Annotated in this window: 52 protein-coding genes and 1 pseudogene (1 of these 53 running past the window's edge); 28 read left to right on the forward strand and 25 right to left on the reverse strand. The window is 66.0% G+C overall.

The annotated features are described in order from the left end of the window. The 4 genes in view from IPM60_08750 to IPM60_08765 are tightly spaced (at most 50 nt apart) and all read left to right on the forward strand, a layout consistent with a single transcriptional unit that may run on beyond the window. Positions 1 to 1407, forward strand: partial view of a dihydrolipoyl dehydrogenase gene (locus IPM60_08750; protein ID MBK8907981.1) — the 3' portion only. Its footprint begins 6 nt before the window's first position; 1407 of the gene's 1413 nt are visible here — the last part of the coding sequence; the start codon falls outside the window, past its left edge; its stop codon occupies positions 1405 to 1407. 33 nt (positions 1408 to 1440) lie between these two features. Continuing rightward, the gene (locus IPM60_08755; protein ID MBK8907982.1) at positions 1441 to 1752 is read left to right on the forward strand and encodes a hypothetical protein; all 312 of its coding nucleotides are present in this window, start codon (positions 1441 to 1443) and stop codon (positions 1750 to 1752) included. A gap of 50 nt (positions 1753 to 1802) precedes the next feature. Beyond that, positions 1803 to 2948 (forward strand): MFS transporter, encoded by a 1146-nt coding sequence (locus tag IPM60_08760; protein MBK8907983.1) that lies wholly within the window; start codon positions 1803 to 1805, stop codon positions 2946 to 2948. Positions 2949 to 2979: 31 nt separating this feature from the next. Beyond that, positions 2980 to 4797: an SLC13 family permease gene (locus tag IPM60_08765; protein MBK8907984.1), complete on the forward strand. Its 1818-nt coding sequence runs from the start codon at positions 2980 to 2982 to the stop codon at positions 4795 to 4797. 19 nt (positions 4798 to 4816) lie between these two features. Here the strand turns inward: IPM60_08765 and IPM60_08770 are convergent, their stop codons facing one another. From IPM60_08770 to IPM60_08780, 3 genes and pseudogenes are all read right to left on the reverse strand, one after another. Continuing rightward, entirely contained in the window at positions 4817 to 5092 is a 276-nt protein-coding gene (locus tag IPM60_08770) for a tyrosine-type recombinase/integrase (GenBank protein ID MBK8907985.1), read from the reverse strand. A 352-nt stretch (positions 5093 to 5444) separates the two neighbouring features. Beyond that, a pseudogene (locus IPM60_08775) lies at positions 5445 to 5759 on the reverse strand (site-specific integrase). After that, the gene (locus tag IPM60_08780; protein MBK8907986.1) at positions 5756 to 6424 is read right to left on the reverse strand and encodes a DUF484 family protein; all 669 of its coding nucleotides are present in this window, start codon (positions 6422 to 6424) and stop codon (positions 5756 to 5758) included. The pseudogene IPM60_08775 and the gene IPM60_08780 overlap by 4 nt, the downstream one beginning before the upstream one ends. 167 nt (positions 6425 to 6591) lie before the next feature. On the opposite strand from IPM60_08780, the gene IPM60_08785 reads away from it, so the two are divergent. From IPM60_08785 to atpC, 6 genes are all read left to right on the forward strand, one after another. Beyond that, a complete protein-coding gene (locus IPM60_08785; protein ID MBK8907987.1) occupies positions 6592 to 8796 on the forward strand; it encodes a primosomal protein N' in 2205 nt (734 codons plus the stop codon). Between the two features lie 265 nt (positions 8797 to 9061). Further along, positions 9062 to 9622 carry a F0F1 ATP synthase subunit delta gene (locus IPM60_08790; protein ID MBK8907988.1) on the forward strand — a complete coding sequence of 187 codons (561 nt, stop codon included), beginning with the start codon at positions 9062 to 9064 and terminating at the stop codon, positions 9620 to 9622. Further along, complete coding sequence (locus IPM60_08795) at positions 9623 to 11155, forward strand: F0F1 ATP synthase subunit alpha (protein ID MBK8907989.1); 1533 nt, start codon at positions 9623 to 9625, stop codon at positions 11153 to 11155. Between the two features lie 44 nt (positions 11156 to 11199). Further along, the gene (locus tag IPM60_08800) at positions 11200 to 12114 is read left to right on the forward strand and encodes a F0F1 ATP synthase subunit gamma (protein MBK8907990.1); all 915 of its coding nucleotides are present in this window, start codon (positions 11200 to 11202) and stop codon (positions 12112 to 12114) included. A gap of 31 nt (positions 12115 to 12145) precedes the next feature. After that, a complete protein-coding gene (gene atpD, locus IPM60_08805) occupies positions 12146 to 13570 on the forward strand; it encodes a F0F1 ATP synthase subunit beta (GenBank protein ID MBK8907991.1) in 1425 nt (474 codons plus the stop codon). A gap of 162 nt (positions 13571 to 13732) precedes the next feature. Next, positions 13733 to 14161, forward strand: a complete 429-nt coding sequence (atpC, locus tag IPM60_08810; protein MBK8907992.1) for an ATP synthase F1 subunit epsilon — start codon at positions 13733 to 13735, stop codon at positions 14159 to 14161. Between the two features lie 18 nt (positions 14162 to 14179). On the opposite strand, the gene IPM60_08815 is transcribed toward atpC, so the two are convergent. Next, positions 14180 to 14590 carry a nuclear transport factor 2 family protein gene (locus IPM60_08815; GenBank protein MBK8907993.1) on the reverse strand — a complete coding sequence of 137 codons (411 nt, stop codon included), beginning with the start codon at positions 14588 to 14590 and terminating at the stop codon, positions 14180 to 14182. A 281-nt stretch (positions 14591 to 14871) separates the two neighbouring features. On the opposite strand from IPM60_08815, the gene IPM60_08820 reads away from it, so the two are divergent. From IPM60_08820 to IPM60_08875, 12 genes are all read left to right on the forward strand, one after another. Continuing rightward, complete coding sequence (locus IPM60_08820; protein MBK8907994.1) at positions 14872 to 15255, forward strand: PaaI family thioesterase; 384 nt, start codon at positions 14872 to 14874, stop codon at positions 15253 to 15255. A 105-nt stretch (positions 15256 to 15360) separates the two neighbouring features. After that, positions 15361 to 16533, forward strand: coding sequence for an isovaleryl-CoA dehydrogenase (locus tag IPM60_08825; protein ID MBK8907995.1), 1173 nt, complete (start codon positions 15361 to 15363; stop codon positions 16531 to 16533). Between the two features lie 122 nt (positions 16534 to 16655). After that, on the forward strand, positions 16656 to 17135 hold the full coding sequence (locus IPM60_08830) for an AbrB/MazE/SpoVT family DNA-binding domain-containing protein (protein ID MBK8907996.1): 480 nt from the start codon (positions 16656 to 16658) through the stop codon (positions 17133 to 17135). A gap of 22 nt (positions 17136 to 17157) precedes the next feature. Then, positions 17158 to 17511, forward strand: a complete 354-nt coding sequence (locus IPM60_08835) for a type II toxin-antitoxin system VapC family toxin (protein ID MBK8907997.1) — start codon at positions 17158 to 17160, stop codon at positions 17509 to 17511. 25 nt (positions 17512 to 17536) lie between these two features. Then, positions 17537 to 18223 (forward strand): SDR family oxidoreductase, encoded by a 687-nt coding sequence (locus tag IPM60_08840; protein ID MBK8907998.1) that lies wholly within the window; start codon positions 17537 to 17539, stop codon positions 18221 to 18223. Positions 18224 to 18376: 153 nt separating this feature from the next. Then, entirely contained in the window at positions 18377 to 19984 is a 1608-nt protein-coding gene (locus IPM60_08845) for a methylcrotonoyl-CoA carboxylase (protein ID MBK8907999.1), read from the forward strand. Between the two features lie 22 nt (positions 19985 to 20006). After that, on the forward strand, positions 20007 to 20636 hold the full coding sequence (locus tag IPM60_08850; protein ID MBK8908000.1) for a hypothetical protein: 630 nt from the start codon (positions 20007 to 20009) through the stop codon (positions 20634 to 20636). A 10-nt stretch (positions 20637 to 20646) separates the two neighbouring features. Continuing rightward, the gene (locus IPM60_08855; protein MBK8908001.1) at positions 20647 to 21441 is read left to right on the forward strand and encodes an enoyl-CoA hydratase/isomerase family protein; all 795 of its coding nucleotides are present in this window, start codon (positions 20647 to 20649) and stop codon (positions 21439 to 21441) included. Further along, positions 21441 to 23501 (forward strand): ATP-grasp domain-containing protein, encoded by a 2061-nt coding sequence (locus tag IPM60_08860; GenBank protein MBK8908002.1) that lies wholly within the window; start codon positions 21441 to 21443, stop codon positions 23499 to 23501. Before IPM60_08855 ends, IPM60_08860 begins: the two co-directional genes overlap by 1 nt. After that, complete coding sequence (locus tag IPM60_08865) at positions 23501 to 24409, forward strand: hydroxymethylglutaryl-CoA lyase (GenBank protein MBK8908003.1); 909 nt, start codon at positions 23501 to 23503, stop codon at positions 24407 to 24409. The genes IPM60_08860 and IPM60_08865 overlap by 1 nt, the downstream gene beginning before the upstream one ends. 4 nt (positions 24410 to 24413) lie before the next feature. Beyond that, positions 24414 to 25325 (forward strand): dihydrodipicolinate synthase family protein, encoded by a 912-nt coding sequence (locus tag IPM60_08870; GenBank protein MBK8908004.1) that lies wholly within the window; start codon positions 24414 to 24416, stop codon positions 25323 to 25325. Further along, entirely contained in the window at positions 25322 to 26263 is a 942-nt protein-coding gene (locus tag IPM60_08875; protein MBK8908005.1) for a GAF domain-containing protein, read from the forward strand. The genes IPM60_08870 and IPM60_08875 overlap by 4 nt, the downstream gene beginning before the upstream one ends. A gap of 388 nt (positions 26264 to 26651) precedes the next feature. Here IPM60_08875 and IPM60_08880 read toward each other — a convergent pair whose 3' ends face one another. Then, a complete protein-coding gene (locus tag IPM60_08880) occupies positions 26652 to 27902 on the reverse strand; it encodes an OsmC family protein (GenBank protein MBK8908006.1) in 1251 nt (416 codons plus the stop codon). A 127-nt stretch (positions 27903 to 28029) separates the two neighbouring features. Between IPM60_08880 and IPM60_08885 the strand changes: the two genes are divergently transcribed. Beyond that, positions 28030 to 28200, forward strand: coding sequence for a hypothetical protein (locus IPM60_08885; GenBank protein ID MBK8908007.1), 171 nt, complete (start codon positions 28030 to 28032; stop codon positions 28198 to 28200). Positions 28201 to 28221: 21 nt separating this feature from the next. Here IPM60_08885 and IPM60_08890 read toward each other — a convergent pair whose 3' ends face one another. The 5 genes from IPM60_08890 to IPM60_08910 all read right to left on the reverse strand — a co-directional run bounded on the left by IPM60_08890 (position 28222) and on the right by IPM60_08910 (position 33417). Next, positions 28222 to 29382 carry an amidohydrolase gene (locus IPM60_08890; protein MBK8908008.1) on the reverse strand — a complete coding sequence of 387 codons (1161 nt, stop codon included), beginning with the start codon at positions 29380 to 29382 and terminating at the stop codon, positions 28222 to 28224. Between the two features lie 17 nt (positions 29383 to 29399). Next, positions 29400 to 30182 (reverse strand): TlyA family RNA methyltransferase, encoded by a 783-nt coding sequence (locus IPM60_08895; GenBank protein ID MBK8908009.1) that lies wholly within the window; start codon positions 30180 to 30182, stop codon positions 29400 to 29402. Beyond that, positions 30157 to 32082, reverse strand: a complete 1926-nt coding sequence (gene dxs, locus IPM60_08900; protein ID MBK8908010.1) for a 1-deoxy-D-xylulose-5-phosphate synthase — start codon at positions 32080 to 32082, stop codon at positions 30157 to 30159. Before dxs ends, IPM60_08895 begins: the two co-directional genes overlap by 26 nt. Before the next feature lie 172 nt (positions 32083 to 32254). Further along, a complete protein-coding gene (locus IPM60_08905; GenBank protein ID MBK8908011.1) occupies positions 32255 to 33139 on the reverse strand; it encodes a polyprenyl synthetase family protein in 885 nt (294 codons plus the stop codon). A gap of 11 nt (positions 33140 to 33150) precedes the next feature. Beyond that, positions 33151 to 33417 carry an exodeoxyribonuclease VII small subunit gene (locus IPM60_08910; GenBank protein MBK8908012.1) on the reverse strand — a complete coding sequence of 89 codons (267 nt, stop codon included), beginning with the start codon at positions 33415 to 33417 and terminating at the stop codon, positions 33151 to 33153. Between the two features lie 163 nt (positions 33418 to 33580). Here IPM60_08910 and IPM60_08915 point away from each other — a divergent pair, with 163 nt between their 5' ends. Further along, a complete protein-coding gene (locus IPM60_08915) occupies positions 33581 to 34525 on the forward strand; it encodes an alpha/beta hydrolase (GenBank protein MBK8908013.1) in 945 nt (314 codons plus the stop codon). Positions 34526 to 34568: 43 nt separating this feature from the next. Here IPM60_08915 and IPM60_08920 read toward each other — a convergent pair whose 3' ends face one another. The 5 genes from IPM60_08920 to IPM60_08940 all read right to left on the reverse strand — a co-directional run bounded on the left by IPM60_08920 (position 34569) and on the right by IPM60_08940 (position 40707). After that, positions 34569 to 35498 carry a histone deacetylase family protein gene (locus IPM60_08920; protein ID MBK8908014.1) on the reverse strand — a complete coding sequence of 310 codons (930 nt, stop codon included), beginning with the start codon at positions 35496 to 35498 and terminating at the stop codon, positions 34569 to 34571. 138 nt (positions 35499 to 35636) lie between these two features. After that, positions 35637 to 36938 (reverse strand): hypothetical protein, encoded by a 1302-nt coding sequence (locus tag IPM60_08925; GenBank protein MBK8908015.1) that lies wholly within the window; start codon positions 36936 to 36938, stop codon positions 35637 to 35639. After that, positions 36847 to 38052, reverse strand: a complete 1206-nt coding sequence (locus IPM60_08930) for a hypothetical protein (protein ID MBK8908016.1) — start codon at positions 38050 to 38052, stop codon at positions 36847 to 36849. Before IPM60_08930 ends, IPM60_08925 begins: the two co-directional genes overlap by 92 nt. A gap of 161 nt (positions 38053 to 38213) precedes the next feature. Beyond that, positions 38214 to 39749, reverse strand: a complete 1536-nt coding sequence (locus tag IPM60_08935) for an exopolyphosphatase (GenBank protein ID MBK8908017.1) — start codon at positions 39747 to 39749, stop codon at positions 38214 to 38216. 106 nt (positions 39750 to 39855) lie between these two features. Then, positions 39856 to 40707: a hypothetical protein gene (locus IPM60_08940; protein MBK8908018.1), complete on the reverse strand. Its 852-nt coding sequence runs from the start codon at positions 40705 to 40707 to the stop codon at positions 39856 to 39858. A 616-nt stretch (positions 40708 to 41323) separates the two neighbouring features. On the opposite strand from IPM60_08940, the gene IPM60_08945 reads away from it, so the two are divergent. Beyond that, positions 41324 to 42106 (forward strand): hypothetical protein, encoded by a 783-nt coding sequence (locus IPM60_08945; protein ID MBK8908019.1) that lies wholly within the window; start codon positions 41324 to 41326, stop codon positions 42104 to 42106. 222 nt (positions 42107 to 42328) lie between these two features. Here the strand turns inward: IPM60_08945 and IPM60_08950 are convergent, their stop codons facing one another. Continuing rightward, positions 42329 to 43732, reverse strand: coding sequence for a hypothetical protein (locus IPM60_08950; protein ID MBK8908020.1), 1404 nt, complete (start codon positions 43730 to 43732; stop codon positions 42329 to 42331). Between the two features lie 193 nt (positions 43733 to 43925). Here IPM60_08950 and IPM60_08955 point away from each other — a divergent pair, with 193 nt between their 5' ends. Then, a complete protein-coding gene (locus IPM60_08955) occupies positions 43926 to 45563 on the forward strand; it encodes a polyphosphate kinase (GenBank protein ID MBK8908021.1) in 1638 nt (545 codons plus the stop codon). After that, complete coding sequence (ppk1, locus tag IPM60_08960; GenBank protein MBK8908022.1) at positions 45560 to 47893, forward strand: polyphosphate kinase 1; 2334 nt, start codon at positions 45560 to 45562, stop codon at positions 47891 to 47893. Before IPM60_08955 ends, ppk1 begins: the two co-directional genes overlap by 4 nt. 74 nt (positions 47894 to 47967) lie before the next feature. On the opposite strand, the gene IPM60_08965 is transcribed toward ppk1, so the two are convergent. From IPM60_08965 to IPM60_08980, 4 genes are all read right to left on the reverse strand, one after another. Beyond that, a complete protein-coding gene (locus IPM60_08965) occupies positions 47968 to 48468 on the reverse strand; it encodes a hypothetical protein (GenBank protein ID MBK8908023.1) in 501 nt (166 codons plus the stop codon). Continuing rightward, on the reverse strand, positions 48465 to 49832 hold the full coding sequence (locus IPM60_08970) for a DUF3696 domain-containing protein (GenBank protein MBK8908024.1): 1368 nt from the start codon (positions 49830 to 49832) through the stop codon (positions 48465 to 48467). The genes IPM60_08965 and IPM60_08970 overlap by 4 nt, the downstream gene beginning before the upstream one ends. A gap of 175 nt (positions 49833 to 50007) precedes the next feature. Continuing rightward, positions 50008 to 50493: a transcriptional repressor gene (locus IPM60_08975; protein MBK8908025.1), complete on the reverse strand. Its 486-nt coding sequence runs from the start codon at positions 50491 to 50493 to the stop codon at positions 50008 to 50010. Positions 50494 to 50600: 107 nt separating this feature from the next. Next, positions 50601 to 51011: a MucR family transcriptional regulator gene (locus tag IPM60_08980; GenBank protein ID MBK8908026.1), complete on the reverse strand. Its 411-nt coding sequence runs from the start codon at positions 51009 to 51011 to the stop codon at positions 50601 to 50603. Positions 51012 to 51083: 72 nt separating this feature from the next. On the opposite strand from IPM60_08980, the gene IPM60_08985 reads away from it, so the two are divergent. Beyond that, complete coding sequence (locus tag IPM60_08985) at positions 51084 to 51359, forward strand: sulfurtransferase TusA family protein (protein ID MBK8908027.1); 276 nt, start codon at positions 51084 to 51086, stop codon at positions 51357 to 51359. Positions 51360 to 51362: 3 nt separating this feature from the next. On the opposite strand, the gene IPM60_08990 is transcribed toward IPM60_08985, so the two are convergent. The 5 genes from IPM60_08990 to IPM60_09010 form a co-directional block, all read right to left on the reverse strand. Next, on the reverse strand, positions 51363 to 51791 hold the full coding sequence (locus IPM60_08990; protein MBK8908028.1) for a GNAT family N-acetyltransferase: 429 nt from the start codon (positions 51789 to 51791) through the stop codon (positions 51363 to 51365). 107 nt (positions 51792 to 51898) lie between these two features. After that, positions 51899 to 52588, reverse strand: a complete 690-nt coding sequence (tsaB, locus tag IPM60_08995) for a tRNA (adenosine(37)-N6)-threonylcarbamoyltransferase complex dimerization subunit type 1 TsaB (protein ID MBK8908029.1) — start codon at positions 52586 to 52588, stop codon at positions 51899 to 51901. 47 nt (positions 52589 to 52635) lie between these two features. Then, the gene (locus IPM60_09000; protein MBK8908030.1) at positions 52636 to 53211 is read right to left on the reverse strand and encodes a NifU family protein; all 576 of its coding nucleotides are present in this window, start codon (positions 53209 to 53211) and stop codon (positions 52636 to 52638) included. Between the two features lie 222 nt (positions 53212 to 53433). Next, positions 53434 to 55959: a tetratricopeptide repeat protein gene (locus IPM60_09005; protein ID MBK8908031.1), complete on the reverse strand. Its 2526-nt coding sequence runs from the start codon at positions 55957 to 55959 to the stop codon at positions 53434 to 53436. Positions 55960 to 55963: 4 nt separating this feature from the next. Further along, the gene (locus tag IPM60_09010) at positions 55964 to 56371 is read right to left on the reverse strand and encodes a hypothetical protein (protein MBK8908032.1); all 408 of its coding nucleotides are present in this window, start codon (positions 56369 to 56371) and stop codon (positions 55964 to 55966) included. Between the last annotated feature and the right edge of the window lie 229 nt (positions 56372 to 56600).

A 56600-nucleotide genomic window follows, 5' to 3' on the forward strand; every position in this document is an offset into this window, starting at 1 on the left:
GAGACGACATACGACGTGGTTGTCATCGGCGGCGGGCCGGGCGGCTACGTCGCCGCCATTCGCGCCGCGCAACTGGGCCTCAAGACCGCCTGTGTCGAGAAGCGCGGCGCCCTCGGCGGCACCTGCCTCAACGTGGGCTGCATCCCGTCCAAGGCGCTGCTGCAGTCGTCCCACCATTACGAAATGGCGGTTCATGACCTGGACCGGCATGGGATCACCGTTGCCGGTGTCGAGCTTGATCTTGCCGCGATGATGAAGCGGAAGGACGGGGTGGTCGGCGACCTTACCAAGGGGATCGAGTTCCTGTTCAAGAAAAACAAGGTCGATTACCTGTCCGGCGCCGGAAAAATCACTGCCGAAGACACTGTCGAGGTCGCGCCCGCAGACGGCGGCGAGACGTTCTCCGTCAAGACCGAGAACATCGTCATCGCCACCGGCTCCGACGTCGCCGCCCTGCCGGGCATCGACATCGACGAGGAGCGTATCGTCTCGTCCACTGGTGCTCTCGCGCTCGGCGCGGTGCCGGAGCGGCTGGTCGTCGTCGGCGGCGGCTACATCGGGCTCGAGCTCGGCACCGTGTGGCGGCGGCTGGGGTCCGAGGTCACGGTGATTGAGTTCCTGGACCAGATCCTGGCCGGGATGGACGGCGAGATCGGCGGGCAGATGCTGCGGATCCTCAAGAAACAAGGCATCCAGTTCAAGCTCGGCACAAAGGTGACGGCGGCGAGGCGCACGGGTGACACGGTGGAACTGACGGTCGAGCCGGTCAGCGGCGGCGAGGCCGAGACCCTCCAGGCCGACGTGGTGCTGGTTTCGGTCGGGCGGCGGCCCTACATCGACGGTCTCGGTCTCGACGCCGTCGGCATCGAGACGGACGAGCGCGGCTTCATCCCGGTCGACCGCCAGTTCCAGACCAGCGTGCCGGGCATCTTTGCCATCGGCGACGTGATCGGCGGCAAGATGCTGGCCCACAAGGCCGAAGAGGAAGGGGTTACGGTGATGGAGCTGATCGCCGGCGAGGCCGGGCACGTCAACTACGAGTGCATCCCCGGCATCGTCTACACGTGGCCGGAAGTGGCCTCGATCGGCCGCACCGAGGAGCAACTCAAGGCCGACGGCATCGACTACCGGGCGGGAAAGTTCCCGTTCTCCGCCAACTCTCGCGCCCGCTGCAATGCCGACAGCGACGGCTTCGTCAAGATCCTCGCCGACGCCGAGACCGACCGCATCCTCGGCGCCCATATCATTGGCCCGGAGGCCGGCGACCTGATCCAGGAACTGGTGGTGGCAATGGAGTTCGGCGGTTCGGCGGAAGACGTGGCGCGCTCCTCCCACGGCCACCCCGGTCTCTCGGAGGCGGTCAAGGAAGCGGCGCTGGCCGTCGCCGGCCGCCCGATCCACATCTAGTTTGCCTTAACTTCCGGAACGGTAGCGACGCGCGTGCAGGCCCGCACCAAACGCTGGCTGAAGCTCGGCATCGGCTGGGCGTTCGTCGCCTTCGGCGTCGTCGGCTTGGTGTTGCCGATCCTTCAGGGCTTTCTGTTCCTCGCCATCGGCTTCGGGATCCTGTCCCAGGAAAGCGCCTGGGTGCGCCGGCAGTTGGAGCGGCTGCGGCGGCGTTATCCCGAAACGGCGGCAAAATTCGACGACGTTCACGAACAGGCGGCGGCGCGCATCAAGCGCCTGACCGGCAGAGACACTGGCAGAGACACCGGCAGAGACTCCGGCAGCGACGCGTCCAAGCGGCAATGACCGCGAGCGCCCGGTTGATCGCGACCGTGTGCGCGGCGGAGGTCCTGACCATGACGGGGGTGTTCGCGTTTCCGGCGCTGATGCCCACATTCCTCGCTGACTGGCGGCTGAGCAACGCCGAGGCAGGATGGATCGCCGGCATCTACTTCGGCGCCTACGCCCTTTCGGTGCCGGTGCTGGTGGCGCTGACCGACCGCGTCGACGCCCGCTGGATCTACGTTACCGGCGCCCTACTGGCCGCCACTGCGTCGACCGGGTTCGCCCTGTTCGCGAACGGCTTCTGGCAGGCGCTCATCCTTCGCGCCGTGGCCGGTGCAGGCCTCGCCGCGACCTACATGCCAGGACTCCGGGTCCTCGTCGACCGGTACCGGGGGCCGCATGCGTCGCGGGCGGTGTCGCTCTATACCGCGAGCTTCAGCCTGGGAACCGCGCTCTCGTTTCTTGCTGCCGGCGCGATCGAAGCGGTGGCGGACTGGCGGTGGGTGTTCGCGGCATCAGCATTGGCGGCAGCGGCGGCTGCGCTCATGGTTCTGCCGCTCGGCGCGGCAGCGCCCAAGCGCGAGGACACCCCGCGCCGCCTGCTCGACTTCCGCCCCGTGTTCGCCAACCGCGCGGCGATGGGATACATCCTCGGTTACGGCGTGCACTGCTGGGAGCTGTTCACGTTCCGCTCGTGGACGGTCGCATTGCTCGCCTTTTCTCTCACCGTGCAAGCCAGTGGCTCCGGTCCAGCATTGCTTGCGCCAACCACGGTGGCGACGATCAGCGCCGTAGTGGCCATGGCGGCGAGCATCTTCGGCAATGAACTCTGCTTGCGCTACGGCCGCCGGCGGGTGATCCAGTGGGTCATGGTCGCGTCGGCGGCCATGGCGTTCGGGCTCGGCTTCACAACTCCGCTCGCCTACGGCATCGTCGTCGTGTTGACGCTCGTCTACAGTGCCGTGGTGCAGCTCGACTCGGCAGCGTTGACCGCCGGAGCGGTCCATGCCGCAGAACCGGGACGCCAGGGTTCGACCATGGCGGTGCATTCGCTCATCGGTTTCGGCTGCGGCTTCGTCGGCCCGCTGGTGCTGGGCTGGATCCTCGACGTCAGCGGCGGCGGTGTGTCGAGCCTTTCCTGGGGCCTCGCCTTCGCCAGCGTCGGCGTCGTTGGTCTGTTAGGCCCGCTGGTCATGAGAATGACGCCGAAACGCTGACGACCTTATCGGAACTTCGACAGAGGGCTGAATGTCTACGTGGACGGGTATCGCCGCCCTGGCGCCGGGGATCGAGCCGTATGCGCCCTACCTGGCGCTGGTCGTCATGGCGCTGCTGTTCATCGGGTTCGCGAGCGAGAAGCACCCGCCGGAGGTCGTGTCGATCTCCGGCATGGCGGTTCTCCTCGTCCTCGGCCTCATCGACAGCAAGGACATGCTGTCGGTCATGTCGAACAGCGCGCCGATCACCATCGTGGCGATGTTCATCCTGAGCGCTGCGCTGGTCCGCACCGGGGTGCTTGGCAGCGTGCAGAGACGGCTGGAAGTCATTACCCGCTTCGGATCGTGGATGACGGTCATAGCCTTGACGGCCACGGTCATGGCTGCATCCGCTTTCATCAACAATACGCCGGTCGTCGTAGTGATGATCCCGGTGACGGTCTCGCTGGCGCGCACCATCGGCGTGAACCCGTCGAAACTGCTGATGCCGCTGTCGTTCTCCGCCATTCTCGGCGGCACGCTGACCTTGATCGGCACCTCGACCAACCTGCTCGTCGACGGCGTCGCCCGCGAGCTTGGCCTGGCGCCTTTCACGCTGTTCGAGATCGCGCCGGTGGGGCTGATCGTCGCCGTCGTCGGGGGCGCGTACATGGTCACCATCGGCCGCCGCCTGCTTCCGGCCCGCACATCCGTCTCCAGCATTCTCGATCCCCCGCAGCGCTCGCAGTTCCTGGTGGAAATTCTCATCCCGCATACCTCGCCGCTCGTGGGCGCCAAACCCGCCCAGGTCCCTCTGTTCCAGGGTCCCGATCGGCGACTGATCGACGTGATCCGGGGCGACGCCTCGCTCCGTCGAGGCATGGGCGACGTGACCTTGATGCCGGGCGACATCGTGGTGCTGCGCTCGCCGGTCGCCGACGTGATGTCGTTGCGCGAGGGCAAGACGGTGGAATTTCAGACCGAGGACGCCGTCGAACCGGTAGCGTCACGCTCGACAACCGTGGTCGAGGCGCTGCTCGGCCCTCGCGCCCGGCTGGTGGGGCGCACGCTCCGGGGCGCCCGCCTGCGGCGGCGCTACGGCGTCTATCCGCTGGCCCTGCATCGCCAGGGGGAGAACCTCGCCGCCCGTCTCGAGCAGGTCCCGCTGCGGGTCGGCGATACCCTGCTGCTGGAGGGGGCTCCCGAGGATCTGCGCCGCCTCGCCGATGATCTGCAACTCGTCAGCCTCACCGAGCCGAGGGAGCGCAGCGTCCGCAGCGCCAAGGCGCCGCTTGCCGCCGGAATTCTTGCGGCGGTCGTGATCGCCGCGACGCTCGGCATCATGCCGATCATGGCGGTTGCCTGGATCGGCGTCGCGCTGGTGCTGCTCGTCCGTTGCCTCGACGCGGACGAGGCCATCGCCGCTGTCGACTGGAGGATCATCATTCTCATTTTTTCGATGCTGGCGATCGGCCGCTCGCTCGAGAACACGGGTGCTGTCGAGCTGGTCGTCGACGCCGTGGTGCCTTTGGCGCGGGACTTGCCGCCGCTGGCCGTGCTCGGCATCGTCTATCTGTTGACGTCGCTGCTGACCGAGTTGGTCACCAACAACGCCGTCGCCATCGTCGTGACGCCGGTGGTGGTGGGGCTTGCGCTCCAGCTCGGCATCGATCCGCGGCCGCTCGTCGTCGCGGTTATGTTCGGCGCCAGCGCCTGCTTTGCGACGCCGATCGGCTACCAGACCAACACGCTCGTCTATTCTGCCGGCGGCTACCGCTTCCTCGACTTCGTCAAGGTCGGCCTGCCGCTCAACATCCTCGTCGGCATCGCCACCGTCCTCGCCATCCCGCTGTTCTGGAAGCTGGGCTGAATCTTCCGCCACCCTCCCGCTACTGACGCGACCGCGGATGGGCGGCGCGGTGGATCAGCCGGAGGCGCTCCGTATCCACTTCGGTATAGCGTTGGGTGGTCGACAGCGAGGCGTGGCCGAGCAGTTCCTGGATGGTGCGAAGGTCCCCGCCGCCGGCGAGCAGGTGGGTCGCGAAGCTGTGGCGGAGCGCATGGGGCGTCGCCGTCTCCGGCAGGTTCAGGTACTTGCGAAGGCGCAGCATCTGCCGCTGTACGACGCCGGCCTTGAGCCCTTTGCCGCGGGCGCCGACGAACAGGGCCTCGTCTGCTCCCCGCGCAAAGGGGGCAGGCTCCGAGGTAAGCCTGCAACGCCTCCGAGACCACCGGCAGAACCGGCACGATGCGCTGCTTGCGGCCTTTGCCGGTGACGACCAGGGTTTCGCTTCGGGGCACGTCGCCGCGGGTCAGCGCCAGAGCCTCGCCGATGCGGAGCCCGCAGCCGTAGAGCAGCAGGAACAAGGCCCGGTCGCGGAGTTCCAGCCACGGCTCCGCACTGAACGCGCCGATGGTGTCGACGACCTCGCGCGCATCCGCCACGCTGAGGGCCTTCGGTAGCGGCTTCGGCGCCCGCGGGGTGCGGACGCTCCGCAACGCTACGTTGGCGACGAGGCCGCGCCGTTGCAGAAAACGGAAAAAGCTGCGAACGCTGGCCAGCTTCCGCGCCACCGACGTGCGCGCCAGATGCTTGCCGCTGAGGTCGGCCAGGTAGCTCCGAAAATCGGCCGCGGCGAGCGATCCGAGATCCTCGAGGGAGGGCGGACCGCCGAGGTGGCCGGCGATGAACGACAGGAAGTCGCGGACGTCCCGTCGGTAGGCCTCGGTGGTGTTGTCGGCGGCGCGGCGTTCGCTCTCCAGCCATCGCAGCCAGCCCGCCAGCGCCTCGGCGAGCCGCGGATCGCCGGCCGCGTCGCGCCACGTCGTCAGTCGGGGATCCCCATGACCCGTTGCAGGCCACGCTCCACCACCCGCGACAGGAAGCGCAGCAACTCCGTGCCCTGGCCGGGATGGAACAGGGAGTCATGCCGGGAACCCAGAGCGAGCACCCCGCTCGGCACCTCTCCGCCCGGCTGCAGGCGGACCAGCGCCGCCGAGCGGATCAGCCCGGCGGCGTTGCCGAACACGCTGCCATCGTCCTGGACGTGGATCATCAGCGCCACCTCCTGGCCGGCCCCGATCCAACTGTTGACCTCGCCCGCCGCCAGGCGCCGCAGCGCCAGTCCCCCGCAGTTCGGCAACGGCCCGGGTTCGAAGGCGAGGTCGGCCACGTCCACGTCGAGCAGCACCGGCAGATCGTCATGAACGATTCGCAGCAGCCGCTCCATGTCGTCCGCGGCCATCAGCGCCAGCACCGCCGCGTGCGTGCGGGTCTGGTTGGACATGTTGGAGCGGCTGGTCTCGATCACCTGCTGCACGCAGCCGCGCAGTCCATCCAGTTCTCCGCGGAGCGTCTCCACCATGAACTTCTGGATGTCCACGACGGCGTCGCCGCTCCAGCGCGCGGGCGGCGTGAGGGTCATCAACAGGTCCGGATGACGCGCGAAAAAGTCCGGATGATCCTGCAGGTAGGACGCCACCTGACTGTGTGTCATACGGCGCTCGGCCGTCGTCTTTTTCGGCGCAGCGGCGCGCCGGACCTTCCGTGTCGCGGCTTGTTCCGTCATGCGGGCAGCCCTGTTCCTGCTCGGAAGCCGTTATCGATCATTCCAGCGCCTATAGCAGATTCGCGGACGGGTCGCGAACCCGTAAACTGAAGCCCATGAACTCCGGCCGCAAGCCCCCGACCGCACTGCTGCCCTCCGATCGCGCGGATGCGACCGTGGAGGTGTTGCTGCCCTTGCCCCTCTATGGAACCTTCGAGTACCGCGCAGGCGACGGCGGACCGTTGTCCGGTGGACGTTTCGTGCAGGTGCCGCTGGGAAACCGCCAGGCGATTGGTGCTGTGTGGGGAGCGGGCAGCGAATCGGTTGCCGGCGACAAGCTGAAAACCATCACCCGGGCGTTCGATGCACCGCCGCTGCCGCCGGTGTCGCGCCGCTTCATCGAGTGGGTCGCGGCGTACACGGTGCACCCCCCGGGCGCGGTGCTGCGGATGGCGATGAGCGTGCCGGCGGCGCTGACACCCCCGAGCCCGAATGCCGCGGTGACGATGGCGAGCGATCCGCCCGACATCCGCTGGACCGCCGAACGCCGGCGGGTGGTGGAGGCGGCGGAGGGGCTGCCGCGGCCGGCCGCCGAGCTCGCCCGCACCGCAGGGGTCGGGCCGGGGGTGGTGGCCGGGCTGGTGAAGGCCGGGGTGTTGGTGCAGACCGCCCTGCCCGCCGGGGTGATCGAGGCGCCGGATCCGGACCGGCCGGGCGTGGCGCTGACGCCGTCGCAGGCCGCAGCGGCCGGTGCGCTGCGCGACGCGGCGAGGCGCGGCTATTCCGTCAACGTCCTGGACGGCGTCGCCGGGTCCGGCAAGACGGAGGTGTACTTCGAGGCCGTCGCCGAAACCCTGCGGCAGGGCCGTCAGGCGCTGGTGCTGCTGCCTGAGATCGCCCTCGGCGCTCAGTGGCTGGACCGGTTCCGCCTGCGCTTCGGGGCGGAGCCCGCCGAATGGCACTCGGAACTGGGTCATGGCTATCGCCGGCGCACGTGGCGGGCAGTCGCCGAGGGTGCGGCGCCGGTGGTGGTCGGCGCCCGATCGGCGCTGTTCCTGCCGTTCCCGAACCTCGGCCTGATCGTCGTCGACGAGGAACACGACACTTCGTTCAAGCAGGAGGACGGCGTCGCCTACAATGCCCGCGACATGGCGGTGGTGCGCGCCCGCCTGGGGGACATCCCGGCGGTGTTGGTGTCGGCGACGCCGTCGCTGGAGACCATCGTCAACGCCCAGGCCGGCCGCTACCACCGCATCCATCTTCCGGATCGCCACGGGACGGCGGCGTCGCCGCCTATCGAGGTTGTCGACCTTCGCCGCGACCGACCGCCCCGCGGCGGCTGGCTGTCGCCGCCGTTGCGCGCCGCCCTTGCCGAAACCGTCGGTCGACAGACCCAGGCGCTGCTGTTCCTCAATCGCCGCGGCTATGCGCCATTGACGCTGTGCCGGGCGTGCGGGCATCGCATCCAGTGCCCGAACTGCACGACGTGGCTGGTGGAGCACCGCCTGCTCGCCCGCCTCCAATGCCACCACTGCGGCCACTCCCAGCCGATCCCGGTCGTCTGCCCGAACTGCCGTGCGAGCGACAGCCTTGCGGGCTGTGGGCCGGGGGTGGAGCGGCTGGCCGACGAGGTGGCATCCCTGTTGCCCGACGCGCGCCTTGCATTGGCTACCAGCGACACGCTGACCGGTCCCGCCGCCGCCACCGAACTGGTGCGCCGCATGGAAGCGCACGAGATCGACGTGGTGGTCGGCACCCAGATCGTCGCCAAGGGTTATCACTTCCCGCTGCTGACCCTGGTCGGCGTCGTCGACGCCGACCTCGGTCTCAGCGGCGGCGACCTGCGTGCGGCGGAGCGCACATGGCAACTTCTTGTCCAGGTCGCCGGCCGCGCCGGCCGCGCCGCCCACCCCGGTCGCGTCATCCTGCAGACCCACATGCCCGAGCATCCGGTGATCGCGGCCTTGGCCGGCGGCGACCGCGAGGCCTTCCTCGCCGCCGAAACGTCTGCCCGTCGCAGTGCCGGCCTGCCGCCGTTCGGCCGCCTTGCGGCGCTGATCGTCTCCGACCGGATAGAGGCCAACGCCGACCGGGCGGCGCGCCTGCTCGCCAGGCAAGCGCCGCAGCACGCGGGAGTGCGCGTCCTGGGGCCGGCGCCGGCGCCGCTGGCCGTCCTGCGCGGCCGCCATCGCCGCCGCTTGTTGGTGATGGCGACGAAGGAGGTGGCGGTGCCGGCGCTGGTGCGTCGCTGGCTGGAAGCGACGCCGCTGCCGCGTTCCGTCCGCATCCAGGTCGACGTGGACCCGTACAGCTTTCTGTAGTGGCGGCGGCGGCAGCGACACGGCGCTTGTTGCGAGCGCTCATCAACTCACGGTTTAGCTGCCTGCTGCCGACGAGGCTCGTTCGAGACTGCAAGCGAGCCGGAGCCGACGGCGGGCAAGTCGGGTTGCAAGGCCTGAAGGGCTGTGTTAGGTAACGGTGAGTTTAAGGGTTTTGACGCTTCGCGCGACGCTTTCGCAGTCGCGTACGCTTTCCCAAACCCGGCAGACCAGACCACGGCAGAAAGACCACTAAGGGGGTTCGCGGGTGCCATCCCAAGCCAGGAAGTCCGGTGGGCTTGCCAAACGCTATGCGATCGCGTTGTTCGAATTGGCGGAAGAGGCGAAGGCTCTGGATCGCGTCGAAGCGGATCTGGAGCAACTGACCGCGATGCTTGGCGAAAGTGCGGACCTGCGCCGCCTGATCCGCTCGCCGGTGATCGGCCGGGACGATCAGGGCAGAGCGATGGCGGCGCTGACGGCAAGCGTCGGCATGCACGACCTGACCCGGCGCTTCGCCGGCCTTCTCGCGCGCAACGGACGCCTGTTCGCCCTGCCGGAGGTCATCGGCGCGTACCGGGAAATCCTCGCCGGCCGGCGCGGCAAGTCGGCGGCAGAAGTCATCTCGGCGAAGGCGCTGACCGAGGCGCAGAAATCGGCTATTGCGAACGCTCTTCAAAAAGCCACCGGGGGTGACGTGGCGATCAGCGCGAGCGTCGATCCGGAACTCCTCGGCGGACTGATCGTCAGGATCGGATCCCGCATGGTCGACAGCTCCCTCCGCACCAAATTGCAAAGATTACGCCTCGCCATGAAGGGGGTCGGGTAAATGGAAATTCGCGCCGCTGAAATCTCCTCGATCATCAAGAAGCAGATCGCCGATTTCGGCACCGAGGCCGAAGTCGCCGAAGTCGGCACGGTATTGTCGGTCGGCGACGGCATCGCCCGCGTCTACGGCATGGACAACGTCCAGGCCGGAGAGTTGGTCGAGTTTCCGGGTGGCATCAAAGGCATGGCCCTCAACCTGGAGAGCGACAACGTCGGCGTCGTGATCTTCGGCGACGACCGCAACATCGGCGAAGGCGACACGGTCAAGCGCACCGGCGCCATCGTCGACGTGCCGGTCGGCCGCGGCCTGCTCGGCCGCGTGGTGGACGGCGTCGGCGAGCCGATCGACGGCAAGGGTCCAATCGACTCCAGCGAGCGACGGGTGGTGGAAACGAAGGCGCCCGGCATCATCCCGCGCAAATCGGTGCATGAGCCGATGCAGACCGGCCTCAAGGCCATCGACAGTCTGATCCCCATCGGCCGCGGCCAGCGGGAGTTGATCATCGGCGACCGCCAGACCGGCAAGACCGCCATCATCATCGACACCATTCTCAATCAGAAGCGCATCAACGCGCTCGCCAAGGACGAGTCGGAGAAGCTCTACTGCGTTTACGTCGCCATCGGCCAGAAGCGCTCGTCGGTGGCGCAGTTCGTCAAGATGCTGCAGGACAACGACGCGCTGGAGTATTCCATCGTCGTCGCCGCCACCGCGTCCGAGCCGGCGCCGTTGCAGTTCCTGGCGCCGTACACCGGCTGCACCATGGGCGAGTTCTTCCGCGACAACGGCATGCACGCGGTGATCTTCTACGACGACCTTTCCAAGCAGGCGGTCGCCTACCGGCAGATGTCGCTGCTGCTGCGTCGGCCGCCCGGCCGCGAGGCGTTTCCGGGCGACGTGTTCTACCTGCACTCGCGCCTGCTCGAGCGGGCGGCCAAGATGAACGACGAGCACGGAGGGGGGTCGCTCACCGCTCTGCCGGTGATCGAGACCCAGGCGAGCGACGTCTCGGCCTACATCCCGACCAACGTCATCTCCATCACGGACGGCCAGATATTCCTGGAGACGGAGCTGTTCTACCAAGGCATCCGGCCGGCGGTGAACGTGGGCATCTCGGTCAGCCGCGTCGGCTCCGCTGCCCAAATCAAAGCGATGAAGCAGGTCGCCGGGCGCATCAAGCTGGAGCTAGCCCAGTACCGGGAGATGGCGGCGTTCTCGCAGTTCGCGTCCGACCTCGACGCCTCCACCCAGAAGCTTCTGGCCCGCGGATCCCGCCTCACGGAAGTGCTGAAGCAGGGGCAGTTCACGCCGTACCCGGTCGAGGAGCAGGTGGTGGTGATCTTCGCCGGGGTGCGCGGCTATCTGGATCCGATCGCGCTCGAGGATATCGGCCGCTTCGAGGAGGGTCTGCTCGACAACATCCGCGCCAACGGCGCCGACATTCTCGAGACCATCCGTACCGAGAAGACGCTCTCCGACGACACCGACAGCAAGCTCGCAGCGTTCCTCGACCGCTACAGCAAGTCCTTCTCCTGAACGGGCGCCCTTGATCGCGTTCGAGCGGTGGAGACGAAAGCAGCATGGCCAGCCTGAAAGACCTGAGAAACCGGATCGCCAGCGTCGAGTCGACGCAGAAGATCACGTCGGCGATGAAGATGGTGGCCGGCTCCAAGCTGAAGCGGGCGGAGGCCGCGGCCCATGAAGGCCGGCCCTATGCCCAGCGCATGGAGCGGATGCTGACAGGCCTGATCGGCACGATGCCGACGCTGGAGGTCGCGCCCAAGCTGCTGGCCGGCACCGGTTCGGACAACGTGCATCTCATTGTGCTCATCACCGCCGACCGCGGCCTCTGCGGCGGCTTCAACGTCAACGCGGTGCGAGCGGCGCGCCGGCGCATCGCGGCGCTGCGGTCTCAGGACAAGCAGGTCAAGATCCTGTGCATCGGCAGGAAGGGTCGTGATGCGCTCCGACGCACGCACGGCGACCTGATCATCGATACGCTCGAGAACGTCACCCGTTCCGGCGCCCAGTTCGGGCCCGCGCGCGACATTGCCCGCCGGATCCGCAACATGTTCGGCTCGGGCGAGTTCGACGTCTGCACCGTCATATTCAACCTGTTCAAATCGGCGATGACCCAGGAGGTCACCGTCAAGCAACTCATCCCGTTCCCCATACCCACGGCGGCGGCCGACACCGGCGCGGCCACCGCCGGCGCCGGCAGCGATGCCGGAGCGGGGTCGGGTGGTTATGAGATGGAGCCGAGCGAGGATCAGTTGCTGGCGGCGCTGCTGCCGTCCAACCTGTCGGTGCAGGTGTTCGCCGCGCTTCTGGAGAGCTACGCTTCCGAGCAGGGCGCCAGGATGACCGCCATGGACAACGCGACGCGCAACGCCGGCGAACTGATCGAGCGGCTGACGCTGAACTACAACCGCACCCGGCAGGCCGCCATCACCACCGAGTTGATCGAGATCATTGCCGGCGCCGAGGCGGTATGATGGGACTGACATTTCGACGGGAGCTGCTGCAATGACGAAAAACGTGATCGGCACCATCACCCAGGTCATGGGCGCGGTGGTGGACGTGCACTTCGAAGGCGACCTGCCGGAAATGCTCAACGCCCTGACGGTCGACAACCACGGCAAGACGCTTGTTCTCGAGGTCGCGCAGCATCTCGGGGAATCGACGGTCCGCACCGTCGCCATGGACACCACCGACGGGTTGGTGCGCGGGCAGGAGGTGCGCGACAGCGGCGACCCGATCATGGTGCCGGTCGGGCCGGAAACGCTCGGGCGCATCATGAACGTCATTGGCGAACCGGTCGACGAACGCGGGCCCATCGAGACCAAGAAGCGCTACCCGATCCACCGACAGGCGCCGACCTTCCTGGAGCAATCCACCGAGTCCGAGATCCTGGTGACCGGCATCAAGGTGGTCGACCTGATCGAGCCCTATCCGAAAGGCGGCAAGGTCGGCCTGTTCGGCGGCGCCGGGGTCGGCAAGACCGTCATCATCATGGAGCTCATCAACAACATCGCGAAGGCGCATGGCGGCTATTCAGTGTTCGCAGGCGTCGGTGAGCGCACCCGCGAGGGCAACGACCTCTATCACGAAATGATGGAGTCCGGGGTCATCCAACTCGATAAGGCCGGTTCCAAGGCCGCGCTGGTGTACGGCCAGATGAACGAGCCGCCGGGCGCGCGCGCCCGCGTTGGCCTCTCCGGCCTTACCGTCGCCGAGTACTTCCGCGACGAAGAGGGCCAGGACGTGCTGTTCTTCGTCGATAACATTTTCCGCTTCACCCAGGCTGGCTCCGAAGTCTCGGCGCTGCTCGGCCGCATCCCCTCGGCGGTGGGCTACCAACCGACCTTGTCCACCGACATGGGCGCCCTGCAGGAACGCATCACCTCGACCAAGAAGGGCTCGATCACCTCGGTGCAAGCCGTTTACGTGCCGGCCGACGACTTGACCGACCCGGCGCCGGCGACGTCGTTCGCCCACCTGGACGCGACCTCGGTGTTGAGCCGCTCCATCGCCGAGCTCGGCATCTATCCGGCCGTCGATCCGCTCGACTCGACGTCGCGCATGCTCGACCCGCGCATCGTCGGCGAGGAGCACTACAAGGTCGCGCGCGACGTGCAGCGCGTGCTGCAGACCTACAAGTCGCTGCAGGACATCATCGCCATCCTCGGCATGGACGAGCTGTCGGAGGACGACAAGCTGACCGTCGCCCGCGCCCGCAAGATCCAGCGCTTCCTCAGCCAGCCGTTCCACGTCGCCGAAGTCTTCACCGGCACGCCCGGTGTGTTCGTCAACCTCGAAGACACCATCAAGGGCTTCGCCGGCATCTGCGCCGGCGACTACGACCACCTACCGGAAGCCGCCTTCTACATGGTCGGCACCATTGAAGAGGCGGTCGCCAAGGCCAAGAAGATGGCGGAGGAGGCGGCTTAGGGCGTCGTTCCTCGCTGCTTCGGCTCATGCTGACTGCCGCCGGTATCCGCCCAGTGAACGACAAGCTCATGCTTCGACAAACTCGGCATGAGGCAGCGCCCGTTGAAACCAGCACCTCACCCTGAGCCTGTCGAAGGGTGAGCCCTCACGCGGGGATCCGTCATGGACGAGACCATACGCTTTGAAATCGTAACACCGGCCCGGCTGATGCTGATGGAAGACGTGCCGCTGGTGGTGCTGCCGGGTGAGGGCGGCAATTTCGGCGTGCTGCCCGGCCACGCGCCGCTGCTGTCGTCCCTGCGTCCCGGCACCATCGAGACGTACGACAGCAAGATGAAGGTCACCCGCCAGATCTTTATCGAGACCGGTTTTGCGGAAGTGACGCCGGAACGCTGCACGGTCATGGCCGAGGAGGCGATTCCGGTTCAGGAGATCACCCGCGACTATGCCGAAGAACGACTGAAAAAGGCGACGGATGCGCTGATGGTCGCCGAGACGTTCGGGGTGCGCATCGGCGCAGAGCGCGAATTGCGCGCCGCCGAGGCGATGATCGAGGCGCTCGATGCCCGGGAGCGGCCCGGGATTTCCTGAGTGTCGATTGTCGCTCCGTTACTGGACGGTCGGCGGACCGCCCTGAGCTTGATCGGACGCCGCGACCGGCGACGGTGCGGCGCCGGCTTGGTGGTGGACCAGCCGCCACGCTTCCTTCTCGCGGACGAAGATGTTGGTCGCGACCAGAAACACCGCCTCCAAAACCTCGTAGCAAAGGACATAGCCGGTGTCGCCGAGCACCGAGACCTCCGGCCGTACGCAGGCGATGCTGGGCGCCTCCCGGCCGGCAAGAATGGCGGCCCAGCTTCCCAGCACCGCGGTGCGCCCGAACAGCGGCCGCCAGCCCGGGTGAATGCAGGTCACCTCAGCGGTCTCGGACCAGATCCCTGTCATCGCCTTCATGTCCCGTGCCTGAAAGGCTTTGTAGAACGCGTCGTTGGCGGCGAGAATGGCGCGCCGGTCGGTCATGGCGAGGCTCCCGGAATGGCGTCGGGTCGGAAGCGCAGAGACTATAGAAGCCTGCGCCCTGCCGCCAATGCTACTGGTGCCGGCGGCGCGAACTGTCACTATCGTGGTTCGATCCGTAGGGATGAATCCCATCAATCGGTTGAGGCGAGCAACCACATGACAGGTAGTTTCCGGTCGCACATGAAGACGCCGTTGCGGGAGATCGTCCCATTTCGTCGCTGACTCCGCCGGATCCGGATTTCGAGCGCCGCGCCCGGGAGAGCTTCGCGCGGCAGGGGATCATGAGCCATATCGGCGCGGCGATGGTCGCGATCGGGCCGGGGTCGTGCGAGATCCACCTTCCTTACGGCGAGCACCTGTCGCAGCAGCACGGGTTTTTCCACGGCGGCGTCGTTGCCACCATCGCCGACTCGGCCGCCGGATATGCCGGCTTTTCATTGATGCCGCTCAACGCCGGTGTGCTGACGGTGGAGTTCAAGATCAATCTCGTCGCCCCCGCGGATGGCGAATTGCTGATCGCCAGAGGGACCGTCGTTCGGCCCGGCCGCACGCTGACCGTCAGCAACGCCGAGGTTTCGGTGGTCAAGCAGGGCAGCGAGCGCGTCTGCGCCATCATGCAACAGACGCTGATGACCATCGTCGGCCGCGCCGACGTGGTGGGGTGATGCGATTGGCGTTGAACGAGCCTTGCCGGCTTCGCTAAGGTTCCGTGTATAAAGGCGTGAAATGCTGGCGTATAGTCGGCTTCAAGAAGCGCCAAGGGAGGGACCATGCCGAGCAACGCCTATTCGGGATTGAACTTCGCGCTCGGTGACGCGGCCGACATGCTGCGAGATTCGGTGCGGAGCTTCGCGTCCGACGAGATCGCCCCGCGCGCCGCCGACATCGACCACGCCAACGTCTTCCCGGCCGACCTGTGGCAAAAGATGGGCGACCTGGGCGTGCTCGGCATCACTGTCGAGGAGGAGTATGGCGGCGCCGCCATGGGCTATCTCGAGCACGTCGTGGCGATGGAGGAGATCAGCCGCGCCTCGGCCTCGGTGGGACTGAGCTACGGCGCCCACTCCAACCTCTGCGTCAACCAGATCCGCCGCAACGGCACCGATGATCAGAAGCAACGCTACCTGCCGAAGCTGATTTCGGGCGACTTCGTCGGCGCCTTGGCGATGAGCGAAACCGGCGCCGGCTCCGACGTGATCGGCATGCGCACCCGCGCGGTCAAGACCGGAGATCGCTACGTCCTCAACGGCAACAAGATGTGGATCACCAACGGCCCCGACGCCGACGTCCTGGTCGTCTACGCCAAGACCGATCCGGACGCGGGACCCCGCGGGATCACCGCGTTTCTGATCGAGCGCGGCTTCAAGGGGTTCTCGACGGCGCAGAAGCTCGACAAGCTCGGCATGCGCGGCTCCAACACCTGCGAGCTGGTTTTCCAGGACTGCGAGGTGCCGGAGGAGAACGTCCTCGGCCCCGTCAACCGCGGCGCGAGCGTGCTGATGAGCGGTCTCGACTACGAGCGGCTGGTGCTCGCCGGCGGGCCCATCGGCATCATGCAGGCCTGCATGGACATCGTCGTCCCCTACGTCCACGAGCGCCGCCAGTTCGGCGAGCCGATCGGCGCCTTCCAGCTCATGCAGGCCAAGCTCGCCGACATGTACACCACCATGAACGCCTGCCGCGCCTATGTGTACGCCGTGGCGCAAGCCTGCGACCGCGGCGAGACCACCCGCAAGGACGCGGCCGGGGTCATCCTCTACGCGTCGGAGCGGGCGACCTGGATGGCGTTGGAAGCGATCCAGTGCCTCGGCGGCAACGGCTACATCAACGAGTACGCCACCGGCCGCCTGCTGCGCGACGCCAAGCTCTACGAAATCGGCGCCGGCACCAGCGAAATCCGCCGCTGGCTGATCGGCCGCGAGCTGTTCGAGGAGACGGGGTGACAAACTGTCATTGTAACTATCAATTGACATGGGAACATTTGTCTGCCACAATCTCATCTGAGGTTCAGGGCAGATGTTGTGAGGTCAAAATGTTGCATCCGACACCACCGGTTCGCCAGTCAATGGGAGAGATCGTGCAGGGTCTTCCGACCGTGTCCGCCAGGATTCTCGCGCTGTATCGTGCCGGGTACTCGCGGTCCGAAATTCATCGTTACCTGGGGAAGCGGTACCAGCACGTGCGAAACGTTCTTGTCCAAGCCGGCTACCTTAAGCCTCAGTTGGACCAGCCCGCCGACGGAGACACAGCCGGTTCCTCTGCCCTTGAAGTTCAGGATGATGTCGCCGAGCATGCCCGGGTGACCATCGGTCCTGGTGGCCGGATCGTCATCCCAGCACCCTTCCGCGAGGCTCTTGGCCTGAAAGAGGGGGATGCCGTCGTTATTCAACTGGAAGACGAGGAATTGCGTCTCGTCAGCTACGAGACTGAATTGCGCCGCATCCGGGAACTTGTCTCGCAACATGTTCCGGAGGGCGTCAGCCTGGTGGACGAGTTGATCGCTGAGCGCCGGCGAGAGGCGGAACGAGAACTACGAGGTGACTAGTGCGGTGCTGGATGCTTCCGCCATGCTTGCGTTCATCTTGAGGGAACCCGGCCATGAAAAGGTTTTTCCTCATCTTGGGAATGGCATGGCATCCGCGGTCAACATTGCCGAAGTGGGGGCGCGACTGTGCGACAAGGGATTATCGATAGCCGAGGCACGCCGCACGATCGAACGTCTTTACCTTGAGGTCGTCGCGTTCGACGTACGACTGGCCCGCATCTCGACAGCCGTTCGCGCGGCCACGCGAACCTGCGGTCTTTCGCTCGGAGATCGCGCCTGTCTCGCCCTGTCGCTGGATCGACGCCTGCCGGTTCTCACGGCAGATCGTGCGTGGAAGACGGTCGAAATCGGCGTGTCGATCGAACTGATCAGATAGACACAAGAGGGGAAGGGACCCGCGCATGCCGACCTGTCTCATCACTGGCGCCAACAGGGGATTGGGGCTGGAGTTTGCCCGGCAGTATGCCGCCGACGGCTGGGACGTGATCGCCACTTCGCGCAGCCTGGTGTACGCGGACGACCTCAAGTCGATCGAAGGCAAGGTCGAGCTGCATGCTCTCGACGTGACCGACTTTGCGCGTGTGGAGGCTCTGGGCCAGTCCCTGCGCGATCGCCCCATCGACGTGCTGATCAACAACGCCGGCGTCCATGGCGACCCGACGGAGGCTGCCTTCGACGATCTGGATTACCGGACGTGGGCGGAGGTGATGCGGATCAACGTCATGGCGCCCTTGAAAATGAGCGCCGTGTTCGTCGAGCAAGTGGCCAAGAGCCGCCAGAAGCGCATCGCCACCCTCTCAAGCAAGATGGGCAGCATGGGCGAGAACACGTCCGGCGGGACGTACATCTATCGTTCCTCGAAAGCTGCGCTGAACGCGGTGATGAGAAGCCTGGCGCTGGATCTGAAGTCGCGCGGCATTGCCCTCGTCATCCTGCACCCCGGCTGGGTGCGGACCGACATGGGCGGCCCCCATGGCTTGCTCGATCCGCCCGAAAGTATCTCGGGGATGCGCCGGGTCATCGCCGAACTCAATGTCGAGAACACCGGCCGCTTCGTCAATTACGACGGATCCGAAGTTCCCTGGTAGGTTGACGCTGTGAAGGCAGGATCGAAACGCTGCAGGCTGCTGAATGGCTGATCCAATCGACTTCTACTTGGAGTTTTCGTCGCCCTGCGTGCGGCTGCGACCGCCCGTGCATCGTCGAAAAGTGGCTGGTCGAGGGGGGATGGTAGCGAGGCCATGACCGCATTCAAAAGCGCCATCGACACTCGCTCCGACACGTTCAAGTCCAACCGGGAGGCGATGGAGGCGCTGGTCGCGGACCTTCGCGCGCAGGTCGGCGAGATCAAGAAGGGCGGCGGCGAGCGGGCGCGGGCCAAGCATCTGGAGCGCGGCCGCCTGCTGCCCCGGGACCGCATCCGGCGCCTGCTCGACGTGGGCTCGCCGTTCCTCGAGCTGTCGCAACTGGCGGCGCACGGGATGTACGGCGGCGAAGTGCCGTCCGCCGGGATCATCACCGGCATCGGCCGGGTGGCGGCGACGGAGTGCATGATCGTCGCCAACGACCCCACGGTAAAGGGCGGCACCTACTACGGGATGACCGTCAAGAAGCACGTCCGCGCCCAGGAGATCGCCCTGGAGAACAACCTGCCCTGCATCTACCTGGTCGAGTCCGGCGGCGCCAACCTGCCGCAGCAGGACGAAGTCTTTCCCGACCGCGACCACTTCGGGCGGATTTTTTTCAACCAGGCAAACATGTCTGCGGCCCGGCTTCCGCAGGTGGCCGTCGTCCACGGCTCCTGCACCGCCGGCGGCGCCTATGTCCCGGCGATGTCGGACGAAAGCATCATCGTCAAGAACCAAGGCACCATCTTTCTCGGCGGGCCGCCGCTGGTGAAGGCCGCCACCGGCGAGGTGGTGACCGCAGAGGACCTGGGCGGCGCCGACGTGCATTCGCGCGTCTCCGGCGTCTCCGATCACTACGCCATGGACGACGGCCATGCCTTGGCCATTGCGCGGCGCGTCGTCGCCAACTTCAATCGGGTGAAGCGCCCCCGCCTGGATCTGCGCCCGGCGCGCGATCCCGCGTACGATCCGCACGAGATCTACGGCACGGTCCCCGCCGACACCCGGAAGCCCTACGACGTGCGCGACGTCATCGCCCGCATCGTCGACGGCTCCGACTTCGACGAGTTCAAGCAGCTCTACGGCACCACCCTGGTCTGCGCGTTCGCCCACATCTTCGGCTACCCGGTCGGCATCGTCGCCAACAATGGCATTCTGTTCTCCGAGTCTGCGCTCAAGGGAGCGCACTTCGTCGAGCTCTGCGGCCAGCGCGGCATTCCGCTGGTGTTCCTCCAGAACATCACCGGCTTCATGGTCGGCCGCAAGGTGGAGGCGGGCGGCATCGCCAAGGACGGCGCCAAGATGGTGATGGCGGTGGCCTGCGCCCGCGTCCCTAAATTCACCGTCCTCATCGGCGGTTCGTTCGGCGCCGGCAACTACTCCATGTGCGGCAGAGCCTACGGCCCGCGCTTCCTGTGGATGTGGCCGAACGCCCGCATCTCCGTCATGGGGGGTGAGCAGGCCGCGGGCGTGCTGGCGACGGTGAAGCGGGACGGCCTGGAGGCCCGCGGCAAGAATTGGAGCGAAGAGGACGAGGCAGCGTTTCGCAAGCCGATCCGCGATCAGTACGAGACCCAAGGCCATCCCTACTACGCCAGCGCCCGCCTCTGGGACGATGGCATCATCGATCCCGCCGAGACCCGCATGGTTCTCGGGCTCGGGATCTCGGCTGCCTTGAACGCGCCGGCCGAGCGGACGACGTTCGGCGTTTTCAGGATGTAGGCGGCGGCGAAGGAGAGCGCGGATGTCGCGTGCACGGGCTGTTATCGCGCTGGCGGGGCTGGGGCTCTCGTTGGCGTGCGTCATAGCGTCCGACGCAACGGCACAAGGTGCCGGCGATGCGTCTCCTGTGATGCTGCCCTCGCCGGCTCCGGCGACACCGCAGCCGGAGGCGGCGGCACTGAAGGATGGCCTTGCGGTGCGTTACTATTTCAACCGCTTCACCCACATCGCCGGGCTGGAGGACTGGATGCGGGCCGACGACGGCATGCCGGGAAAGCCCTTGCCCATGCTGGATTACGACATGGGCATCGGTAACGTGCTGACCTCCAGCGCATCGGACCTGGTCGGCGCCCACATCACCGGCTCGATCCATTTGGCTGACACCGGCACCTACACGTTCCGGATCATCTCCAACGACGGCGTGCGGCTCTCCATCGGCGGGGTGAAGATGCATGAGGATCCCGAAATTCACCCCGACACGGCGTCGCCGCCGCTGGTCATGCAGGTCAGCGAGGCCGGCTGGTATCCGCTGGACATCCTCTACTACGAAAAAAAGGGCACGGCGGCCCTGAAGCTGGCGTGGCAGTCGCCGGGGAGTGCCGGCTTCGAACCGGTTCCCGCGTCCGCACTCAAGCATCAACAAGCCGAATAGACGCAAAGCCATGTCGGCGGACCCGATCATCGTCGCGGTGGATGCGGAACGGACCGCCTGGCTGACCCTGAACCGGCCTGAAATCCATAACGCTTTCGACGACGCCCAGATCGTCCGCCTGACCGGCGCGCTTCGTGATCTGGGCGATGACCCCGACGTGCGGTGCGTCGCCGTCACCGCCAACGGCAAGAGCTTCTCCGCCGGCGCCGATCTCAACTGGATGGGGCGGATGGCCGAATACACGTTCGCGGAAAACGTGGCTGATGCCGAGAAGCTGGCCGAGATGTTGGAAACGCTCAATCATTTGCCGAAACCCACCGTCGCCGTGGTTCAGGGTCCGGCCTACGGCGGCGGGGTGGGTCTGGTCGCCGCCTGCGACATAGCGGTTGCGTCCCGCGATGCCGCGCGCTTCGCCCTGACCGAAGTGCGCCTCGGCCTCATCCCGGCGACCATCTCGCCCTATGTCATCGCCGCCATCGGGCAGCGCCAGGCGAGGCGCTACTTTTTGACGGGAGAGGCGTTCGACGCCGACGAGGCGCAGCGCATCGGCCTTGTTCATGTCGTGGCCCCGGCCGCCGCCCTGCTCGATGCGGCCCGCGAGGTGTTGAAGGCGCTTGCGGCCGGGGCGCCCGGGGCTCAGGCGGCGAGCAAGGATCTGGTGCGCGCCGTGGCCGGCCGACCCACCGATCCGCACATGATCCGCGATACGGCGGAGCGAATCGCAGCAGCCCGTGCCTCCCACGAGGCGCGGGAGCGCATCCGGGCGTTCCTGGAAGCGCGTCTTAGCACCGACAAGGAGCGATGATGTTCAGCGCCATCCTGGTCGCCAATCGCGGCGAGATCGCCTGCCGGATCATGCGGACCGCCCGCCGACTCGGCGTGCGCACCGTCGCCGTCTACTCGGACGCCGACGCCGATGCGATGCATGTGGCGATGGCCGACGAAGCCTATCGCCTCGGGCCGGCGGAGGCCGGGGCCAGCTACCTGTGCGTCGACGCGGTGCTCAAAGCGGCGAGCGCCGCGGGCGCCGAGGCGATCCATCCGGGCTATGGCTTTCTGTCGGAGAACGCCGCCTTCGCCGACGCGGTGCGGGAAGCCGGGCTGACATTCATCGGACCGCCGGCCGACGCCATCCGCGCCATGGGCTCCAAGAGCGCCGCCAAGGCGATCATGGAGGCGGCCGGCGTGCCGGTGGTGCCGGGCTACCACGGCTCGGACCAGAGCCCGGCGGTGCTGGCGGAGGCCGCGGCGGAGATCGGCTTTCCGGTGCTGATCAAGGCCGTCGCGGGCGGCGGCGGCAAGGGCATGCGGATCGTGGACGCGGCGGACGCCTTCCCCGACGCGGTGGGATCGGCGCGCCGTGAGGCGAGGGCGGCGTTCGGCGACGACCATGTGCTGATCGAGAAGTACCTCAAGCGGCCGCGCCACGTCGAGATGCAGGTGTTCGCGGACCGCCATGGGTCGGTCGTGCACCTGTTCGAGCGCGACTGCTCGGTGCAGCGGCGTCACCAGAAGATCATCGAGGAAGCCCCGGCGCCGGGGGTGGATGCGCGGTTGCGCGCCCGCCTCGGCGAGGCCGCGGTCGCCGCGGCCCGCGCCATCGGCTACGAAGGCGCGGGCACCATCGAGTTCCTGCTCAGCCAGGGCGGCGACTTCTATTTCATGGAGATGAACACCCGCCTCCAGGTGGAGCATCCGGTCACCGAGTTCATCACCGGCGTCGACCTGGTGGAATGGCAGCTGCGGGTGGCCGCCGGCGAGCCGCTGCCGGACGCTGCGAGCACGCTGGCGATCAGCGGACACGCCTTCGAGGCCCGCCTTTATGCAGAGGACCCCGACCGCGACTTCCTGCCGGCAACCGGAGTTCTCCGTCATCTGCGTTTCCCCGAAGAGAGCCAGCACGTTCGCATCGATACCGGCGTGCGCGAGGGCGACGAGATCGCCATCCACTACGATCCCCTGATCGCCAAGCTCATCGCCTGGGATACCGACCGTACCCGCGCGCTGAGCCGCCTGAGGACGGCGCTTGCCGGCGTGCAGGTGGTGGGAACCACCACCAACGTGGGGTTCCTGAGCGCGGTGGCTGCGCATCCGGCGTTCGCCGCCGGCGACATCCACACCGGGTTCATCGACCAGCACCGCAGCCAGCTTCTGCCGGAAGCCGCACCGGTGACGGCGCGGTTTCTCGCCCTCGCCAGCCTGCACGTGCTGCTGGGGCGCGACCGCGAAGTCCGCACTCAGGCCGCCCGTTCACGCGATCCGTATTCGCCCTGGCACTCCACTGCCGGTTGGCGCCTCAATGACGACAACTACCATGTCCTCACGTTCCGAGACGGGGAACGCGCCATCGATGTCACTGTTCACTACCGGTCGGCGGCGATCTTGCTGGAGATGCCGGGCGAAGCGGCGCCGATCAGCGCCAGCGGCGAGGTCGATGCCGACGGGAACCTGTTCGCGGATCTGGACGGGGTGCGCATGCGGGCGACGATCGTCCGGCTCGGCAACGATCTCACGATCCTGTGCGGCGGGGCGAGCCACCGCCTCAGCCTGGACGATCCGGCGCTGCGCTCGAGCCTGCAGGAGGCGGCCGCCGGCGGTCTCATGGCGCCGATGCCGGGCAAGGTGATCGCCGTCAACGCCGCGCCGGGCGACGCCGTGGCTCGCGGCGCGACCCTCATCGTGCTGGAGGCGATGAAGATGGAGCACGCCATCACGGCGCCGGCGGATGGGACCATCGCCGAAATCCGTTACCGGGTGGGCGAGCAGGTGGAGGAGGGCGCCGAACTCGTGACGTTCGTCGAGGAGGCCGCGGGCGAGGCGGCGGATGCAACCGACATCGAGGACATTCCGGTGTGGGCCCCGTGATCCAGGTCCCGTCACGTGTCAAGGTGGTCGAGGTCGGCGCCCGCGACGGGCTGCAGAACGAGCCGGAGCCGGTCCCGACCGAAGTCAAGGTAACGCTGATCGACCGCCTGACGGACGCCGGTCTGCCGGTGATCGAGGCGGGCAGCTTCGTCTCGTCGAAGTGGGTGCCGCAGATGGCCGACACGGCGGCGGTGCTGGCCGGCATCGAGCGCCGGGCGGGCACCCGCTATCCGGTCCTCGCTCCCAACATCAAAGGATTTGGGCAGGCGGTCGAGGCCGGCGCCGAAGAGGTTGCGGTGTTCGCCGCGGCTTCCGAATCGTTCTCCCAAAAAAACCTCAACTGCTCCATCGACGAGAGCCTGGACCGTTACGCCGCCGTATGCGAAGCGGCGAGGGCGGAGGGCGTCGCCGTCCGCGGCTACGTCTCATGTGTGCTCGGCTGCCCCTATGAGGGTGACATTCCTCCGGAAGCGGTCGCCCGCGTCGCTGAGCGGCTGCAGGATCTGGGCTGCTACGAAATCTCCCTCGGCGACACCATCGGCGTCGGAACGCCGCGGCAAGCCCAGAAGATGGTCGAGACGGTGGCGCAGGCAGTGCCGCCGGAGCGCCTCGCCGCTCATTTCCACGACACCTACGGCCAGGCCTTGGCCAACATCCTGGCGGTGCTGGAGTGCGGGGTGGCGGTGGTGGATTCTTCGGTCGCCGGCCTCGGCGGCTGCCCCTACGCGCGCGGCGCCACCGGCAACGTCGCAACGGAGGACGTGCTCTATATGCTGCGCGGCCTCGGCGTCGACACCGGCGTCGACCTGGACGCGGTGGCTGCGGCCGGCGCCTACATCTGTTCGGTGCTCGGCCGGAGCCCCTCATCCAAGGTCGCCAATGCCCTCGCGGCGCGCTGCACACCGTAAAGCCATGCAGCAGGCTGAGTTCTACGGCGTCTTCCCTTACCTCGTCTCGCCGATCGACGACGACGGGAGCGTCAAGGCGGATGCCCTGCAGCAACTCGTCGACCATGTCATCGCGGCGGGAGTTCACGGCGTCACGCCGCTCGGCAGCACCGGCGAATTCGCCTACCTCTCGTGGGAGCAGCGGCGGCGCGTGGTCCAGGTCACCATCGAGGCCGCCGCCGGTCGGGTTCCGGTGGTTGCGGGGGTGGCGGCGACGACCACGGCGGAAGCTTGCCGGCAGGCCCGCGTGTTCGCGGCCATGGGCGCGGACGGCATTCTCGCGGTGCTCGAGGCCTACTTCCCGATCCCCGATGACGGCGTGGTCGCCTACTTCACGGCGATTGCCGAGTCCGTCGACCTGCCGATCGTCATTTACACCAACCCCAGCTTCCAGCGCGCCGACCTGACCGTCGCGACCATCATCCGCCTGGCGGAGGTGCCCAACATCCGCTACCTGAAGGACGCCTCCACCAATACCGGGCGGCTGCTCACCATCATCGACAGGGTCGGCGACAAGCTGACGGTCTTCGCCGCGTCCTCCCACATTCCGGCGGCGGTGATGCTGATCGGCGGCGCCGGCTGGATGGCGGGCCCGGCCTGCCTGGTGCCGAAGCTGAGCGTCGAGCTTTACGACCTCTGCAAGGCGGGCGACTGGTCGGCGGCGATGGCGCTGCAGCGCCGCCTGTGGGCCGTCAATCAGGTCTTCGCCAAATACTCCCTCGCCGCGTGCGTGAAGGGCGGCCTGGAGCTGATGGGCTTTCCCGTCGGCGCCCCGTTGCCCCCGCAACCCGCCCTCACCGACGCCGGCCGCGCCGAGGTCCAGACGGTGCTGGAGTCGCTGTGGGTGTCGACCCACAGAGGATGCCACCGGATATGAAAAATTTAATCCTTAGATGGCTAGAGTTCTGTTCCATAGGTGTCGCGACCACTCTTATCAACTCTAACGCGGCAGGAAAATATTACAAAGAAATATACGATGCGCATTCGAATACAGCCATCCAAAATAGTATTCCTGCAGAATTTGAAGGCGTACCTGCGTGGATCTTTACAGTATTGTTTGCCACAGTTGCCGTGCTTTTACATCAGAAATTGTCCCGCGCTTGGTATATTTCTCCAGGCTACGTTAGCGAGGTGCAACTCTTCTGCGTCAAATATTTCAACGACAGGATCCACGAGCTTCACAAAAATAGCATCGATAAATTTGCAAAGGACCCCAAGGTTCATAAACAAACGATCATCTCAATCTTGTACGCCATCCGACGGGCCATTCAAATGTACTCGAGTTCGCAGGACATCAGGGTCACTCTGATGCTCCCGGACAAAGACCGGCAAGGTCTGAATCAGGAAACAAAACTTTACATCAGATTCTGGGCAAACAAAACGAAAGAAGCGCCTAAAACCCTTCGGCTCGGCAAGAGCTTCGCTAAGGGCGAAGGCTTTGCGGGATATGCGTGGAAAACAGGCGTGCCCCAAGTGGGCGGAAAGACTGTTGCAGGTTTGGTCCGAGAGAAGAGATTCAAGAAAATGTCGGAGGGCCATGAGAGCGTAAAATCATTCATGGCGATACCAGTTTACCATGAAGGTCCCGATGAAGACCTGAATCCCATACTTGGCATACTTTGCATTGATGCACCTGAAAGATTTGTCTTTCCAACAAGAAAAGCCAAGCTGCGAAACTTCATTAACGCTCTTAAACCATACAGCCATGCGATAGTTCTCCATATCCTTTTTCACGACAATCTCATAAAAGCCTCGCGAAAATCAGAAACGTCACCTGCTACTGCCCCGGAGTGCGGCCACGAAGGTGGAGTGTGACATCGACCTAGAATTGGAGTACACTGCAACATGCCCTTGAGGAGGTCGCCCAAATGGGTTCGTTAGATGTGCATGATCAGGAAGTACAGCAGCTGGAAGATACACCAGACGAGCGCCTCCTGATTTCCCATAAAGTATTTCCGGACTCTCGTGCCGGTAAACATGAGATCGAGTCTTATTATGCATACGCTATGAGTAGCGTTCGAGAGACTTTAGCAAATCTGGTGCGATTTCGATCTACAGAGAAAAATACTAATGCTAACAATGACGTGTTAGAAAAGTGACGATCATCGGGTTCCGCCGCAGCCTGTTCAGTACAACGACGGTCCGATGAGTAGCTAATTCGCCTACAAGGCGGCTGGGCGGCAAACTCAACGTGGACAGGCCGCTACTCCTCCGCAAGTCGGGTTTGGACCGACACCTCCGTGTGGAGGGTGCGGTGGACGGGGCACTTCTCGGCGATCTCCAGGAGCTTCTGGCGCGTCGCCGCGTCGAGGTCGCCGGCGACGGTGACCTCGCGCTCAATGTGGTCGATCCTGCCGGTTTTTGTCTCGCATTCCGCGCAGTCCTTGGCGTGGATCTTGGCGTGGCGCAGCGTCACCGAGACACGCTCCAGCGGCAGTTTCTTGTGCTCCGCGTACATGCGGATGGTCATGCTGGTGCAGGCGCCGAGGCTCGCCAGCAACAGGTCGTAAGGGGTGGGCCCCGTGTCGTCGCCACCGACCTCCGGCGGCTCGTCGGCGCCCAACTGGTGACGGCCGCGGACGGAGATGGTCTGGGCGAAGCGGCCGCGGCCGGTTTCCGTCACCGTCACCGCATCCGGCGGCGCCGCCAGCGCCGGCGGCCCGACGGACGGCTCCGCCGCCGCTTCCGGCAGGTAATGGTGCGCCCAAGCGGCGATGATGTTGGCGACATAGGCGGCGTCCTCGCGGCGGCTCAACAGGTGGTCGGCGTCGTCCAGTGAGACGAAGCTCTTCGGATGCCGCGCCTTCATGAAGATGCGGGTGGCGTTGTCGATGCCGACGATCTGATCGAGCGGCGCGTGAAAGATCAGCAGCGCCTTGTCGAGGGTGGCGATCCGCTCCTCCTGGGCGTGTCCGTCGATGTCGTCGAGGAACTGCTTCCGGATACGGAACGGCCGCCCGGCGATCTTGACCTCGGCTGCACCTTCCGCGTTGATGGCGTCGATCGCGCCCGTCAGCAGATGGCGCACGTGGCCGGGATCGGCGGGAGCGCCGATGGTGCAGACGGCCGTCGCTTCCGGCACCTCCCCCGCCGCCGCCAGCATCGCTGCGCCGCCGAGGCTGTGGCCGATGAGGATCTTCGGCGCCGCCGCTTGGGCACGCAGCCATGCCACCGCCGCCAGCAAGTCGCCGATGTTGGAGGTGAAGTTGGTGTTGGCGAACTCGCCCTCGCTTGCCCCGAGGCCGGTGAAATCGAAGCGCAGCACGCCGATGCCGTGGCGGGTCAGCCCCTCGGCAACACGGCTCGCGGCGAAAACGTCCTTGCCGCACGTGAAGCAGTGCGCGAACAGCGCGTAGGCCCGCGGCGCGACATCCGGCAGGTCGAGGCGCGCCGCCAGGCGGCTTTCGCCGTCGGCGCCGACGAAGGTGATGCGTTCGCTCCGCTTGCCGCTCATGGCGTTTGAGCCTCCTGCCCTTGGTGTCGTGCCCACTCTACCACATCCGTCACCGGCGGTGAGTGGCGTTCGCCGGCGATCGGCGTTATGAACAGGCGGCGGACGTGACGGTGCAGGGAGCACGGCAATGGCGTCACAAGACCCGGACGAACAGCAGCGCTTGAAGGCGCTTCAGCAGCGCTGGGACAAGAACTTCGGCCCGCCGATTTCGCGGCGCCGGCAGATCCTGTCGGCGCTCGCCATCATCGGCGGGATTATCGGCCTGATCGTGCTCGCGTTCCTCAGCGTTCCGAAGTAGCGGCGGCTTCGAGATCCCTGATCAGGCCAGCACCGTCTCCACCAGACGCGCCCAGTAGCTGGCGCCGATCGGCAATATCACGTCGTTGAAGTCGTAGCGCGGGCTGTGCAGAACACGCCCGCCCTCGGCCGGACCATTACCCAGCCAGATGTAGCACCCTGGCGTCCGTTCCAACATGTAGGCGAAGTCTTCGGCGCCCATGCTCGGCATCGGATCCGGATCGACCTCGCTGGCACCGACCACCGCTGCTGCTGCCGCCCGCGCCTGCTCGACCGCCGCCGGGTGGTTCACCGTCGCGGGATAGCCGCGGTGATAGCGCACTTCCGCGTCCGCGCCGTGGGCGCGGGCGACCGCCGTGATCAGGCGACGGACGGAGGTCTCCAGATGGTCGCGCACCTCCGCCCGCAGCGCCCGCGCGGTGCCGGCGATGACCGCGGTGTCGGGGATCACGTTCGAGATTGCGCCGGCATGGAAGCAGGCCACCGAGACGACGGCGGCGTCGAGCGGGTGGACGGTGCGGCTGGTGATGGTCTGCAAGGCGCCGACGATGGCAGCGGCGGCGACGATCGGGTCGATCACCGTGTGCGGCATCGCCGCGTGGCCGCCGCGGCCGATGATCGTCGCTTCGAACGAATCAGCGGCGGCCATGAACGGCCCGGCGCGGACGGCGAAGCGGCCGGTATCCAGACCCGGCCAGTTGTGCATCCCGTAGACCGCCTCGACCGGATGCGCAGAAAACAGGCCCTGCTCGACCATGACCCGGCCGCCGGCCTCGTTCTCCTCCGCCGGCTGGAAGATGAAATGCACGGTGCCGCGGAAGCGCCGCGACAGGGCGAGGTAGCGGGCGGCGCCGAGCAACATTGCTGTGTGGCCGTCGTGGCCGCATGCGTGCATCCGGCCGTCGCATGTGGACCGGTGCGGAGCATCGCCGGCCTCGTGGATCGGCAGCGCGTCCATGTCGGCGCGGAGCGCTATCGCCGGCCCATCGCCGTTGCTGAGCGTGCCGACGATGCCGGTGGTCGCCCAACCGCGCTCGACCGCGACGCCAAACTCTGCCAGCCGCGCAGCGACGAAATCCGAAGTTCCATGCTCCTCGAACGCCAGTTCCGGATGGGCATGAATATGCCGGCGCCACGCCCGCATCTCGCCGTGGCGCTGCTCGATGTCGTCGATTACCGGCATCAAGGGGTCCTTCGCGTCTATGGATTCCCCCGCCGGCGGCCGGCGAGCAGAACCTCGATGTTTCCGTGGGGCCCGGTAATCGGGCTTTCGGTCGTGCCGATCACCGACCAGCCGGACTGTGCGGCGAGCCACGCCAAGATGCGCTCGCAGACCCTCTGTCGGACCGCCGCATCGCGGACCACGCCGCCGGAGCCGACGTCGCTGCGCCCGGCCTCGAACTGCGGCTTGATCAGCGCGACAAGCAGGGCGTCCGGCGCGGCCAGCGCCAGCGCCGCCGGCAGCGCCGTCTCGATGCCGATGAAGCTGACGTCGCAGACGATGAGATCGACGGGTTCGGGTACCATTGCGCGGCTCAGGTCGCGGGCGTTGGTGCGTTCCAGCACCACGACGCGGGGATCCGTGCGCAGCCGCCACGCCAGTTGCCCGTGCCCGACATCGACGGCGTAGACGCGGCGGGCGCCGCCTGCCAGCAGCACGTCGGTGAATCCGCCGGTGGAGGCGCCCACGTCGAGGCAGGTCAGCCCGGCTGGATCGATGCGGAAGTGGTCGATGCCGTAGGCGAGCTTGACTCCGCCCCGCGACACCCACGGGTGATCCCGGCTGCGCACTTCCAGCGCCGTCGCCGCGGTCACCGCATGTCCCGGCTTGTCGAGCCGGCGCGAGTCGCTGAACACCGTGCCGGCGAGGATCAGGGCCTGGGCGCGGGCGCGGCTTTCGGCGAGACCGCGCTCCACCAGCGCCTGATCGAGTCTGGTCTTGCCGGCGCCGCCGGGATCAGGCGCTGGCGGCCTTCGCCGCATCCCGGTCGAGCCCGAGCGCGATGAGCGCGGTGCGGACGATGCCGGCGGCATGGAGGCCGGCGATCTCGTACTGCCGTTCCGGCTTGTCCTGATCGAGAAAGCGATCCGGCAGCACCAGCGGGCGAAACCGAAGGCCGTTGTCGAACGCACCCTCAGTCGCCAGGAACTGCATGACCTGGGCGGCGAACCCGCCGACAGAGCCCTCCTCGACGGTGATCATCACCTCGTGCTCATCGGCAAGCCGGCGCACCAGATCCTGGTCCAACGGCTTGGCAAAGCGGGCGTCCGCCAGGGTGGTGGAGAGCCCCCGCACCGCCAGTTCATCGGCGGCTTGGTTTGCTTCGCCGAGGCGTCCGCCAAGGCTGAGGATGGCGACGCGCGTCCCTTCCCGCACGATTCGCCCCTTGCCGATGGGGAGCGGCACGCCGTCGGTGGGCAAGTCCAAGCCCCAGCCTTCGCCGCGCGGATATCGAAACGCCACCGGTCCCTCGTCGTAAGCCGCGGCGGTCGCCACCATGTGCATCAGGTCCACTTCGTCGCCGGCGGCCATGACCACCATGCCGGGGAGGCAGCAGAGGTAGGCGAGGTCGAAGGCGCCGGCGTGGGTGGCGCCATCGGCGCCGACCAGCCCGGCCCGGTCGATGGCGAAGCGCACCGGCAGCTTCTGGATGGCCACGTCGTGCACCAATTGGTCGTAGGCGCGCTGCAGAAACGTCGAATAGATGGTCGCAAACGGCTTCATGCCATCGACTGCGAGCCCGGCCGCGAAGGTGACCGCGTGCTGCTCGGCGATGCCGACGTCGAAGAATCGATCCGGGAAGCGTTTCTCGAACTTGTCGAGGCCGGTGCCGGCCGGCATCGCCGCGGTGATGGCGATCACCCGATCGTCCTTCTCCGCCTCGCGGATCAGCGACTTCGCGAAAACGCTGGTGTATGAGGGCGGTCCGGCCTTCGGCTTGACCTGCTCGCCGGTGACCAGATCGAAACGGCTGACGCCGTGGTACTTGTCCGCCGACTGCTCGGCCGGCAGGTAACCCTTGCCCTTCCGGGTCACCACGTGCAGAAGCACCGGCCCCGGCTCCCGGTCGGCGCGCAGGTTTTTCAGGACCGGCAGCAGGTGGTCGAGATTGTGGCCGTCGATCGGACCCACGTAGTAGAAGCCGAGTTCCTCGAACAGGGTGCCGCCCGTGACCAGGCCGCGCGCGTATTCTTCGGCTTTGCGGGCCGCCGTCTCGAACGACCGCGGGAACTTGCGCGCCACCTCCGCTGCGATGTGGCGGATGGAACGGAACGAGCGGGACGAAATAAGCCGCGACAGATAGGCGCTCATCGCCCCCACCGCCGGCGAGATCGACATGTCGTTGTCGTTGAGTATGACGATCAGCCGCGAATCCATCGATCCAGCGTTGTTCATCGCCTCGTAGGCCATGCCGGCGCTCATGGCGCCGTCGCCGATTACCGCGATGACGTGATGGTCCTTGCCCTGAAGATCGCGCGCCACCGCCATCCCCAGTCCTGCCGAGATGGAGGTCGAGGTATGGCCGGCGCCAAACGGGTCGTAGGGGCTCTCGGAGCGCTTGGTGAAACCCGAGATGCCGCCGCCCTGGCGCAAGGTCAGCATGCGCTCGCGCCGGCCGGTCAGGATCTTGTGGGGATACGCCTGGTGCCCGACGTCCCAGATCAGCCGATCGTGCGGCGTGTCGAACACGTAGTGGAGCGCTGTGGTCAACTCGATGACGCCGAGGCTGGCGCCCAGGTGACCACCGGTGATGGACACGATCCGGATCGTCTCCTGCCGCAACTCGTCGACCAGATCACCCAGCCGATCTTCGTCGAACTGCCGAAGATCTGCAGGCGTGCGGATGCGATCGAGAAGCGGCGTCCACGCTTTATCTGTCACAATAAGCTTTCCCCGATCAAGGTGCGGATTCGCCCTGATAGCCCATGTGGGCCGCGAAACCGGTACCTCAGCTTGAGCGAAGTCGAAGGGTGAGCCAACCTAGACAACCTCATGCTCGACAAGCTCAGCATGAGGTTCCTTTCCGGTTAAGTGCAGTCAGTCGCAGTCAGTCCTAATGGGTCCGCTCCACCGCGTAGCGAGCCAGCGAACGCAAAGGTTGGGCGCTTTCCGCAAATACTTCAAGATGGTTGATTGCCTGCTCCGCCAATATGTGGGACTGGGCCCGGGCGCGCTCGACGCCGAGCAAGGTGACGAATGTAGCCTTGCCGGCGGAGTTGTCCTTGCGAGATTTTTTGCCCATTTCCGCCTCCTCCCCTTCCACGTCGAGAAGATCATCGGCGATCTGAAAGGCGAGGCCCAGATCGTGCGCGTACGCATGCAGCGACTGGCGCGCCGAATCGGCGGCCTTGCCGAGCACCGCGCCGGCATCGCATGCAAACGCTATCAACTCGCCCGTCTTCATCCGCTGCAGCCGCGTCACCTCTTCTACCTCCAGGCCGAAGCTGTCGGCGAGCAGGTCCAACATCTGGCCGCCGACCATGCCCTCGGCGCCGGCCGCTCGAGCGAGACGTTGCACAAGCTCACCGCGCACGCGCGGGTCCGTGTGGGTCTCCGCATCCGCCAGCACTTCGAACGCCCGGGTCAGCAAGGCGTCCCCCGCCAGGATCGCCGTCGCCTCGTCATATCTGATGTGGCAGGTCGGCAGGCCACGGCGAAGCTCGTCATTATCCATGGCCGGGAGGTCATCGTGGATCAGCGAGTAACAATGCACCATCTCGACGGCAGCGGCAACCCTGAGCGCGAACGGCGCCGACACGTTGAACAAGCCGGCGCTGGACACCACCAGGAACGGACGAATGCGCTTGCCCGAAGACAGAGCGGAATAACGCATCGCCTCCATCAGCCGCGCCTCGGGCTCATCCCGCACCGGCAACAGGTCATCCAGAACCGCGTTCACCGCGCGCGCGTTATCGGCAAGCGCCGCCTTGATGTCCATCCTCCGCAGCCCTATTCCGGATCCAGAGGCTCGGTGCCGACCGGGCGCCCGTCAGTGCCGAGAATTATCTTTTCGACACGCAGCTGCGCGTTCTGGAGCTTGGCCTCGCAATGCCGCTTGAGATACGTACCGCGCTCGTAGGCGGAGATGGCTTCGTCGAGCTTGATCGATCCTTCCTCCAAACGCCGGACAATGACCTCAAGCTCGGCAAGAGCATCCTCGAAGCTCAGCGCTGCAATGTCTGGCGACACGGGTTCCTGCGGCGAGTTCTGCCCCATGCATTCCGCTCTCGATGTGGGCGCTCCTGATGCGCGATGCGCGTGACAATAGGGAGGCCGCGCCACAGGGGCAAGCGCAACTGTCGGCGGATGGCGGCGGCGGTCATCGGAATCGGGCGCGGCTGCGTATGACCTGGGGACCACAACGTTTGGAGACGCACTTATGACTGCGACCGCAGCGATGACCAGATCGTCGACGCGCCGGCTGGCGACGGCCATGGCGGCCATGGTGGCAGCGCTTGCCGCGTGTGTGCCGGCCGGTGTGGTCAACGTGCTGGTCCCCAACAATGGCTACGAGGTCCGGGAGGGACTTGCATACGGGCCTGCGGCCCGCCAGGTGCTGGACGTGTATGTGCCGACTGCGGCGCCGGACAACGCGCCGGTCATCGTGTTCATTTACGGAGGCGGCTGGGACAGCGGCGATCGCGCGTACTTCCGCTTCGTCGGCGAGGCGTTCGCCCGGCTCGGCTACGTGGTCGTCATTCCTGACTATCGCCTATACCCGGAGGTGCGGTTTCCGACGTTCGCGCAGGATTCCGCCGGCGCCGTGCGCTGGGTCCGGGACAACATCGCGGGGATGGACGGGGACGCCGATCGGATCGTCCTGATGGGCCACTCCGCCGGCGCCCACATTGCAGCGCTGCTCGTCACCGACCGCCGCTACTTGCAGGAGTCAGGGGTGGCGCCGGAAAGCATCCGCGGCTTCGTCGGATTGGCCGGCCCTTATGCATTCAACCCGCTCGAGTACGAAAGCACCCGCCCGATCTTCGCGCCCGCCGACGATCCGGCAGAATCCAAGCCGATCGCCTTCGTCACCGGCGACGAGCCGTCGATGCTGCTTCTGCACGGCGCGGACGATGACACGGTGTTGCCGAAGAACTCCATCGAGATGGCCGAGCGCGTCAACGATGCCGGCGGCGAAGCCCGCCTGATAGCCTATGACGGGGTCGGCCACATCGGCCTGATCCTTGCTATCGCCGCGCCCTTCCGCGAACAGGATTCCGTCTACGGCGACATCACCGCGTTCCTCGCGGGCCTGACGGACCGACCCGGCAGCCCCGGCGCCGCGGCACAGGGTACCGACGGAACGGCGCCGCTGTCGCGTTGAATACGTCTAACGTCTGGCCGGGCTTCAGCGCGGCGTCGCCGCGTCAGTTGCCCATCATCGCCCGCACATGGACGCCGACGCTGGCAGCCAGAGCTTCCAGATCGTAGCCGCCTTCCAATGTCGATACCACGCGGCCGCCGCAGCGCTTGTCGGCGATCTCCAGCAGTTCCCGGGTGACCCAGGCGAAATCCTCCGTCTGCAACCGCAACTGCGCCAGCGGGTCGCGGAAATGGGCGTCGAAACCGGCGGAGATCAGGAGCAGTTCCGGGCCGAAGTCGTCGAGGGCCGGCAGAATGCGATCGGTGTAGGCGTCGCGGAACGCCTCGGAACCCGTGCCGGGGCGGAGTTGGACGTTGACGATGTTGTTGAATACGCCGGTCTCCTGCTCCATTCCGGTGCCGGGATAGCAAGGCCACTGGTGGCTGGACGCATAGAACAGGTCGCGGTAACGGAAAAAATAGTTCTGCGTGCCGTTGCCGTGATGAACATCGAAGTCGACCACGGCCACGCGCTCGACGCCATGCGCCTGGCGGGCGTGTTCGGCGGCGATGGCGACGTTGTTGAACAGGCAGAATCCCATCGCCTGGGATACCTCGGCGTGGTGGCCGGGCGGGCGGACGGCACAGAAGGCGTTGCGCGCCTTGCCGTCGAGAACGGCGTCGACGGCGGCGCACAGCCCGCCGACCGCGTGTAGCGCCGCCGTCCACGAGGCGGAATTCATTGAGGTGTCGGCGTCGAGGTGGGTGTGGCCACTCTTCGGCACTTTCTCGAAGATGGCTTCCACATAGAAAGGCGCGTGCACGCGCTCGATATCGCGGACAGTCGCGAGCGGCGCCTGCTCACGATGCAGATAAGCGAACGGCTCGGTTTCCAGCACCTTGAGGATCGCCTGCAGGCGCGCCGGGCATTCCGGGTGCCACGCCCCCATGTCGTGTTCCTGACAAATCGGATGCGTGTAGAGAAATGTCGACATGTCGGACTTCCGTCAGTTCTTGGCGATTTCCGCCACATGGCTTGGCTGCGTCAAGCGATACATATTTGTCCGCTCGCCGTCTGTTGCCAAGGGTTCATGGGAGGCCGCCGAACGGCATGGCGGCCCCATGACCGCGGGTCAGCGCCGGGTAGGTTTAGGGTGCGGGGGCGGGAGGTCGGCGCCGTCTCCGTCGGCCCCTGCCGGGGCCGCGCCGTCCGTCGTCGGCTCGGCCTCATCCGCCGACGTTTTCACCGCCGCACGCACATTCCCGGGCAACGTCTTCGGGGTGGGGACCGGCAGCGCTTCCGGTCCATCCGTAGCGGCCGCAGCCACCCGCGCCTCCGCCTCCGGCTCCGCCTCCGCCTCCGCCTCCGCTTCCGCCGCCTCCGCCTCCGGCGCCTCCGCCTCCGGCGACTGGGCCGGTTGCTGCGCTTGCGCCGTCTCGGGTTGCACTGGAGCGCCCTCGTCCGCGGCCTCTCCTTGTCGCGACCCGGCCAGAGGCACCTCGCTCGGCGACAGCTTCGCCGTCGGCAACGGTACGCCGTCATCGTCGCCCGACGCCGGCGCCGCGCCCTGTTCGCTCCCTTCGCCGGCTTCCTCCGGCCCCGTCGCCGCGTCTTCGGCAGGCGGGTCGAGAACGGCGTTGTCGGCCGCTGGCTCGTCCGTCACGGCCTGATCAGGCCCAGGCCCAGGCCCAAGCCCCGGCTCAGGAAGATCACCGTCATGCTCGGCGGGCGCCGGCTGATCTTCGGCGTCACTGGAAACTTGCTGCTGAGGGCCCTCAGCTTGCCCGGGGTCTTGCACCGGAGAGCCGTTCTCTGCCGCAGCCTGCGTTTCGCCCGTTCCCCGATCCACCTCTTCTCGATCAGCGGCAGTCGCCGAGGCTTCGGTCTGGGGGACGGCGTCCGCGGCGCCGGGCGCCCCTTGGCGATCGGGTTCCGGGATGTCCATGGTCGTTTCCGGCTGCCCGACGTCCGATGCCTGCGGCGGCGCTGCGGCGGAGGCCGCCTGGTCCGCGCCACCGGTATCGTGGGTGTCGGGTGCGGCCGGGTCCAGGTCGGAAGGGATCGGGTCAGGTTGTGCGCCGGACGCGCCGGCTCTGGCTTCCGCATCCGCGGGCGGCGTATCCGAAAGCTTAGCCGAAACGATCGGCTCACTGTCCTCGCGCGTCGACGTATCGTCAAAGATCGCTCTTACGGCGGACATCAGACGCGACAGCGTCGCTTGATCGCCGCCCTGATCGGAAATCCGTTTCTCCTCGTTCGCCGCATCGGATGTTGAGGCGGACGGATCCGCGGCCGCGGACGTCTCGGCAGTTTCGGTCTCAGGCGCTTCGCGCCCGCTCTTGTCAGCGTCCGCAGCCCCGGCATCGACGACGTCCGGCGCCACAGCCTCGGCGGCAGTGATGGCGGCGGTGCTGGGGCTCTCGGCGTCGCTCACGCGGGCCCCGAAAAATCGGCGGCGGCGGATATGGGAGTCCGCCTGTGCGGGGCGCCGGCGCTGCGGTCAGTTCGGGTGCCTCTGCTCCGGCGCCCTCGACCGCTGGCGCCGCCGCCGTCTCCTGCGGCGACGCGACGGCAACGTCGGGCGGCGGCGCAATCGATTCAGATGGCGGCGCCGTGGCGGCTTCAGCCGCGGGCGGTGCGGCGGCGAGTGGCGGCGCCGGAGGGGCGGCATCGAGAGGGGGCGGCTCGACGCGGGCGCTTGCCTCCGCTGGCGCCGACGACGCTGGTTCAGCCTCATCCTGGATCGATGGCGCGGCTGCCGTCGGAACCTCGGTTCCTTGCGGCGCCGGCGGAACGGCCTCTTCGATCTCTTCAGCCAGGACGGCGATCGGACTGCTTTCCGGCTGGTAGATGGCGAAGTCCCCCTTGCAGCGCGCGCCGGAGGATCGCGTCAGGCTCAGCGTGAAGGGCTGAGGACCGGGCGACATCAACAGGATCGTCTTGGATCGCTGCGGCCGCAACCGGACGAATGCCCGTTCTTCGCCATAGTCGATGAGGACACTGCAGTCGAACCCTTTGAGCTCGAGCGTACCGCCGGAGTACAGGCGTTTGTCGAACACCCAGGTCGGCTCGACATCGAGATCGAGGCTCTCTTCGGCCACGCGCTCAAGCTCACGCTCGCCGTCCGCTGCCCCACTTTCCGTCTGGCGCTCGATCTGGAGCCGGAGGTACATCTCATTGCGCCGAGCGACATCCAGCTTCTCCTTCGCTGCCGCAACCTCGGCATCGAGGCCCTCCGCCCTGAGGCGCTGCCGATCCGCATCGGCGCGGACACCGTCCCGCTGCGCCCGAAGAGTCTGCACGTCGGCGCGCAACTCGTCGTGGCTCTCCCTCAACGCCCGTGCTTCCGAGACCGCGTCATTCCGCGCCACATCGGCCTGGTAAGCGCCCGCCAGCGCCGCAGCGAGGCCGACACTGCCGAACGTGCCGGCCAACCAGCCGGAGATCGCCAGCCGCCGCCGGCCTGCCGCGTCAACGGCGTGCGTTCCTCCGATCAGCGCGACGAGCAGCGCAATGAACGCGATGAACAACCCGAAATAAGTCACCATACCCCGCGGGCACCCGTACCAATTGTTATGCAGACAATAGCACTTCACGGCGCACGGTCGACTCGATTCGCCGGCATGGTCCGTTTCCGCCGCGCCGTGACCTCTGCCGCGGGTCGCGGCCGGCGCGCGCTTGCCGGTTCAGCGGGTGAACGAAGAGAAGCTCATCCCGCCGCAGGACGAGGGCGCGGGCGCAGCCCGAGGTGGCGGGCGAGAGAGGCGAGGCGACGCTCCACCGCTTCGCTCAAGAACACGGGATCGGGCAGCGATAACGACAAGTGATCATTGCTCATTGCCAACGGACACTGCGGCAGCAGGCCGGGCGCGCCGCCCGAGACGGTGTGGGCGAGCCTGAGCGCCAGCCCGATGGTCCGGGCCCGCGCAGATCCGTTATCGTCGAGCAGCCCGCGGACCGACGTCACCAGCGGATCGTCCAGGTCGCCCTTGTAGCGCACCAGCATGGCGGTCGCCAGGAGCACCCGGTCCTCGTGCCGCAGACCGGGGTAGGGAATGCGCAAGACCCGCGCGAAGGCGTGCTGAGCGCGGTAGTCCGGATGTTCGCTCCAGCCGATGTCCGAGAGCAGGCACGCCGCCAGCCGCAACCGCCGGTCCGCCGCGCGCTCGCCGTTGAACAGGGGCGACATCCAGTGCAGGATCTCCTCGCCGTGCATGGCGAAGCGGCCGGTGCGCTCGGCGTGGGTCTCGCAAGCGCTGATCAGCGGGTCCTGCGTCCGCAAGTCCGGCGGCAGCAACTCCAGCATCTGCCCCTCGCGCATCCCGAAGCCGGAGAAAACCACCTGCGCCGGGCGCGTCGCTTCGAGCAGCGCAGCGAGAGCGATGGCGGCGTAGGGCAGGCTTTCGATCCGTTTGCGGCCAATCCCCGACGCCTGTTCCAGCGCTCCGTTGCTGAGTTCGCCGATCAAGTTGGCAAGCCGCAGCGCATCAAGAAAGCCGATGGTGTAGTTGTCGACCACATGCAGCGGGTGATTTTTCTGCTCGATGAGGATGCGGGCGATGGCGCGCCACGACCCGCCGACCGCGTAAAGCGAGCGCCCCGAGACCGTGGCGAGCCAGTCCGCCTTTTTCAGGCCGTCGTCCATCAGCCGCCGCGCCGCAGTCCGGTCGCCGCCCGACTCCTCCAGGAGGCGCAGGTGTCCGAGGGAGAGGGTGGCGAAGGCGCCGATGCGGCCATGATCGAGACCCACCAGGTCGAGACTGCCGCCGCCCAGGTCACCGAGCACGCCGTCGGCGTCGGGCACACCGTTCATCAGCCCGACCGCGGCAAGGCGGGCTTCCTCCGCCCCCGACAGAACATGCACCCCCTGGCCGCACACGGTCTCCGCCTCGCGGACGAACGCCGGCCCGTCGCGCGCATCGCGCACCGCTGCCGTGGCGACGATCTCCAGGTGCGCCACGCCCATGGCGTCCGCCAGCCGGGCGAAGCGGGCGAGGGTGGCGAGGGCGGCGACGACACCCTTCTCGCTGAGCCGGCCGGTCTTGCCCATGTTCGCCGCCAGGGCGCACTGGGCCTTTTCGTTGAAGATGGGAATCGGCAGCCGGCTGGGCGTGTCGTAGACGACGAGGCGAACCGTGTTGGAGCCGATATCGACAACGCCGACGCGCCCATGGATGGTCGACGCCGAGGGCTCGGCCGCGACTGCGTCTGCCGGCAGCGGATCGGTTAGCTCAGTAATGGGCATGCGTTTCTCGATTTATCCGCTTCATCGTCCACGTTTTTAGGTTTGTGAGCAACCGAGTAGCCGCAACCGTCCGAGGTTGCAGCAAATCTCACGATCTACGGCCGCGTCAAGTCCCGCCCGAGACTTTCTTCAGGTACCACTGGTCGAAATAAACGGTCCGCCGGAACCCGCCCAAGCGGTAAGCCGAGTACTGACCTAGTACATGGTAAAGAGAGTCGTCTGCATCCTTACCGGACACGATGTTTCGCAAAGTGACCTCCGCGCTTTCATCTCCGCCGTTTATTTTAGCGTCGATCCAGCCGCTCTTTTCCTGCTTGTTTCCGGCAACAAACCGCATTCTTGCGGAGTACCACACATTCGGCCGCCACCTCGGCAATAGATTGTGCCGATGAAGTCTGTGTCGTGAGCCGTTACTTACGTACCGATGGATCAGGTCAACGCGCCGCCCGCCCAGGCTGATACCGTAGGCGCCGCCGGTCGGATCTGGCGATGTCGGCAACGACCAGATCCAAATGAATTCGGGTTCGAAGGCTTCCATGTCGGCATCATGCGGAGCCGGCACCATGAACCTGAAGCCGACCTCATACTCCTGATTATAAGACAGCCTCTCAATCTTACGATCGTCGCAATGATACAGCCATTGATGGGCAGCATCGATGGTTTCTGTATCCTCCGTTTCCGCGCGGTCGCGCTTCGCTCGGATGTAGCCTGCGGGATCCAGGCGAGGACGATTGGCGCGATTCTTGAAGCGCAAGCAGAGGCCGTTGTCCATCGCGAGAAACTGTTCGCGATCGCTATAGGAATGTCGAGCGGCATTGTCGTTCCACATCCTCACGTCTCTCTCAGTCACGCGGCCTGCGTCGAACCCCCAGTCCGCATCGGCGGGGATGAACGGGCGTTGATCTTCGGCCCGGGTTGAGGCGCTCACGATTAGCACGATGCACCCTGCGAGCATCATCTTCTTGCTCGTTCGGGAGCGGGACGATCGCGATCCTTGGTCGGGCCGGTCTGGAAGCCTCATGCCATTCATTCCGAACCCGGAGTAACGAACCATCGTCGTCGACGTCAACTCCTTACTGGGCGTGCCGCGACCATCTCTTGGTCCCAGACAAAAATCCTTGATCCAAGGCGAAAAAGGTACAAATACCTACAAGGCGATGCACACCGGCAGAACGCATGGCTGTTGTCCCTAATTCACGCGTGGAACCGCATGGACTTGCCGGCCACGCAGATTCTCATCATTGAACGCCGTCGCGCAAGCTACTGCCGTCGGCCTTACAAGAAGACAGGATCTCATGCTCTTTTCTAGACTTGCTCCGAGGTGGACTCCCCGCAACACGATATCAACTTCCTCCCGAACCCGACCAAATCCGGATGTAGATCCGGTCCCAGTTCCAAATCCGGATCCTGTTCCGGATCCGATCCCGGCTCCCAATAAGAACTTCATACCCAAAGATGCGGACTGGTGGTTCGACCGCACCTTGCTCTCAGCATCACATGCGTCGTCCTGGAACAAGGACGCCGCTGGCAACAGTCTCGGTGCGTCGACGACAGTCGACCTCACCGCGGCAGGCATGCCCGGCAAGCTGAGCCTGCAACCGAACGCCGTGCAACCACGTTGCGTTACCAGCGGCCCATACAAGGGCGCCTTGCGAGCCATGCGGCGGACGCACCCTCCCTTCAAGGATCCGACCGGTGGCCCGAACGACACAGACGACCCGGAGACCATGCATGGCGCCCACAACTGGGCTCGAATGGCCAAAGGCAACGGGAGCTTGTGGAAAATACCCTACGGACAGCAATTCGAGATCGGGTTCAAGTTTCTCGTTCCAGCGTCCTCGGATGCAGACATTGCGGCGTTCAAGCAGCCTGATAGCAGTTGGACTTTCATCTGCGCACCCAGCACGAGTTCGGGACCTACGACGTCTGTCTTCCGGATCCTTCTCAATTTCTACGGTCATGGACAATCCATATTACTCAACTCCGGGTACGTGAATAGTGGCGGAACCGAGAGTGACACGTTTTATGGGCCCGGCGGCGTGCGCGGGAAAGGCAGCGACATCAAGTCGAATTGGACGAAGCCGTGGTCGCCGAACGTTTGGTACGCCATTCGGCTGATCGGAGTGGTGGACCAGCGCTCCGATGCTAAGGGTTGGATGAAGCTTTACGTCGACGACATGACGGCCCCATTCATCACCGCGACCGGCATCCGTAACGGCAAACACGGAGAGAGTTCCACCAAAGCGATAGAATTCGGGCAATACAGCGACTGGGGACTTCGTAATCGCAGGCGCTGCATTTACTATGATCAGTGCTACCTGAAGATGGGTCCCTCGGGCTTCCCTCCGCTGAAATGAGGGCCGAAGCGCTTCCGCGGGCTCTGTCGCTTCGTCTTCCACACGCGCCTCGTAACGAAGTGCGACAAAATCCGCTACGTCATGAAGGACAACGCCTCCAGTGCATTTCTTCTGACCGGCGTCGCGCCCTTTGTCGGCAGCCGGGCAGTGACGAGCCTTTTCATGCGGTAGCGTAGTTCCATCCGCGCGCGGGCCTGCAGCTTCTCGATGAAAGAGCGCTTGTTAAACGGGATCGACAGCTGCTCGGCGTGTCGATCCCGCAGTATTTCGCGGAATAATGGATAAGGCGCCGCACGATCCATTTTCCGAACGCCAAGCCCGATCTCTAACAACGTCCGGCAGTTGAACGGAAATACCCGTTCTACATGCGTCGTAACCGCCCCAGCCGAGCGCGCCCCAACTGCCGATACGGTGCTCCCAATAAAAAAGGTCCAAGAGCGCAACACCGCTATCGCGCGGCACGCTGTCCAACCACGACGTGAACGACTGTAGAGCAAGCAGGCTCGGCGGGACGTGACAGAGCTGACAAAGCGTCCGGGCATCCACTTCGTCCGTGCCGGCCCACCCGCCGCCGTAATAACAGCGAAGGACTTCTGCCACATTTCCCACCACTTCGAACGCGCCGGGCGGGATGAACTCCCAGCTCCGCAAAAGCTGGTTGACGAAATCCCACTGCAGTCCACCGACGTTCAAGGTGCAGACCCGACGCTCCTCCCGCTCCTGGCTCTTAAACTGCTCCATGACCGAATGCGATAACGCAAACCTGCGAGCCAGCAACACAGCTGTGTCGACGTCGTCCCGGCTCGACGGCTTCCGTCTTATCGTGAAGTAGTTTATCTTCTTCCGCTGTTCTCCTGCACACGCCATCAGCACGCGCGAGTCATAGCCGCCCGTCAGGCCCATGTATAGCGGTCGTCGGGCCGCTGCCGCGGCAATGGTACCTTCCAGTAACGCCGCGATGCGCCGCGACGCTTCAGCAGTAGGCACCGCTTCGACTGGGCGTCGCGGCCAGTACCTCGTGGCCACCCGTGAACGAACATCCAAGCAGTGATTCGGCAGCAACTGAAGACACCCCTCATAGGGCGTGTTCTGGCCGTACCAGCCATCGCTCCACTTCTGTCTGTAGCACGCCCTCAGCAACTCCACGTCTAAAGGAACATCAGCGTAGGTCGCTAGGAGCGCCGGGTTGGAAGCGGCAATCACCGGGCTCTCCTGCGCTGTCACATAGAAGAGTGACCGCGCACCGACCGCATCAAGATAGAGTCTCGCGGCGCCCCCTACTGTGGCAAGGATAAGCCACCGGCCCGCCAACTCTGCGAGCGCGTCTTCAAGCTGCTGAAAGTCCGCACATTCCTCTGCCAGCCAGCGCACGATGTCCTGGTTCAGGCTTGCAGGGTCGCCTGGCAGGAAGACATGCCCGACGCAGGTGATCGTCACAGGATCATCGCGATGGTGACTTATCTCGGCGGAAGGGTGATAGGAAAGTGTCAGCCCTTCCCCGACTTCGATATTTTGCCAGCCATGATCGAGAAAGAAGGCTTGCCGGCCTATGATCACCTGCTTGCTGTAGAGCCGGTGATTACCGTAAGTGTCCAGAACGTTGTCCAGCGCCGATTCACGGAACATGAGCCGAAACACCCCCTCTCCCTGAGCGCTCTGCACCGCAGCTAGCAGATGCTCGCTCTCTCAGTAGCACACCTGCCGCCATTCGGCTACGGCACCCCGCAAGCGTCATGAGTACCCTGCCGGAGCGAGCAACGCTACATACAAGCGGTTATATGGTAGGTTAACATGCCCCGTTGCGGGAGGGCCAAACGCCATGTTCAGAACGGCAGAATTGGGACGCACGATCCCGAAGAATGAGTATCACGAGAAACTTCCGATGCTGCGGGCGGAACTGCTCGAGATCCAGCAGCACCTGAAATCGCGCAAGTTCCCGACCATCGTGGTGTTCTCCGGGGTCGACGCGGCCGGCAAGAGCGAGACCATCAACACGCTCAACGAGTGGATGGACCCGCGTTGGTTGATCACCCGCGCCTATGGGCCGCCGTCCGACGAGATGGCGGAACGCCCCGAGTACTGGCGGTTCTGGCGCGACCTGCCGCCGAAAGGTCGGATCGGGCTGTTCTTGAGTTGCTGGTACTCGCGGCCGCTGCTCGACCGGGTCCACGGACGGACCAGCGAGGCCGAATTCGACGAGGCGCTCGATCGGGTGATCGCGTTCGAGAACGCTTTGGCCGACGACGGCGCCCTGTTCGTCAAGGTCTGGCTGCACCTCGGCAAGGCTGCCCAGAAGGATCGGCTGCGCGCGCTGGAAAAGGACCCGCTGACGCGCTGGCGGGTGTCGAAGACGGACTGGGACCACTGGCACCTCTACGACCGCTTCGTCGCCGCCGCGGAGCGCCTGATCACCCGCACCAGCACCGGACATGCCCCCTGGAACATCGTCGAAGGCGTCGACAAGCGCTACCGCAGCGTCACCGTGGGGGTGACGCTGCGGGACGCGATACTGAAGCACTTCCATCGCCGGGATGTCATGCGTCATGCCGCTGCGGAGTACCGCGCCCTCACCCATGGCGCGACGTTGACGACGCCGGACCGCGCTGCGATCGATGAAGAGCCGACGGAAGGAGCGTCTACGCCTGCGAAGCTCAGCGCCACGGTCATCCACATTCCCAATATCTCGATACTGAGCCGGCTGGATATGGACCAGAAGCTGGCCAAGAATGACTATTCGAAGCAGCTCGAAGCCTGCCAGGGCACTCTCAACCGGCGCTTCCGGAGGGCGAAGGAACTGGGCGTCTCCGCCATCCTGGTGTTCGAGGGCTGGGACGCTGCCGGCAAGGGCGGCGCCATCCGTCGCGCCACAGCGGCCCTCGACGCCCGCGATTACCAGGTCATTCCCATGGCCGCCCCCACCGACGAGGAGCGGGCGCAGCACTACCTGTGGCGGTTCTGGCGGCATCTTGCCGGGGCCGGCCGCATGACCATCTTCGACCGCAGCTGGTACGGCCGGGTGCTGGTGGAGCGGGTGGAGGGCTTCGCCTATGAGCCGGAATGGCGGCGGGCCTATGCCGAGATCAACGACTTCGAGGACCAGTTGGTCCGCCATGGCATCGTGTTGTGCAAGTTTTGGCTGCACATCACCAAGGACGAGCAGCTTGCCCGCTTCCGGGCGCGCGAGCAGGTCGAGTACAAGCGCTGGAAGCTGACCGAAGAGGACTGGCGGAACCGCCAGAAGTGGGACCTCTACGACGCGGCGGTCAACGACATGGTGGAGCGGACCAGCACCACCCTCGCTCCCTGGACCCTGGTCGAAGCCAACGAGAAACGCTTCGCCCGCATCAAGGTTCTGCAGACCATCACGGACGGCCTGAAGGCGGCAATCATCCGCCGTGAGGGCGGCGAGGATGCGGCTTCGCCGGCGCCGAAAGCGAAACTCAAGAGGACGGGATGAGCGACACGACCGATAGGGCCGCGTCGGACGAAGCCAAAGTTCCTGAAGCCGCAGCCGAAGGCGGCGGCGCGACGTCGCGAGACACAGCCGCCCGCGAGCGGCCGGCGCGGCGGCGCGCGTCGCGTCGCTCCTCCGCGCGCGCCAGCGGCCCGCTCGAACCTGTCGAGCCTGCCGCCGCCGCGGACGCCGAAAGCGACCCGGCCGAACCCCGTTTCGACCTCCGCTCGCCCGAATTGTACCTGAACCGCGAGCTGACATGGCTGGAGTTCAACCGGAGGGTGCTGCACGAAGCCCGCGATCCGCGCACGCCGCTGTTGGAGCGGGTCAAGTTCCTGGCCATCGCCGCCAACAACATGGACGAGTTCTTCATGAAGCGGATCGGCGGCCTCAAGCAGCAGATCGGCGCCGGCGTCCACAAGCTGACCGTCGACGGCCGCACGCCGAGCCAGCAACTGGAGGCGTGCCGGACGGTGATCGCTCAGTTCATGGCGGACAAGCGGGAAGCCTATCTGGAGCTGCTCGACATTCTTGACGCCCACGACATCCGCATCCGGCGGTTTGAGGATCTCACCGGCGCGGAACGGAAGGAGGTCCTCGGCTTCTACCACGACAACATTTTTCCGTTGCTGACCCCGCTCGCCATCGATCCGGCGCATCCGTTTCCGTTCATTTCCAACCTGTCCCTCAACCTCCTGGTCACGCTCCGCTTCCCCGGCGAGATGCAACTCACCATGGCGCGCATCAAGGTGCCGGTCGGTGGCGATGTCCCCCGCCTCATTCGGGTCGGCACGCACAACCATTTCGTGCTGCTGGAAGACGTCGTTTCACAGTGCCTGGAGGAATTATTCCCGGGAATGACGGTGGAGACGGTGGAATTCTTCCGCGTGACGCGCAACGCCAACACCGATCGCGACGAGGAGCACGCCGAAGACCTTCTGGCGATGATCGAGGCCGAACTGCGGGAGCGGCGGTTCGCGCCGATCGTCCGTCTCGAAGCCCAGACCGGCATCGACCCGGACCACCGCGGCATGCTCGCCGCGGAACTCGGCCTCGATGTGGACTACGACGTCTACGAGCGGGATGTGATCATCGGCATGCGCGACCTGATGGAGCTGGCGCAGATCGATCTCCCCGAGCTGCACGATCCGCCCCACGAGGCGATCACCAACGTCAGGCTGCAAGATCGCGACAACGTCTTTCACATCATCCGCGAGTCCGGGCCGATCCTGCTGCACCACCCGTATGAATCGTTCGTCACCTCGGTCAGCCGCTTCGTCCGCGAGGCGGCGGAAGATCCAAAGGTGCGGGCGATCAAGATGTCCCTCTACCGCACCTCCGCGGATACCCAGATCATCGATTATCTGATCGAGGCGGCGCGCAACGGCAAGCAGGTGGCGGTGGTGGTGGAACTGAAGGCGCGCTTTGACGAAGCCGCCAACATCCAGTGGGCGTCGCGCATGGAGGAAGCGGGCATCCACGTCACCTACGGCGTCCTCGGCCTCAAGACCCACTGCAAGCTCGTGCTGGTGGTCCGCCGCGACTACAACGGCCTCAGGCGCTACGCCCACATCGGCACCGGCAACTACCACGCCGGGACGGCGCGCCTGTACAGCGATCTCGGTCTGCTGACGTGTGATCCCCCGATCGGCCAGGATCTCACCGAGCTGTTCAACTATCTCACCACCGGCTGCCGCCCGGCCCGCAACTACCGCCGCATCCTCGCCGCTCCCAATCTGATGAAACGGGCGCTGCTGGGCCGAATCGACCGCGAGATCGCCTTGCATAGCGCGGAGGCGCCCGGCCTGATCCGCTTCAAGGCCAACGCGCTCGAAGACCCGGACATCGTCGAGGCACTGTACCGCGCCTCGCAGGCGGGGGTTCGGGTGGATCTCATCATCCGCGACACCTGCCGGCTGCGCCCGGGCATCCCGGGCCTCTCGGAAACGATCACGGTGATCAGCATCGTCGGCCGCTTTCTGGAGCACGCGCGCATCTACTATTTTCAGAACGGCGGCGAGGAGGAGTATTTCATCGGGTCCGCCGACCTGATGACCCGCAACCTCGAGATGCGGGTCGAGGTGGTGGTGCCGATCCAGCTTATGACGCTTCGCAAGGAACTCGGCCATATCCTGGAAGCGCAACTTCGCGACCAGCGTTCCGCGTGGGAGATGCAGCCGGACGGCAGCTATGTGCAGCGCCAGCCATCGAGCGGGCGCGAGGAGCGCTCCTGCCAGGACAGCCTGATCCACGTCGCCAAGCTACGCACCGAGCGTGCCAAGCGCCTCCGCAAAGTCAAACCCCGCGCCTTCGCCAGACGAGCGCCGAAGTAGGTCGACAAAGCAGGTCAGCAGGGGTCAGCTATGACACGCTCGATCGCGGCACAACGCCCGCTTCGATAGCGGCATCAGCGTTCGAACCACGTCGACGTGTCGCAGCCGCAAATGAACCGGACGCGAATGCCGGTTTCGAAAAGCGTCTCGCGATGATTCAGCCAGTCGCTGTCGGTCGCATTGACTACCGGTGCGTTTTCCCGCCTCGCCAAAGCAGCGAACTTGCGATCACTGCGATCGAAGCCCGCATCTATGAGCGCTTGAGGAAGATCGACGTATTCGCCGTCGTCCCGTTTGGGGAGATCTATGCGCTCGACACGCTCCGGTGCGCTGTTCAGGAGCGCCTGATAGAACCGGTCGCCGACGCCAGGCTGGCCGCTGGGACGCAAGTGCCTGCGATACTCGTCTTGAATATCGCCGGCGAGGTCAACGAGAAGCTTGCCCGAAGACAGCAACTCCTGAAGGAACTTCACTGCGGCAATGCGGCAATTGACAGAAGGGGAACCGGTGTTATCCGGACCACTGTCGCCGTTGGCGACGATCGGGACGTTCGTGTCCACGACAAACCGGCTCATTCAGCGGCTTGCATCCGCTTTAGTCGTGCCAGTTCCGCCTCCGCCGCCTCGGTGAAAGCGTCGCCCATGAACTTGTCGGGCCAATTTCGGATGCTGCCGTAAAGATCCACATCCAGCGGCGTCAGTGTCGAAACACCATTGGCAGCATCGCAGAAGTAAAGCTTGACGTCGCTGGCTGGCACAGTTTGCTCTGCGATCCGCCGCTGCAGCCGCAGCAGGAGATGCTCGGAATGGCTCTCGAGGATCACCTGCACTTTCCGGTGCGTGGCGGCCTGGATGATGACGTCGGCAAGTCCCGCCTGAGCCAGCGGGTGCAGGTGGATCTCCGGCTGCTCGAGGATCACCGTAGAACCCTCGGGCACGTACTGCAGCAACGTGACGACGGGCAGAACCTGCGACACGCCGAAGCCCACGTCGGTCAACAGCACCTCGCTGGCGCCGGGGCGAGTCTTCACCCGCGCCTGCCAGCGGTTTGAGCCGGGAGCGATTTCCACAACGCTGAAGCTGTCGATGAGCCCCATCTCGCGAAGCCAATGCGCAATCAATTCCTGAAAGGGCCTCTTGCGGGCTTTCTTCCTCAGATTGCGCTCCTCCCCGGCTTCCGTGGCAGCGAGAATGGCATCGATCGCCTTCTCGCCCCGTTGACCAACATCAGTGGGACGCGAGCGCGCCCAAAGGTAGTCCCGCTTTGGAAACTCCCGAAGCGGACCGAGATAAAAAATCCCGTCGATCTGAGCCTCGTATGCGGCCTCCAGATCGGCGAGGAAGCCGGCGTTCTGGAAGTACGTCCGAGCCTGATCGGGAAAGGCATAGGACTTGATGGGGCCCGGCAACTGCCATGGACGACCCTTAGTCCGAAGAAAGTTGAAGTCCTGTGTGGCGCCTTCCGCTACCGACGCTTCGAGATCAAATTGCGCAACGTCGCCATTCCGGGGCGCCAAACTGAAACACATATCGCCCAGATCATAGGAGAGCGTCCGGGCTACGGGAGCCATCTGACGAACGGCGATATCCGCGTGCAGCGTCAACTCGAGGCCTTTGGCAACCACGGAGGTCTTGCTCTCGCTCGGATCGCTGAGCGCCAGTTCGTCGGGCAACCGGAAGCTGAGCGACCATTTGATGGCGCCGGTCTCATCATGTTGGTGGATGGCGTCCTTGATGGTGCCGAGTTGCACCAGTCCGCCATTCAGTTCGAGGGAGATCTTGCGGTCCGTCGCGTCCTTCGTTTGCTTCATCAGGAGCAGGAACTGCAGGAGGCTTGTCTTGCCGGAGGAGTTCGTGCCGAACAGACCCGTGATTGGGCCGCAGGCCATGTCGGCATGTGCCCAGGACTTGAAGTTGGAGAATCGAAGTGCCGTCAGCATGCACTACTCTATCGCAGTGCCGGATGCGTCGCACAGCCTTGTTGATCCCCGACCGACCACTGGCTCTGCGTCAATGAGCAGAAGTTTGGTTCACCGGCTACGCTTCGTTAATCGGCGTGTCGAGGGCACTTGACGCGCCTCCCGCGTACTGCGTGTATCGACAAACTGCGGCGCGTCACGCCGGGTTCTCGCTGCCGCCGTCACCGCCGTCTCCGTCTCCGCCGCGGCCCCGGTCCTCGCCTTCGCCGCTCTTGTGCGGGACGCCGAACAGTTCGAGACGGTGGCCGACCAGGCGGTAGCCGTGCTGGTCGGCGATCTGGCGTTGCAGCGCCTCGATTTCCGGGCTGGTGAACTCGATGACCGCGCCGGACTGGATGTCGATCAGATGATCGTGGTGGATCTCGCTGATTTCTTCGTAGCGGGCCCGGCCGTCGCCGAAATCGTGACGCTCCAGGATGTTGGCTTCCTCGAACAGGCGAACGGTCCGATAGACGGTTGCGATGCTGATGTGCGGGTCGATGCGCACCGACCTCCGGTAGACCTCCTCGACATCCGGGTGGTCATCCGCCTCCGACAACACGCGGGCGATGATCCGGCGTTGACCGGTCATCTTCATGCCCTTTTCCAAGCATAGTTGCTCGATACGAGATGGCGCCGACATGTGTCCTCCCCCAGCCCGGGTTTTCCCGGGCGCTACTTCGCGGGCGCCGGCGTTCGCGCCGGCGCCCTGCGGAGCGGCCGCAGTCGTACCTCCTGCACCGCGCTCGATCAATCCTCTCGCCGCCGCTTGGTCCCGAGGCCGATCTCCTTGGCGAGGTGGCTGCGATGCTTGGCATAGTTCGGAGCGACCATCGGGTAGTCGGCCGGCAGTCCCCAGCGTTCCTTGTAGTCTTCCGGAGACAGGTCATAGGCGGTCTTGAGGTGCCGCTTGAGCATCTTCAACTTCTTGCCGTCCTCGAGGCAGATGATATAGTCCGGATACACCGACTTCTTGACCGGCACGGCCGGCTTGGGACGCTCCGGCTCCACCTGCGCCGAGCCGATCGACGACAGCGTGCTGTAAACGTTCTGAATCAGTTTCGGAAGATCGGCCAGCGGCACCGGGTTGTTGCCCACATGCGCAGCAACGATCTCCGTCGTCAACTCAAGCACTTCGCTCTGGTTAAGGTTCTCGCTCATACAAAGTTTTCCTCGGGTTTTGAAACGTGGGTCTTACATAAGAAGCGACAGGTTCCAAAACAAGTTTGTAGCATGCATAATAGTTCCAACAACAACTCCGGCGGCGGCACAGAATTTTTTCTGGATATCACCAGCGAAATGTGCCCGATGACCTTCGTGCGGACTAAGCTGCTGATCGAGCGCATGGCGCCGGGCGCCATCGCCGAGATCAGGCTGAGCGGGGCGGAACCGCTCCGCAACGTGCCGCGGTCGGTGAGCGCGGCGGGTCATACCGTGTTGAGCCTGGTTGCGGAGAATGCCGACGCGGGTCCTGCCGGGACGCACCGGCTGCGAATTCAGAAGGCCTGATCTTCAAGTCGCAGGGTCTGCGGCGGGAACGTCGCGTGCCAGCACCAGTGCATCGCGCGGCGGCGAAGCCCGGTCACGGTAATAGCCCGCCCGCACGCCTACCTGCTGAAAGCCGTGGCCGCGATAGAGCCTCAACGCGGCGACGTTGTCCGATCCTACCTCGAGGTAAACCCGCCGCGCCGAGCTTTCCGCCGCATGATCGAGACCGGTTCGCAACAACCGCCCGGCGATGCCCCGCCGCCGCGCCTCCGGCGTCACCCCGAGAGAGAGCACCTCCGTCTCGTCCGCGGCGTTGCGGCAGAGGGCGAAACCGCAGGGTGCGTCGGCAACGACGGCGACCAGGCAGAACACCCCCGGCATGGCGAGAAGATCGGCGACCGAGGAACAGGACCACGCTTCATCGAAGCACCGGTGCTGCAATGCCGCAACCACCTCGGCGGCGCCGGGCGACGGCGCAGCCAGCCGGACGATGTCCGGCGGCACCGCCGCGGCCGGCCCAGTCTCGGAGGTCACGGCCGCTCCCGGCCCAGTCTCGAACGTCACGGCCGTTCCCGGCCGCTGGCGGCGGCTTGGGTGACTGCGGGAGGGCGCAGATAGAGCGGCGCAGGCATCGGCGAGACGGCGCGGCCATCCCAACGCCGGGCGGCGATTTCGGCGACCACGCTCGCGCCGGCTTTGCTGGGGGCGGGTGCGGCGCGCGCCGCGAGTCCGCCCTCGACGAGATGGCGCACCACCGACCGGGCAGCATCGCCGGCGACAACGACCGGCGGCAACAGCGCCATATGCGCCACCTGATCAAGCGCCACGATTTTCGGATCGTCGAGCGGCGAGCCGTCGTCGGCGAAGGCCTGGGCGAACACGTCGCCGCGCCGGGTGTCGATGACGGCGAGGACACTGCCGCCCGACCGCTGCTCCGCCGGCGCCGCCGCCGCGACAGCCTCGAGCGTGCCCACCCCAAGGCACGGCAAGCCGGCGGCCAACGCGATCCCGCGGGCGGCGGCGAGCCCCACGCGGATGCCGGTGAAGGCGCCCGGACCGATGGTGACGGCGACGAGGTCGAGGTCTTGAAAGCCGACCCTGGCCGCCGCCATCGTCGCCAGCACCATGGGCATCAAGGCCTCGGCGTGGCCGCGCTCCATCGGTGCGTCATGCTCCGCCGTCACCCGATCCCCCGCCCACACCGCCGCCGAGCACGATGTCGTCGCGGTATCGACGGCGAGGATCCTCACGTTCCGCTCCGGCGGGCGCGCTCACGCCCGCCGGCAGCCGGCGCCGGCTACCATTCCACCGCCCGAACTTCGGAGATCTCCGGGACGTAGTACTTGAGCATGTTCTCGATGCCGTGCTTGAGGGTGGCGGTCGAACTCGGGCAGCCGGAGCAGGCACCCTGCATGTGCAGGTAGACGATCCCGTCCTCGAAGCCGTGGAAAATGATGTCGCCGCCATCCTGGGCGACCGCCGGGCGCACCCGCGTGTCCAGCAGTTCCTTGATCTGCGCGACGATGGCGTCGTCGTCGGCGTCGCCGCCGCCGTACAAGCCGTCACCGCCCTCCGCGCTCTCCGCGCCCTCGTTGATGACCGGCGCGCCGGAGGAGAAGTGATCCATGATGGCGCCGAGGATGAACGGCTTCATCATATCCCAATCGTGATCCGACATCTTGGTGACGGTGACGAAGTCGCTCCCCAGGAACACCCCCGCCACGCCGTCGATCTCGAACAGACGCAGCGCCAGCGGCGAGCGCGCCGCCTCTTCCGGCCCGGCGAAGTTGGCCGTCCCGCTGGTCATCACGTCGCGGCCGGGAAGAAACTTCCAGGTCGCCGGATTGGGCGTCGCTTCGGTTTGGATGAACATCAACAGCCTCGCTTTCGATCAACGGCCGGTGTGGGATATGGCTTGACCCGGAGCCCGTCTCCACGATCAAGACACCGCTATCACATGGCCCGCAAACGGCCAAGATCAACCCCGCCGCCGCCGCCGACGATAGATCCCCGATCCCGGGCTTCCCCGGCGCCGCCCTTTCACCGCCGCCCATGATCCGGCCGGCAGCCGCAAGACACTACGGGCGAGACGGCCTCACGGCTCGAGTGCGGACAGGGCGGCCGTCCGGATGGCCTTGAGGCGTTCAACGAAATATGCGTCGTACTGAACGTATCCGGCTTCCTTGACAAAGACCTCACGGGCGTTTTCGATATCATCGAGAGCTTCCCGCAACTGCCGAGCCGACCGTTCCCGCTCACCCAGCCTCCAAAGCGCGGTGCCGAGGTTGTTCTGGGTCATGGCCCACTGGAGGGGGACGCGGTCGCGGGTCCTTTCCTCGAGGGCAGCCTTGTAGGCGGCCACCGCCTCCTCGAGCCGCGCCGTGCCGCTCTCCCTCGCGCCGAGGGTCTGGAGGGCGTTGCCGAGGTTGTTCTGGGTCGCGGCCCATTGGAGGGGGACGCGGTCGCGGGTCCATTCCCCGAGGGCGGCCTCGAAGGCGGCGACCGCCGCCTCCAGGCGTCCCGTGCCGCTCTCGCGCTCGCCCAAGGTCCGGAGGGCGCTGCCGAGGTTGTTCTGGGTCGTGGCCCAGTCGAGGGGGACGCGCGCGCGGGTTCTCTCCTCGAGGGCGGCCTCGTAGGCGGCGACCGCCTCCTCGAGGCGTGCGTTGCCGCTCTGGCGCTCGCCGAGGGTCTGGAGGGCGTTGCCGAGGTTGTTCTGGGTCATGGCCCAGTCGAGGGGGACGCGGTCGCGGGTGTATTCCTCGAGGGCGGCCTCGTAAGCGGCGACCGCCTCCTCGAGGCGCGCCGTGCCGCTCTCGTGCGCGCCCAGGGTCCGGAGGGCGTTGCCGAGGTTGTTCTGGGTCATGGCCCAGTCGAGGGGGACGCGGTCGCGGGCGTATTCCTCGAGGGCGGCCTTATAGGCGGCGACCGCCTCCTCGAGGCGCGCCGTGCCGCTCTCGTGCGCGCCCAGGGTCTGGAGGGCGTTGCCGAGGTTGTTCTGGTTCAACGCCCAGTCGAGGGGGACGCGGTCGCGAGTTCTTTCCTCGAGGGCGGCCTTGTAGGCGGCGACCGCCTCCTCGAGCCGTCGCGTGCCGCTCTCCCGCTCGCCCAGCCTCGCAAGGGCGGTGCCGAGGTTGTTCTGGGTCACGGCCCACTGGAGGGGGACGCGGTCGCGGGTCCATTCCTCGAGGGCGGCCTTGTAGGCGGCGACCGCCTCCTCGAGCCGCGCCGTGCGGTTCTCCCGCTCGCCCAAGGTCTGGAGGGCGTTGCCGAGGTTGTTCTGGGTCCCGGCCCAGTCGAGGGGGACGCGGTCGCGGGTGTACTCCCCGAGGGCGGCCTCGTAGGCGGCGACCGCCTCCTCGAGCCGCGCCGTGTCGCTCACGCGCGCGCCCAAGGTCCGGAGGGCGTTGCCGAGGTTGTTCTGGGTCCCGGCCCAGTCGAGGGGGACGCGGTCGCGGGTGTACTCCCCGAGGGCGGCCTCGTAGGCGGCGACCGCCTCCTCGAGCCGCGCCGTGCCGCTCTCCCGCTCGCCCAGGGTCTGGAGGGCGTTGCCGAGGTTGTTCTGTGTCGTCGCCCAGTCGAGGGGGACGCGTTCGCGGGTCCATTCCTCGAGGGCGGCCTTGTAGGCGGCGACCGCCTCCTCGAGCCGTCGCGTGCCGCTCTCCCGCTCGCCCAGCCTCGCAAGGGCGCTGCCGAGGTTGTTCTGGGTCATCGCCCAGTCGAGGGGGACGCGGTCGCGGGTGTATTCCTCGAGGGCGGCCGTGTAGACGGCGACCGCCTCCTCGAGCCGCGCCGTGCCGCTCTCGCGCCCGCCCAGGGTCTGGAGGGCGGTGCCGAGGTTGTTCTGGGTCGTGGCCCACTGGAGGGGGACGCGGTCGCGGGTGTATTCCTCGAGGGCGGCCTTGTAGGCCGCGACCGCCTCTCTCAGGGCGTCGTTATCTCCGAACTCATCTCCTTGCTTGCAGAGGGCGTCCGCGGAGCGCAAGAGGTAGTCGAAGCGGGCCCGATCGAGCTCTTCGTTGTTTGCAAGCAGATCAGCCGCTGCTCGAAGATGCCCGGCGGCGCGACGATAGTCGAGGCGTCCGCCTGCCAGTTCACCGAGGCCGGCCTCGCTCTCCGCCGCCTCCAGCAGATCGCGCATCGCTGCCTGGTGGAGTTGCTCGGCCGCTTCGCGGCGCTTCTTCATCGCGGCGAGCTTGCCGTCCCGCTTGGCCGTGAGCAGTTCGCGGGCGCGTTCGTCGTCGCCGGCTGCGAGCGCCTCTTCGAGCTCCGCTTGAAGCCTGGCGAACGCCGGGTCCGGTTCTTCGGGGCGGTCCCGCTCCCGCTCGAACTGCACCTGCCGCCCTCTCACAAGCTCGACGAGCATCTGGGGAAGTTTGGCGAACTCAATTTCACCAAGCTCGAGATGCTCCGCCAGGATCGCCCCGACCCGGTGCAGGATGCCGTCGGTCGTGCCGAGGCGGTCGCGCAGGTCGTCGATTTCCTGCTTCTGGCGTTCGTTCAGCTTTTCCCACGGGGCAATGAGGGCTTCGATGACGTCCGGCGAGGGAGCGTAGTTGAAGATCTGGTCGCGGCCGGCGGCATACCCGCCGTGGCTTGCGCTGGCCGAGGTGTCGCCAGCCATGGGCTCAATCGCCCTTCTTGCTCTCGGAGGCAGGCGGGTGCGCGTAATTGAAGGTCTGATCTCGACCGGCCGCATACCCGCCGTGCGTGGCGATCACGGTGATCCGCGTTTCGGCCCGCGCGCGGCCCGCGTCCCCGAGTTCGTCCATCAGCGCCCGCGCCAGCGCGGCGATCTGCGCCTTCTCGCGCTCGTCGCGCGTGTCGACGAGTTCCGCGACGATGGCTTCGCGCGGCGCCGATTCGGGATGCTGTTCGAGGCTCTGGACATCATGGCCGCCCCAGGCGATCACGGCGTTCTTCAGCTTTTTGTACGCGTCCTTGGCGGCCTCGCCGAGCATCCCTTTCGCCAGGGCCGCCGCGCCTCCGCTGAGCGCGCCGGCGACGAGCGCGCCGGTGGTGACGGGCTCGACCATATCGGAAAACTCCCCAAGCATCTCCGGGCGCAATGCATATAATAAGCAACGCAATCATACAGCACCCATCTGCTCACCGGGCGCCTAAAAAATATCTCTTGCATATCAATGCCTTAGCGGCGGTCCTGCATACATTTGCATACATCCGCATACATCCAAAGCCGTAAAACGGACACAAACCGCCTTATATCAAAGGCTTACAGTCACGCCGGCTGATCAGAACCGCCAC

The sequence above is a fragment of the Rhodospirillales bacterium genome, assembly GCA_016710335.1.
Lineage (GTDB): Bacteria > Pseudomonadota > Alphaproteobacteria > Rhodospirillales > Defluviicoccaceae > JADJXQ01.

Bases quoted from the DNA above. Each gene is read 5' to 3' on its own strand.
- IPM60_08965 (MBK8908023.1), bottom strand. From the start codon at position 48,468: ATGAGCCGGTTTGTCGTGGACACGAACGTCCCGATCGTCGCCAACGGC.
- IPM60_08820 (MBK8907994.1), top strand. From the start codon at position 14,872: ATGAGCCATATCGGCGCGGCGATGGTCGCGATCGGGCCGGGGTCGTGC.
- IPM60_08975 (MBK8908025.1), bottom strand. From the start codon at position 50,493: ATGTCGGCGCCATCTCGTATCGAGCAACTATGCTTGGAAAAGGGCATG.
- IPM60_08800 (MBK8907990.1), top strand. From the start codon at position 11,200: ATGGCCAGCCTGAAAGACCTGAGAAACCGGATCGCCAGCGTCGAGTCG.
- IPM60_08880 (MBK8908006.1), bottom strand. From the start codon at position 27,902: ATGAGCGGCAAGCGGAGCGAACGCATCACCTTCGTCGGCGCCGACGGC.
- IPM60_08815 (MBK8907993.1), bottom strand. From the start codon at position 14,590: ATGACCGACCGGCGCGCCATTCTCGCCGCCAACGACGCGTTCTACAAA.
- IPM60_08845 (MBK8907999.1), top strand. From the start codon at position 18,377: ATGACCGCATTCAAAAGCGCCATCGACACTCGCTCCGACACGTTCAAG.
- IPM60_08840 (MBK8907998.1), top strand. From the start codon at position 17,537: ATGCCGACCTGTCTCATCACTGGCGCCAACAGGGGATTGGGGCTGGAG.
- IPM60_08870 (MBK8908004.1), top strand. From the start codon at position 24,414: ATGCAGCAGGCTGAGTTCTACGGCGTCTTCCCTTACCTCGTCTCGCCG.
- IPM60_08915 (MBK8908013.1), top strand. From the start codon at position 33,581: ATGACTGCGACCGCAGCGATGACCAGATCGTCGACGCGCCGGCTGGCG.
- IPM60_08890 (MBK8908008.1), bottom strand. From the start codon at position 29,382: ATGCCGGTAATCGACGACATCGAGCAGCGCCACGGCGAGATGCGGGCG.
- IPM60_08855 (MBK8908001.1), top strand. From the start codon at position 20,647: ATGTCGGCGGACCCGATCATCGTCGCGGTGGATGCGGAACGGACCGCC.
- IPM60_08835 (MBK8907997.1), top strand. From the start codon at position 17,158: ATGCTTGCGTTCATCTTGAGGGAACCCGGCCATGAAAAGGTTTTTCCT.
- IPM60_08785 (MBK8907987.1), top strand. From the start codon at position 6,592: ATGAACTCCGGCCGCAAGCCCCCGACCGCACTGCTGCCCTCCGATCGC.
- IPM60_08940 (MBK8908018.1), bottom strand. From the start codon at position 40,707: ATGATGCTCGCAGGGTGCATCGTGCTAATCGTGAGCGCCTCAACCCGG.
- IPM60_08765 (MBK8907984.1), top strand. From the start codon at position 2,980: ATGTCTACGTGGACGGGTATCGCCGCCCTGGCGCCGGGGATCGAGCCG.
- IPM60_09000 (MBK8908030.1), bottom strand. From the start codon at position 53,211: ATGTTCATCCAAACCGAAGCGACGCCCAATCCGGCGACCTGGAAGTTT.
- IPM60_08970 (MBK8908024.1), bottom strand. From the start codon at position 49,832: ATGCTGACGGCACTTCGATTCTCCAACTTCAAGTCCTGGGCACATGCC.
- IPM60_08920 (MBK8908014.1), bottom strand. From the start codon at position 35,498: ATGTCGACATTTCTCTACACGCATCCGATTTGTCAGGAACACGACATG.
- IPM60_09010 (MBK8908032.1), bottom strand. From the start codon at position 56,371: ATGGTCGAGCCCGTCACCACCGGCGCGCTCGTCGCCGGCGCGCTCAGC.
- IPM60_08875 (MBK8908005.1), top strand. From the start codon at position 25,322: ATGAAAAATTTAATCCTTAGATGGCTAGAGTTCTGTTCCATAGGTGTC.
- IPM60_08910 (MBK8908012.1), bottom strand. From the start codon at position 33,417: ATGGGGCAGAACTCGCCGCAGGAACCCGTGTCGCCAGACATTGCAGCG.
- IPM60_08825 (MBK8907995.1), top strand. From the start codon at position 15,361: ATGCCGAGCAACGCCTATTCGGGATTGAACTTCGCGCTCGGTGACGCG.
- IPM60_08850 (MBK8908000.1), top strand. From the start codon at position 20,007: ATGTCGCGTGCACGGGCTGTTATCGCGCTGGCGGGGCTGGGGCTCTCG.
- IPM60_08905 (MBK8908011.1), bottom strand. From the start codon at position 33,139: ATGGACATCAAGGCGGCGCTTGCCGATAACGCGCGCGCGGTGAACGCG.
- IPM60_08945 (MBK8908019.1), top strand. From the start codon at position 41,324: ATGCCCGGCAAGCTGAGCCTGCAACCGAACGCCGTGCAACCACGTTGC.
- IPM60_08930 (MBK8908016.1), bottom strand. From the start codon at position 38,052: ATGGTGACTTATTTCGGGTTGTTCATCGCGTTCATTGCGCTGCTCGTC.
- IPM60_08955 (MBK8908021.1), top strand. From the start codon at position 43,926: ATGTTCAGAACGGCAGAATTGGGACGCACGATCCCGAAGAATGAGTAT.
- atpD (MBK8907991.1), top strand. From the start codon at position 12,146: ATGACGAAAAACGTGATCGGCACCATCACCCAGGTCATGGGCGCGGTG.
- IPM60_08885 (MBK8908007.1), top strand. From the start codon at position 28,030: ATGGCGTCACAAGACCCGGACGAACAGCAGCGCTTGAAGGCGCTTCAG.
- IPM60_08830 (MBK8907996.1), top strand. From the start codon at position 16,656: ATGGGAGAGATCGTGCAGGGTCTTCCGACCGTGTCCGCCAGGATTCTC.
- IPM60_09005 (MBK8908031.1), bottom strand. From the start codon at position 55,959: ATGGCTGGCGACACCTCGGCCAGCGCAAGCCACGGCGGGTATGCCGCC.
- IPM60_08780 (MBK8907986.1), bottom strand. From the start codon at position 6,424: ATGACACACAGTCAGGTGGCGTCCTACCTGCAGGATCATCCGGACTTT.
- ppk1 (MBK8908022.1), top strand. From the start codon at position 45,560: ATGAGCGACACGACCGATAGGGCCGCGTCGGACGAAGCCAAAGTTCCT.
- IPM60_08795 (MBK8907989.1), top strand. From the start codon at position 9,623: ATGGAAATTCGCGCCGCTGAAATCTCCTCGATCATCAAGAAGCAGATC.
- IPM60_08935 (MBK8908017.1), bottom strand. From the start codon at position 39,749: ATGCCCATTACTGAGCTAACCGATCCGCTGCCGGCAGACGCAGTCGCG.
- IPM60_08895 (MBK8908009.1), bottom strand. From the start codon at position 30,182: ATGCGGCGAAGGCCGCCAGCGCCTGATCCCGGCGGCGCCGGCAAGACC.
- IPM60_08985 (MBK8908027.1), top strand. From the start codon at position 51,084: ATGCATAATAGTTCCAACAACAACTCCGGCGGCGGCACAGAATTTTTT.
- IPM60_08980 (MBK8908026.1), bottom strand. From the start codon at position 51,011: ATGAGCGAGAACCTTAACCAGAGCGAAGTGCTTGAGTTGACGACGGAG.
- IPM60_08760 (MBK8907983.1), top strand. From the start codon at position 1,803: ATGACGGGGGTGTTCGCGTTTCCGGCGCTGATGCCCACATTCCTCGCT.
- atpC (MBK8907992.1), top strand. From the start codon at position 13,733: ATGGACGAGACCATACGCTTTGAAATCGTAACACCGGCCCGGCTGATG.
- IPM60_08950 (MBK8908020.1), bottom strand. From the start codon at position 43,732: ATGTTCCGTGAATCGGCGCTGGACAACGTTCTGGACACTTACGGTAAT.
- IPM60_08860 (MBK8908002.1), top strand. From the start codon at position 21,441: ATGTTCAGCGCCATCCTGGTCGCCAATCGCGGCGAGATCGCCTGCCGG.